This window comes from Parvibaculum indicum, assembly GCF_011762095.1.
In the GTDB taxonomy this organism is placed as follows: Bacteria; Pseudomonadota; Alphaproteobacteria; order Parvibaculales; family Parvibaculaceae; genus Parvibaculum; species Parvibaculum indicum.
On sequence record NZ_JAASQO010000006.1, the window covers coordinates 56278 to 111438 of the forward strand.

At 61.6% G+C, this 55161-nt stretch carries 58 protein-coding genes and 1 pseudogene (2 of these 59 cut by a window edge); 29 read left to right on the forward strand and 30 right to left on the reverse strand.

Translation table 11 applies throughout. The features are described 5' to 3' along the window. On the forward strand, positions 1 to 382 hold the 3' portion of the coding sequence (locus tag FHS78_RS08940) for a 1,2-dihydroxy-3-keto-5-methylthiopentene dioxygenase (protein WP_167093354.1). The gene continues 167 nt to the left of window position 1, outside the view; the window shows 382 of its 549 coding nt (coding positions 168-549); its start codon lies off the left edge, out of view; it ends in the stop codon at positions 380 to 382. A gap of 10 nt (positions 383 to 392) precedes the next feature. After that, positions 393 to 1109: an acireductone synthase gene (gene mtnC, locus FHS78_RS08945; protein WP_167093356.1), complete on the forward strand. Its 717-nt coding sequence runs from the start codon at positions 393 to 395 to the stop codon at positions 1107 to 1109. On the opposite strand, the gene FHS78_RS08950 is transcribed toward mtnC, so the two are convergent. Beyond that, the gene (locus tag FHS78_RS08950) at positions 1106 to 1873 is read right to left on the reverse strand and encodes a hypothetical protein (protein ID WP_167093358.1); all 768 of its coding nucleotides are present in this window, start codon (positions 1871 to 1873) and stop codon (positions 1106 to 1108) included. The two genes, mtnC and FHS78_RS08950, sit on opposite strands and share 4 nt — an antisense overlap. A 180-nt stretch (positions 1874 to 2053) precedes the next feature. After that, the gene (locus tag FHS78_RS08955) at positions 2054 to 2935 is read right to left on the reverse strand and encodes an MBL fold metallo-hydrolase (protein WP_167093360.1); all 882 of its coding nucleotides are present in this window, start codon (positions 2933 to 2935) and stop codon (positions 2054 to 2056) included. A gap of 121 nt (positions 2936 to 3056) precedes the next feature. Here FHS78_RS08955 and FHS78_RS08960 point away from each other — a divergent pair, with 121 nt between their 5' ends. Beyond that, complete coding sequence (locus tag FHS78_RS08960) at positions 3057 to 3281, forward strand: carbohydrate porin (RefSeq protein WP_167093362.1); 225 nt, start codon at positions 3057 to 3059, stop codon at positions 3279 to 3281. Positions 3282 to 3357: 76 nt separating this feature from the next. On the opposite strand, the gene FHS78_RS08965 is transcribed toward FHS78_RS08960, so the two are convergent. Both FHS78_RS08965 and FHS78_RS08970 read right to left on the reverse strand, forming a co-directional pair. Continuing rightward, positions 3358 to 3594: a glycine zipper domain-containing protein gene (locus tag FHS78_RS08965; RefSeq protein WP_167093364.1), complete on the reverse strand. Its 237-nt coding sequence runs from the start codon at positions 3592 to 3594 to the stop codon at positions 3358 to 3360. 184 nt (positions 3595 to 3778) lie between these two features. After that, the gene (locus FHS78_RS08970; protein ID WP_167093366.1) at positions 3779 to 4015 is read right to left on the reverse strand and encodes a YMGG-like glycine zipper-containing protein; all 237 of its coding nucleotides are present in this window, start codon (positions 4013 to 4015) and stop codon (positions 3779 to 3781) included. A gap of 187 nt (positions 4016 to 4202) precedes the next feature. On the opposite strand from FHS78_RS08970, the gene mtgA reads away from it, so the two are divergent. Next, positions 4203 to 5033: a monofunctional biosynthetic peptidoglycan transglycosylase gene (gene mtgA / locus FHS78_RS08975; RefSeq protein WP_246220418.1), complete on the forward strand. Its 831-nt coding sequence runs from the start codon at positions 4203 to 4205 to the stop codon at positions 5031 to 5033. Here the strand turns inward: mtgA and FHS78_RS08980 are convergent. Both FHS78_RS08980 and FHS78_RS08985 read right to left on the reverse strand, forming a co-directional pair. Continuing rightward, positions 4990 to 5469, reverse strand: a complete 480-nt coding sequence (locus FHS78_RS08980) for a hypothetical protein (RefSeq protein ID WP_167093368.1) — start codon at positions 5467 to 5469, stop codon at positions 4990 to 4992. The two genes, mtgA and FHS78_RS08980, sit on opposite strands and share 44 nt — an antisense overlap. Next, complete coding sequence (locus FHS78_RS08985) at positions 5470 to 7050, reverse strand: GMC oxidoreductase (protein WP_167093370.1); 1581 nt, start codon at positions 7048 to 7050, stop codon at positions 5470 to 5472. Positions 7051 to 7364: 314 nt separating this feature from the next. Between FHS78_RS08985 and FHS78_RS08990 the strand changes: the two genes are divergently transcribed. Beyond that, on the forward strand, positions 7365 to 8792 hold the full coding sequence (locus FHS78_RS08990; protein WP_167093372.1) for an aldehyde dehydrogenase family protein: 1428 nt from the start codon (positions 7365 to 7367) through the stop codon (positions 8790 to 8792). Between the two features lie 249 nt (positions 8793 to 9041). Here FHS78_RS08990 and FHS78_RS08995 read toward each other — a convergent pair whose 3' ends face one another. Beyond that, the gene (locus tag FHS78_RS08995; protein ID WP_167093373.1) at positions 9042 to 9701 is read right to left on the reverse strand and encodes an SEC-C metal-binding domain-containing protein; all 660 of its coding nucleotides are present in this window, start codon (positions 9699 to 9701) and stop codon (positions 9042 to 9044) included. On the opposite strand from FHS78_RS08995, the gene FHS78_RS09000 reads away from it, so the two are divergent. Beyond that, positions 9691 to 10041, forward strand: coding sequence for a hypothetical protein (locus FHS78_RS09000; RefSeq protein ID WP_167093375.1), 351 nt, complete (start codon positions 9691 to 9693; stop codon positions 10039 to 10041). The genes FHS78_RS08995 and FHS78_RS09000 overlap by 11 nt on opposite strands. A 187-nt stretch (positions 10042 to 10228) precedes the next feature. Continuing rightward, positions 10229 to 10984 carry a DUF4365 domain-containing protein gene (locus FHS78_RS09005; RefSeq protein ID WP_167093377.1) on the forward strand — a complete coding sequence of 252 codons (756 nt, stop codon included), beginning with the start codon at positions 10229 to 10231 and terminating at the stop codon, positions 10982 to 10984. Positions 10985 to 11089: 105 nt separating this feature from the next. On the opposite strand, the gene FHS78_RS19655 is transcribed toward FHS78_RS09005, so the two are convergent. The 4 genes from FHS78_RS19655 to ppk2 all read right to left on the reverse strand — a co-directional run bounded on the left by FHS78_RS19655 (position 11090) and on the right by ppk2 (position 15614). Continuing rightward, positions 11090 to 12421 carry an MFS transporter gene (locus FHS78_RS19655; protein ID WP_167093379.1) on the reverse strand — a complete coding sequence of 444 codons (1332 nt, stop codon included), beginning with the start codon at positions 12419 to 12421 and terminating at the stop codon, positions 11090 to 11092. Positions 12422 to 12607: 186 nt separating this feature from the next. Further along, positions 12608 to 13441: a 23S rRNA (adenine(2030)-N(6))-methyltransferase RlmJ gene (locus tag FHS78_RS09015; RefSeq protein ID WP_167093381.1), complete on the reverse strand. Its 834-nt coding sequence runs from the start codon at positions 13439 to 13441 to the stop codon at positions 12608 to 12610. Continuing rightward, positions 13438 to 14802: an MgtC/SapB family protein gene (locus FHS78_RS09020; protein ID WP_167093383.1), complete on the reverse strand. Its 1365-nt coding sequence runs from the start codon at positions 14800 to 14802 to the stop codon at positions 13438 to 13440. The genes FHS78_RS09015 and FHS78_RS09020 overlap by 4 nt, the downstream gene beginning before the upstream one ends. Continuing rightward, positions 14799 to 15614 (reverse strand): polyphosphate kinase 2, encoded by an 816-nt coding sequence (gene ppk2, locus FHS78_RS09025; protein WP_343041946.1) that lies wholly within the window; start codon positions 15612 to 15614, stop codon positions 14799 to 14801. The genes FHS78_RS09020 and ppk2 overlap by 4 nt, the downstream gene beginning before the upstream one ends. 201 nt (positions 15615 to 15815) lie before the next feature. On the opposite strand from ppk2, the gene FHS78_RS09030 reads away from it, so the two are divergent. Then, the gene (locus tag FHS78_RS09030; RefSeq protein WP_167093385.1) at positions 15816 to 17837 is read left to right on the forward strand and encodes a TonB-dependent receptor; all 2022 of its coding nucleotides are present in this window, start codon (positions 15816 to 15818) and stop codon (positions 17835 to 17837) included. 78 nt (positions 17838 to 17915) lie between these two features. Here FHS78_RS09030 and FHS78_RS09035 read toward each other — a convergent pair whose 3' ends face one another. Both FHS78_RS09035 and FHS78_RS09040 read right to left on the reverse strand, forming a co-directional pair. Then, positions 17916 to 18611, reverse strand: a complete 696-nt coding sequence (locus tag FHS78_RS09035; RefSeq protein ID WP_167093387.1) for a ChrR family anti-sigma-E factor — start codon at positions 18609 to 18611, stop codon at positions 17916 to 17918. After that, positions 18611 to 19195 (reverse strand): sigma-70 family RNA polymerase sigma factor, encoded by a 585-nt coding sequence (locus FHS78_RS09040; RefSeq protein WP_205305261.1) that lies wholly within the window; start codon positions 19193 to 19195, stop codon positions 18611 to 18613. The genes FHS78_RS09035 and FHS78_RS09040 overlap by 1 nt, the downstream gene beginning before the upstream one ends. Positions 19196 to 19502: 307 nt before the next feature. On the opposite strand from FHS78_RS09040, the gene FHS78_RS09045 reads away from it, so the two are divergent. The 8 genes from FHS78_RS09045 to FHS78_RS09080 all read left to right on the forward strand — a co-directional run bounded on the left by FHS78_RS09045 (position 19503) and on the right by FHS78_RS09080 (position 29257). Beyond that, a complete protein-coding gene (locus tag FHS78_RS09045) occupies positions 19503 to 20873 on the forward strand; it encodes an NAD(P)/FAD-dependent oxidoreductase (RefSeq protein ID WP_167093391.1) in 1371 nt (456 codons plus the stop codon). Further along, entirely contained in the window at positions 20870 to 21670 is an 801-nt protein-coding gene (locus FHS78_RS09050) for a DUF1365 domain-containing protein (protein ID WP_343041947.1), read from the forward strand. Before FHS78_RS09045 ends, FHS78_RS09050 begins: the two co-directional genes overlap by 4 nt. A gap of 289 nt (positions 21671 to 21959) precedes the next feature. Beyond that, positions 21960 to 24068 (forward strand): putative bifunctional diguanylate cyclase/phosphodiesterase, encoded by a 2109-nt coding sequence (locus FHS78_RS09055; protein ID WP_167093393.1) that lies wholly within the window; start codon positions 21960 to 21962, stop codon positions 24066 to 24068. 166 nt (positions 24069 to 24234) lie between these two features. After that, complete coding sequence (locus FHS78_RS09060; protein WP_167093395.1) at positions 24235 to 25428, forward strand: acyl-CoA dehydrogenase family protein; 1194 nt, start codon at positions 24235 to 24237, stop codon at positions 25426 to 25428. A gap of 15 nt (positions 25429 to 25443) precedes the next feature. Continuing rightward, positions 25444 to 26535 carry an acyl-CoA dehydrogenase family protein gene (locus tag FHS78_RS09065; RefSeq protein ID WP_167093397.1) on the forward strand — a complete coding sequence of 364 codons (1092 nt, stop codon included), beginning with the start codon at positions 25444 to 25446 and terminating at the stop codon, positions 26533 to 26535. 19 nt (positions 26536 to 26554) lie between these two features. After that, a complete protein-coding gene (gene chrA, locus FHS78_RS09070; protein ID WP_167093399.1) occupies positions 26555 to 27745 on the forward strand; it encodes a chromate efflux transporter in 1191 nt (396 codons plus the stop codon). A gap of 66 nt (positions 27746 to 27811) precedes the next feature. Further along, positions 27812 to 27967 (forward strand): PQ-loop domain-containing transporter, encoded by a 156-nt coding sequence (locus tag FHS78_RS19375; protein ID WP_246220419.1) that lies wholly within the window; start codon positions 27812 to 27814, stop codon positions 27965 to 27967. A gap of 195 nt (positions 27968 to 28162) precedes the next feature. Beyond that, positions 28163 to 29257: a zinc-binding dehydrogenase gene (locus tag FHS78_RS09080; RefSeq protein WP_167093401.1), complete on the forward strand. Its 1095-nt coding sequence runs from the start codon at positions 28163 to 28165 to the stop codon at positions 29255 to 29257. Between the two features lie 9 nt (positions 29258 to 29266). Here FHS78_RS09080 and arfB read toward each other — a convergent pair whose 3' ends face one another. The 7 genes from arfB to FHS78_RS09115 all read right to left on the reverse strand — a co-directional run bounded on the left by arfB (position 29267) and on the right by FHS78_RS09115 (position 34943). Then, the gene (gene arfB / locus FHS78_RS09085; RefSeq protein WP_167093403.1) at positions 29267 to 29689 is read right to left on the reverse strand and encodes an alternative ribosome rescue aminoacyl-tRNA hydrolase ArfB; all 423 of its coding nucleotides are present in this window, start codon (positions 29687 to 29689) and stop codon (positions 29267 to 29269) included. Between the two features lie 22 nt (positions 29690 to 29711). Further along, positions 29712 to 30317, reverse strand: coding sequence for a glutathione S-transferase N-terminal domain-containing protein (locus FHS78_RS09090; RefSeq protein ID WP_167093405.1), 606 nt, complete (start codon positions 30315 to 30317; stop codon positions 29712 to 29714). Positions 30318 to 30424: 107 nt separating this feature from the next. Beyond that, the gene (locus FHS78_RS09095; RefSeq protein ID WP_167093407.1) at positions 30425 to 30958 is read right to left on the reverse strand and encodes a phage holin family protein; all 534 of its coding nucleotides are present in this window, start codon (positions 30956 to 30958) and stop codon (positions 30425 to 30427) included. Between the two features lie 7 nt (positions 30959 to 30965). After that, positions 30966 to 31226: a hypothetical protein gene (locus FHS78_RS09100; protein ID WP_167093409.1), complete on the reverse strand. Its 261-nt coding sequence runs from the start codon at positions 31224 to 31226 to the stop codon at positions 30966 to 30968. Positions 31227 to 31319: 93 nt separating this feature from the next. Next, entirely contained in the window at positions 31320 to 32843 is a 1524-nt protein-coding gene (locus tag FHS78_RS09105) for a phospholipase D-like domain-containing protein (protein WP_167093411.1), read from the reverse strand. 547 nt (positions 32844 to 33390) lie between these two features. Then, the gene (locus FHS78_RS09110) at positions 33391 to 34722 is read right to left on the reverse strand and encodes a HipA domain-containing protein (RefSeq protein ID WP_167093413.1); all 1332 of its coding nucleotides are present in this window, start codon (positions 34720 to 34722) and stop codon (positions 33391 to 33393) included. Next, the gene (locus FHS78_RS09115) at positions 34719 to 34943 is read right to left on the reverse strand and encodes a helix-turn-helix transcriptional regulator (RefSeq protein ID WP_167093415.1); all 225 of its coding nucleotides are present in this window, start codon (positions 34941 to 34943) and stop codon (positions 34719 to 34721) included. The genes FHS78_RS09110 and FHS78_RS09115 overlap by 4 nt, the downstream gene beginning before the upstream one ends. Before the next feature lie 160 nt (positions 34944 to 35103). On the opposite strand from FHS78_RS09115, the gene FHS78_RS09120 reads away from it, so the two are divergent. From FHS78_RS09120 to FHS78_RS09145, 6 genes are all read left to right on the forward strand, one after another. Further along, entirely contained in the window at positions 35104 to 35268 is a 165-nt protein-coding gene (locus FHS78_RS09120) for a hypothetical protein (RefSeq protein ID WP_167093417.1), read from the forward strand. Positions 35269 to 35487: 219 nt separating this feature from the next. Continuing rightward, positions 35488 to 38079 (forward strand): hypothetical protein, encoded by a 2592-nt coding sequence (locus tag FHS78_RS09125; RefSeq protein WP_167093419.1) that lies wholly within the window; start codon positions 35488 to 35490, stop codon positions 38077 to 38079. 225 nt (positions 38080 to 38304) lie between these two features. Then, positions 38305 to 38622, forward strand: a complete 318-nt coding sequence (locus FHS78_RS09130) for a DUF736 family protein (RefSeq protein ID WP_167093421.1) — start codon at positions 38305 to 38307, stop codon at positions 38620 to 38622. A 123-nt stretch (positions 38623 to 38745) separates the two neighbouring features. Next, positions 38746 to 39396 (forward strand): hypothetical protein, encoded by a 651-nt coding sequence (locus FHS78_RS09135; RefSeq protein WP_205305262.1) that lies wholly within the window; start codon positions 38746 to 38748, stop codon positions 39394 to 39396. Positions 39397 to 39554: 158 nt separating this feature from the next. Then, positions 39555 to 40169, forward strand: coding sequence for a type IV toxin-antitoxin system AbiEi family antitoxin domain-containing protein (locus FHS78_RS09140; protein ID WP_167093423.1), 615 nt, complete (start codon positions 39555 to 39557; stop codon positions 40167 to 40169). Beyond that, complete coding sequence (locus FHS78_RS09145) at positions 40166 to 40909, forward strand: nucleotidyl transferase AbiEii/AbiGii toxin family protein (protein WP_167093425.1); 744 nt, start codon at positions 40166 to 40168, stop codon at positions 40907 to 40909. The genes FHS78_RS09140 and FHS78_RS09145 overlap by 4 nt, the downstream gene beginning before the upstream one ends. Here the strand turns inward: FHS78_RS09145 and FHS78_RS09150 are convergent. Both FHS78_RS09150 and FHS78_RS09155 read right to left on the reverse strand, forming a co-directional pair. Further along, positions 40904 to 42063, reverse strand: a protein-coding gene (locus FHS78_RS09150; protein WP_167093427.1) for an IS3 family transposase whose coding sequence is annotated in 2 segments (ribosomal slippage) — positions 40904 to 41814 and positions 41814 to 42063 — 1161 coding nt in all. Because the reading frame shifts where the segments join, the coding sequence is not laid out codon by codon here. The two genes, FHS78_RS09145 and FHS78_RS09150, sit on opposite strands and share 6 nt — an antisense overlap. Before the next feature lie 138 nt (positions 42064 to 42201). Continuing rightward, positions 42202 to 42987, reverse strand: a complete 786-nt coding sequence (locus FHS78_RS09155) for a metallophosphoesterase (RefSeq protein ID WP_167093429.1) — start codon at positions 42985 to 42987, stop codon at positions 42202 to 42204. A gap of 472 nt (positions 42988 to 43459) precedes the next feature. Here FHS78_RS09155 and FHS78_RS19760 point away from each other — a divergent pair. The 4 genes and pseudogenes from FHS78_RS19760 to FHS78_RS09175 form a co-directional block, all read left to right on the forward strand. After that, positions 43460 to 43573, forward strand: a pseudogene (locus FHS78_RS19760) (helix-turn-helix domain-containing protein); the annotation flags it as partial. Between the two features lie 155 nt (positions 43574 to 43728). Next, positions 43729 to 43959 (forward strand): zinc ribbon domain-containing protein, encoded by a 231-nt coding sequence (locus FHS78_RS19765; protein WP_167093431.1) that lies wholly within the window; start codon positions 43729 to 43731, stop codon positions 43957 to 43959. A 249-nt stretch (positions 43960 to 44208) separates the two neighbouring features. After that, positions 44209 to 44628 carry a DUF805 domain-containing protein gene (locus FHS78_RS09170; protein ID WP_167093433.1) on the forward strand — a complete coding sequence of 140 codons (420 nt, stop codon included), beginning with the start codon at positions 44209 to 44211 and terminating at the stop codon, positions 44626 to 44628. 107 nt (positions 44629 to 44735) lie between these two features. After that, positions 44736 to 45893 carry an RNA-guided endonuclease InsQ/TnpB family protein gene (locus FHS78_RS09175; RefSeq protein WP_167093436.1) on the forward strand — a complete coding sequence of 386 codons (1158 nt, stop codon included), beginning with the start codon at positions 44736 to 44738 and terminating at the stop codon, positions 45891 to 45893. 439 nt (positions 45894 to 46332) lie between these two features. On the opposite strand, the gene FHS78_RS09180 is transcribed toward FHS78_RS09175, so the two are convergent. From FHS78_RS09180 to FHS78_RS09205, 6 genes are all read right to left on the reverse strand, one after another. Further along, a complete protein-coding gene (locus tag FHS78_RS09180) occupies positions 46333 to 46836 on the reverse strand; it encodes a thermonuclease family protein (protein WP_167093438.1) in 504 nt (167 codons plus the stop codon). A gap of 302 nt (positions 46837 to 47138) precedes the next feature. Beyond that, positions 47139 to 48374, reverse strand: a complete 1236-nt coding sequence (locus FHS78_RS09185) for a Fic family protein (RefSeq protein ID WP_167093440.1) — start codon at positions 48372 to 48374, stop codon at positions 47139 to 47141. Between the two features lie 119 nt (positions 48375 to 48493). Further along, positions 48494 to 49528 carry a helix-turn-helix domain-containing protein gene (locus FHS78_RS09190; RefSeq protein ID WP_167093442.1) on the reverse strand — a complete coding sequence of 345 codons (1035 nt, stop codon included), beginning with the start codon at positions 49526 to 49528 and terminating at the stop codon, positions 48494 to 48496. Between the two features lie 432 nt (positions 49529 to 49960). Next, positions 49961 to 50101: a hypothetical protein gene (locus tag FHS78_RS09195; RefSeq protein ID WP_167093444.1), complete on the reverse strand. Its 141-nt coding sequence runs from the start codon at positions 50099 to 50101 to the stop codon at positions 49961 to 49963. Between the two features lie 778 nt (positions 50102 to 50879). Beyond that, the gene (locus tag FHS78_RS09200; protein WP_167093445.1) at positions 50880 to 51260 is read right to left on the reverse strand and encodes a type II toxin-antitoxin system HicB family antitoxin; all 381 of its coding nucleotides are present in this window, start codon (positions 51258 to 51260) and stop codon (positions 50880 to 50882) included. A 31-nt stretch (positions 51261 to 51291) separates the two neighbouring features. After that, a complete protein-coding gene (locus FHS78_RS09205; protein ID WP_167093447.1) occupies positions 51292 to 51477 on the reverse strand; it encodes a type II toxin-antitoxin system HicA family toxin in 186 nt (61 codons plus the stop codon). Here FHS78_RS09205 and FHS78_RS09210 point away from each other — a divergent pair. Further along, positions 51391 to 51858: a hypothetical protein gene (locus FHS78_RS09210; RefSeq protein ID WP_167093254.1), complete on the forward strand. Its 468-nt coding sequence runs from the start codon at positions 51391 to 51393 to the stop codon at positions 51856 to 51858. The two genes, FHS78_RS09205 and FHS78_RS09210, sit on opposite strands and share 87 nt — an antisense overlap. Before the next feature lie 361 nt (positions 51859 to 52219). After that, complete coding sequence (locus tag FHS78_RS09215) at positions 52220 to 52663, forward strand: hypothetical protein (protein ID WP_167093449.1); 444 nt, start codon at positions 52220 to 52222, stop codon at positions 52661 to 52663. Here the strand turns inward: FHS78_RS09215 and FHS78_RS09220 are convergent. Together FHS78_RS09220 and FHS78_RS09225 are read right to left on the reverse strand one after the other, a co-directional pair. Then, the gene (locus FHS78_RS09220; protein ID WP_343041948.1) at positions 52654 to 53706 is read right to left on the reverse strand and encodes a metallophosphoesterase; all 1053 of its coding nucleotides are present in this window, start codon (positions 53704 to 53706) and stop codon (positions 52654 to 52656) included. The two genes, FHS78_RS09215 and FHS78_RS09220, sit on opposite strands and share 10 nt — an antisense overlap. Beyond that, positions 53640 to 54179, reverse strand: coding sequence for a 3'-5' exonuclease family protein (locus FHS78_RS09225; protein WP_167093453.1), 540 nt, complete (start codon positions 54177 to 54179; stop codon positions 53640 to 53642). Before FHS78_RS09225 ends, FHS78_RS09220 begins: the two co-directional genes overlap by 67 nt. A 38-nt stretch (positions 54180 to 54217) precedes the next feature. Between FHS78_RS09225 and FHS78_RS09230 the strand changes: the two genes are divergently transcribed. Beyond that, positions 54218 to 55161: the 5' portion of a metallophosphoesterase gene (locus FHS78_RS09230; RefSeq protein ID WP_167093455.1), read on the forward strand. Its footprint extends 232 nt past the window's final position; 944 of the gene's 1176 nt are visible here — the first part of the coding sequence; it begins with the start codon at positions 54218 to 54220; its stop codon lies beyond the right edge, outside the window.

A 55161-nucleotide genomic window follows, 5' to 3' on the forward strand; every position in this document is an offset into this window, starting at 1 on the left:
CGCCTATGACACGGAGGTGTCGAAGCTGATGGAGGAGGGCGGCTATCGGAGCGTCGATGTGGCGCGGGTAAAGCCCGACAATCCGCAAGCGGGCGAGCTGCGCAAGAAGTTCCTTGCCGAGCATACGCATGACGATGACGAGGTACGCTTCTTCGTGGACGGGGCGGGCGCCTTCTATTTGCGCAAGGGCGGCAAGGTCTATCGCGTGATCTGCGAGCGCAACGATCTCATCTCCGTGCCCGCGGGCACGACGCACTGGTTCGATACCGGCCCCGCGCCGGATTTCTGTGCGATCCGCATCTTCACCACGCCGGATGGCTGGGTCGGGCATTTCACCGGCGACGACATTGCGGAGCGGTTCCCCAAATTCGAAAACGCCTGACGGAGAGCGCATGACGCAGAAGGCCGTGAAAGCCGTCGTGACCGATATCGAAGGCACGACGACGCCCATCGAATTCGTGCATGAGGTGCTGTTTCCCTATGCGCGCGAACGGCTCGCGGCGTTTTGCGACGCGCATGGCGACGAGCCGGCGGTGGCGAAGGCGCTGGACGAAGCGCGCGAACTGGCGGGCGCGCCGGATCTCGACCTTGAGGCCACGGTCGCGCTTCTCCTGCAATGGATGGCGGAGGACCGGAAGGCCGGGCCGCTCAAGACCCTGCAGGGGCTCATCTGGCGCGAAGGCTATGAGGGCGGTGCGCTGAAGGGGCAGGTCTATGAGGATGTGCCCGGCGAGCTGCGCCGCTGGCGCGAGCGGGGCCTCAAGCTCTATGTCTATTCGTCGGGCTCGGTCTCCGCGCAGAAACTCATTTTCGGCTATTCCGACAAGGGCGATCTGACGCCGCTTTTCGACGGCTATTTCGACACGGCCATCGGCGCCAAGGTCGAAAGCGCGTCCTATGCACGCATCGCCGAGGAAACCGGCCTTGCGCCCGCCGACATTCTGTTCCTCTCCGACCATGCGGGCGAGATCGCCGCGGCGCGCGATGCCGGGCTCGACGCGGTGCGGCTCGACCGGGCGCTCGCGGCCGATGCCTGGGCCGAGGAAGAGGCGTCCGCCGTCGCCGGTTCCTTCCGCGGCGTGGAGGCGCGCCTGTCGCCGGGCCGCTAGCTCGCGCTGGCCGGTTTTTCCGGTGTGGGGTCTTCCTCCGGCGTGTCGCTGTCGGTCGGGCCGGTCGCCGGTGTCCCGGTGATTTCCTGTTCGCCCCCGGCGATGGCGTTTTGCAGCGCCGGGTCGTCCACTTCCTGCGCCGCTGTCGCCATTTGGCTTGCGAGTTCGGGTTGGGCGATGCCCAGCATGGCGATGGCGCGGCCGATCCCGGCGCCGAGCGCGGGCTTCACGCTTTCATATTGCGGGGTGACCGCCATGCGGGCCGCCACGCCCGTCGTGCGAACGGGGTCGTCGGAGCCTGCGATATAGTCCGACACCCTTTCGGCAATCGCCTCCTGATCCCCCGCATGCCGGTCGACGATTTCCGCGATGGCGGTCTCGTCCTGCCGTTTGCGGATTTCGGTGGCCGTGCGCCCCGCCGTTTCCAGCACGGCCCGGACTTCCTCGGTCAGCGGAAGGCCGATCCTTGCCGCTTTCATCGCGGCGATGATTTCGCGCGTCTTTTGCGGGGCGTTGGCGGCGGCGGTCAGCAGGGCCTGGAGCTCTCTGTCCAACTCTGCGGCCAGCGCGGTGCGCGCCGCCTCGGAGAGGCCGGGGTCCGCCGTTTGCCGGTTGTATTCGGCAATCAGGCCCGCGGCTTCCGGGTCGGGCGTGACCGGCGCGGCGGTTTGCATTTGCTGCGATAGGGCGGGCATGGGCGGCAAGACGGCGGCGGCGGAGGCCAGCAGGACCGTCAGGGCCAGAAATGGCAGCGTGTAGCGCATCGAGACATTCTCCCGCGAAACATGGTTAATCGCGGTGAGTATCCCGAAAAGGGACAGTCTTTGCCGTTGCAACTGAGTTCGTTCTGAAGCTAGCGCGCGGGGAATGCGCCCGTATCGACGGGGAAAGGGAGGGCGATGCTTCGCCCTCCCTCATGCGCCGTGGCGTTTGCCGTTTCCGCGTCAGGCCGGTTTTTTGACCGGCGTCCTGAAATAGACGGTGCCGTTATCGTCGGCGGGCGGCAGGTTCCCGCCGCGCATATTCACCTGAAGCGAGGCATAGAGCAGGCGCGGCGTGCCCAGCCCGGCATCCCGGTTCTGCCGTGTCGCGACGAACTCGTCTTCCGCCACGCCTTCACGAAGATGCACATTGGATGATTTTTCCTCCGCCACGGTGGTTTCCCAGCGATAGTCGGAGCGGCCTTCGGGCAGATAGTCGTGACACATGAAAAGCCGCGTCTCGTCGGGCAGGGCGAAGATCTTGCGCGTCGAGCGGTAGAGCTCATGCGCGTCGCCGCCGGGGAAGTCGGTGCGCGCCGTGCCGTAATCCGGCATGAAGAGCGTATCGCCGACAAAGGCGGCATCGCCGATCGCATAGGTCATGTCGGCCGCGGTGTGGCCGGGCGTGTGGATCGCTCGGGCCTCGATACCGCCGATGCTGAATGTATCGCCATCCGCGAAGAGGCGGTCATAGGGCTTGCCGTCGGGCGCAAGGTCGAGCGCGTTGAAGATCTTCCGCCAGTAGCTCTGGATGTCCTTCACGTGCTCGCCCACGGCCGATTGGCCGCCGAGCTTTTCGCGGATATAGGGCGTGGCGGTCAGGTGGTCGGCATGGATATGCGTGTCGAGCACCCATTCCACGGTCAGGTTCCGGCGACGCACCTCCTCGATCACCTTGTCCGCGGAGGCGGTGGAGAGCCGTCCGGAGGCCGGGTCGTAATCGAGCACACTGTCGATGATGGCCGCCTTGCCGCTCTCGGGATCGGCGACGATATAGGTGACGGTATTCGTCGCATCGTCGAAAAACGCTGAAACGTCGGGTTTTTTGAGCGGTTCCGGGGACATGGCGCGGCTCCTTTTCACCATTTTTCATCGGTATTTATATATTAGATAACTCTTATTTATCAAGGCCCCGCCGCATCTGAATTTCATGGCAAGTTGCTATGGATTTCGGGCCCCTCTAAAAATGAGGGCAGACCTGTTTCCGCCCGTAAGGGCGGGGGCGAGCGATCTTGGCGCGGGTTTTTCCGACGAGACGAATGCGGAACTTTATGCGCGTTACGACGCGGTCGAAAACCTGCACATCACGCCACTCGTTCAGTGGGCGAACAATCCCGGCTTCGACGATACGGGCTTGGCGGTCGACGAGTCGGTCGTGATCTTCGGCCTGCGTGTCGGCGTCGATATCTGATCGCGGCATCGCGCGAAAACGAAACGGGCCCGGCTGTGATGGCCGGGCCCGTTCGCATTTCAAGCGGTAAAAAGGGTCAGTCGCACTTGCCTTCGTCCTGGCAGCCCTTGTAGCCGCCCGCCGCGCCGCCGACCACGCCGCCGATGACCGCGCCGCCAACCGCCGAACCGCCGGTGATGGCGCCGATGGCCGCGCCGCCGGCCGCGCCGATTGCAGCGCCGGAGGCCATGCCGGCTTCCGTGGGGCTCATATTGGTGCAGGCGCCCAGACCCAGCATGGGCACCATGGCGAGAATAATGGCTGCTTTCTTCATCGTGATCTCCTGTCTGTGAACGGGAGTCGTCTGATCCCTGAAAACCGTCAAAGCATCGATGGGTCGCAGGTTTACGGAATATCGGGGCAAGAACGTGGCGGCAATCGGGTGAAAGCTGGGAAAAAACCGGCCCCGTCGCGGGACGGGGCCGGGCCGTTTTTCCGATGCGAAGGGCGGGCGGCGATTACTCGCAATCGCCTTCTTCCTTGCAGCCCTTATAGGCGCCACCCGCGGCGCCGACAGCGCCGCCGATAGCCGCGCCGGTGGCCGGGTCGCCGCCGGTGATCGCGCCGGCCGCCGCGCCGACGCCTGCGCCGATGGCACCGCCGGACACGGCGCCCTGGCCGGTCTTGTCCATGTTCGTGCAGGCGCCCAAACCCATCGCCGAGGCCATCATCAGAACGATTGCTGTCTTCTTCATGCTTCACCTCCTGTCATGCGCGGGTTCCGACGCATCTCGGTTCGTGTGCTGCAGAAGTCGAACCCTGACCTGGAGTCCTGAAAGCCAAGCTGGGCGAGAAAGTGACGCCAATCGGGAATTTTTTTGCCATATTCCTCCCGCATGTAACGATGGTTTTTCAGGGTTCCCGGCGGAGCGGGCAAACGGGTTGGCGAAGCGCAAACGTAAAAGAGGCAAGCAGCACGGCGTATTCGTGCAGCGTCGCAAGGCGGCGCAGCGCCGGCGTCGGCAGATGGCGGAGCGCTCGCCGTTTTTCCTGTGGCTGGCGCGCATTGCGCTTGCGATCTTCTGCGTGCCCGCGCTCGTCCTTGCCGTCTATGCGTTTGCGCCGCCGCCGGCGACGCCGCTCATGGTCATCCGGCTCATCGAAGGCTACGGGCTCCGCAAGGACTGGGTGCCGCTCGAAAAAATTTCGCCTTCCCTGCAGCGCGCGGTGATCGCCTCGGAGGATGCGAAGTTCTGCGGTCACACGGGCTTCGACTGGCAGGCGGTGAACAAGGCCATCGACCGCTATCAGAGCGGGCGCGGGCATATTCTCGGCGCCTCCACCATCAGCATGCAGACGTCCAAGAACCTGTTCTTCTGGCCGGGGCGCACCTTCCTGCGCAAGGGTGGGGAGGCCTTTGCGACGGTCTGGCTGGAAACGATCCTGTCCAAGCGCCGCATTCTGGAGCTTTATCTGAATATCGTGGAATGGGGGCCGGGTATTTACGGCGCGGAGGCGGCGGCGCAGCACTGGTTCGGCGTCCATGCCGCCGATCTCGGCCCGCGTCAGGCCGCGCTGCTGGCGGCGAGCCTGCCCGATCCGCTGGGCCGCGATCCGGCCAGCCCGTCCGCCTATATGCGTTCGCGCGCGGGCACGATCCTCGTCCGGATGGGGGGCGTGCCGGCGGGCGAGCGGCTATGTCAGGGGCAGCCGCCGATCCGGGAGGACGTTACCCATGGGGGGCTGCGGCTGCGCCTTCCGCCCCGTCTCTAGCCCCGTCTCTGGCCCCTTCTCCGGCGTCGTCTTCCGTCATCAGCGCGGCGAGCGCGCACAGCTCCACGCAACTGCGCGACAGCGCCCAATTGTCCACCAGCACCATGTCGTCATTGGCGAAATCGGCGCGGACGATCCTTGCCATGGCGGCGCGGGCCTCGCCGGGCGCGGCGTCGGGCGACCAGCCCTCGGCGCGCAGCTTTTTCGCGATGCGGCGGCTCAGCGCCGCGACATTGGAGTGCCCGCCGCCTTCTTCCATCCAGCGGCGGCCGATGAGGGCGATGGCGTCGCGGTCGGCCATGAGGTCGGTGAGGCTGTTTTCGAGCCCGATCTGTTCCGGCTCCGACATGGAGACGGCGAGCGGGATGGCGCTCGCCGCCACCGCGGCGCCGGCAAGGATCAGGACGTTTCTGCGGGAAAGATTTGCGTCGGCCATTCAGAGCGTCTCCCCCGGCATGCCGTTTGCGAAGCGTGTTTTCAGATGGTCGGCCATGCGCACCGCCAGCGCCACCAGCGTCAGCGTGGGATTGACCGTGCCGGTGGTCGGATAGACCGAGGAGCCGGCGATATAGAGGTTCGAGATCCCGTGCACCCGGCAATCGGCGTCGCAGACGCCCTGTCTGGCGTCGGCTGCCATGCGGGTGGAGCCCATATGGTGGTTGCCCCAGCCCTCGGCCTCGGTCCATTCCTCGCGTTCGGGAAAGAGGATGCGGATGCGCCCCTCGCCCCAGCCGCCCCAGGCGCGGGCGAGCGCGCGGACGTTCTGGTGCAGGCTCGTCGCATCCGAGCCCTGGAGCCGCCAGGTGAGTTTGGTGCGGTTGAGGCCGAGCGCGTCCTTCTCCTCCGACAGCGTGATGCGGCTGTCCGGATTGGGCTGCTGCTCGCTGGCGCAGCCGATGCCGAAGCGCCAGCCCAGCGTGTCGTTTTTCGCCGGCAGCGCGGTCGAGCTGCGGATCGCCTGCAGGATGCCCGCATCGAGTTCATGGGCCGCCCGCTTTTCCGCCGTCTTGTCCGGATCGGCGTCGCCGTCTTTCGGGGGCGTGTATGCCGTCTTCACTTCCTCGCGCGGATAGAAGGTCATCACCGTGCCGAGGCGGCCGGTGCGTTCCAGATATTGCGGCGAGAACATGAAACAGCCGCGCATCACCGCTTTTTCCACCGGCGTATAGGTGCGGTAGAAGGCGGGTACCAGCTTCTCGTCGGTAATCAGAATGTCCGCCGGATAGGGGATATGCGGGTGCTCCATGAAATAGCGGCCCACCATGTCGTTCTGGTTGCCGAGCCCCGCTGTCGCGACGCTGTTCGACAGGAGCAGCATGCGCGCATTCTCGATGCCGCCGGTCGCGAGCACGACCGTTTTCGGCTTCACGGTAAAGCTATTGCCCTGAAGCGTCGCCACGCGCAGGCGGTCCACTTCCGCCGCGTTTTCCGTCGGCACGATCTCCAGCACGTTGGAATGGAGATAGCAGGAGACGTTCTCCGCCTTTTCGATGTCGGGGCGGTAGACCTCGCCGAAGCGGGTGGGGGGCGAATAGATGAAGAAGCGCGTCATCACCTCGTCGCCCGCCAGCGGCAGCGGTTCCACCGGTGTGTCGGTCGGCCAGCCCTGCGGGTCGTCGAAATTGGTGGAATGGAGCTGGCAGATTTCGGCGGCGCGCGGGTAATAGGGGTCGAGATCGTCGCGCGTGATGGGCCAGCCGGAATGGGGCACCCAGTCGCGCTTTTCGAAATCCTGCCTTTCGAGCGGGCGGCACCAGCCGCCCCAATGGTTCGTGCTGCCGCCGAAATAGCGCAGGCGGGAGCCGTCCAGCGTGTAGTCCACGCCGCCGATCTCGCCTTCGTAAAGCGCCTGGGTGTCGGCGTCGAACTCGAAGCCGCCGGATTCGATCAGCGCGACCCGCACCCCCGTGCTCGCGAATTCGCGCGCAATGGTAATGCCCGCCGCCCCGCCGCCGATGATGGCGAGGTCGGTCTCGATTTCGGTTCCGTCGGGAACCTGGCGTCCGTCGACAAACATGTCTTTCAATCGTCCGGTTGGTGGCCCTTGTCGTCAGGGCCTACATGAACGGCCAGTCTGCGGTTTTTTTGCGGCGGCAAACGGGAAATTTTGCGCGTCCCGCCCGGTCGCCCCGCGCCGGATGGCGTTTTTTGCCTGCTTTTTGCACTGGACCGCGCCCGATGCGCATGCCAGTTTTCCTGACAATAAAAATCCCCTCGCATGGGTGCCGAAAAACGGAGCGTCACCGGGCGATTTTCGCCTTTCTTTCGGTCCGATCCAGCATAAAAACAGGCGCCCTGCCCGCGAGGACCGGCTTCAAACGGAGGACTGTCATGAAAGAATGCCTGAAGTTTTACATCAATGGCGAGTGGGTAGACCCGGCCGAGCCCAAGACGCTCGACGTGATCAACCCCGCCACGGAAGAGCCCTGCGCCAAGATCAGCATTGGCGCCAAGGCCGATGTGGACAAGGCGGTGGCCGCGGCGAAGAAGGCTTTCGAGACCTTCTCGCAGACCAGCGTCGAGGACCGCGTCGCGCTTCTGTCGAAGATCCTTGAGGTCTATCAGAGCCGCTATGGCGACATCGCCGAGGCGATCACCATGGAAATGGGCGCGCCGGCCAAGCTCTCGCAGATGGCGCAGGCCGCCATGGGCGTGGCGCATCTGGGCACCATGATCGAGATTCTGAAGGGCTATGAGTTCGAAGAGAAGCGCGGCACGACCACGCTTCGCAAGGAGCCCATCGGCGTGTGCGGTTTCATCACGCCGTGGAACTGGCCGATGAACCAGATCATGTGCAAGGTCGCCCCGGCCATCGCCGCGGGCTGCACCGTCGTGCTGAAGCCGTCCGAGGAAGCGCCGCTCGACGCCTACATCTTCGCCGAGATCATGGACGCGGCGGGCGTGCCCAAGGGCGTGTTCAACCTCGTCAATGGCGACGGCCCCGGCGTGGGCACGGCCCTTTCCAGCCATCCGGATGTGGACATGGTGTCCTTCACCGGCTCCACCCGCGCGGGCATCCTCGTTGCGAAGGCCGCCGCCGACACGGTGAAGCGCGTCGCGCAGGAGCTGGGCGGCAAGTCGCCGAACATCGTTCTCGACGATGCCGACCTTGAAAAGGCGGTTGCCGGCGGCGTCATGGGCGTCATGCAGAATTCCGGTCAGTCCTGCAATGCGCCGACGCGCATGCTGGTGCCCGCGGGCAAGCATGACGAAGCGCTCAAGATCGCCAAGGCGACGGCGGAAAGCGTGAAGGTCGGCGACCCGAACGCCGAAGGCACGACGATGGGTCCGGTGGTGAACGAGGTTCAGTTCAACAAGATCCAGGATCTCATCCAGAAGGGCATCGACGAAGGCGCGACGCTCGTCACCGGCGGCACGGGCCGTCCGGACGGCCTCAACAAGGGCTTCTATGTCCGCCCGACGATCTTCGGCAATGTCACCAACGACATGACCGTCGCGCGCGAGGAAATCTTCGGCCCGGTACTGGCGATCATGCCGTATGAGTCCGAGGAAGAAGCCATCCGCATCGGCAACGACACGGTCTATGGCCTGTCGGGCTATGTGCAGGGCGAACTGGCGCATGCCAACAAGGTCGCCGCGCAGATCCGCGCCGGTCAGATTCATGTGAACGGTGCCGGTCCGGACCTCCACGCGCCCTTCGGCGGCTACAAGCAGTCCGGCAACGGTCGCGAATGGGGCGAGCTGGGCTTCGAGGAATTCCTCGAAACCAAGGCCGTCCTCGGCGCCAACGCCGCGTAATCAGCTTCCCGGATTATTCCGGGTGCGATAAAGCCGGTGCGGGAAACCGCACCGGCTTTTTTATTGCGCTCTTTTCGCGAGGCTCTTCCCGCCCGCCCAAAACAACCCGTCATCCCGGAACCCCGGTTTCCACTGGCGCAGGCAAGTCCGGCATGACGGCTTCAAAGCCTGCGAAAATCACCGCCCCCCAAACAAAGCTGTCATCCCGGCGAAAGCCGGGAAAATTCGAGTGACCGAAATACGTTGGCGTTAACCGTATAGATTGATTAAAGGAGCGCAGCACTTCTTAAACTTTTTTCCGCTGCAGCAGAAGCACCTATCGTTCACTTTTGTTTTTCTTGCTAGATCAACTAGAACCATTGCCCAAGTGTTCATTACATCACTAGTGTAGGGGTAAAGTTCTTTTTGAGTGTAGTGAATTTGATTTCCGATGGAATGTTCTTCGATGAATTTATGATATCGGTCAGTGGCGTGGATCCACTCAGCCACACTGCTAATTTCATCTAAGCTTCGCTTAACATTCGGAAGTCTTTTGTTCTCGTTGTAGTCATAAATTCGGTCGGGGTCGGGAAGGAAAAGAATTTTCTCCTCACCATTTGTGTGCGGAGTAATATCAATTTTCGTTTTGTCTTTTTCCCAAACAGCGTGATGTTCGGCCTCAACGAAGACGCGCTTCCACTCCCAGATAGCCCATCCGTAGACAATGGCACCACCTTCGCGTTGAACTTTTTCTCCAACGTTTGCAAAGCACTCTCCAACGCGAGCATTCTGGTCGGGATAGGTCGGTACCCAGACAGGTGTATATGCAGGGTTGATCTCGTGGCAAAGCGCAAGAACATCTGCTGAAATTATTTGTGGTGTGGTCGTAAAGTTCTTCTTGAATATGCTTGGATCAACAGTGGGCATCATTGTGGTTCCTTTTGCTTCAAACTTAGTGATCTTTGCCTTTTTGAAGTACTACCACGACCCGCCACCCTCTCTCTTGGGCAGCGTGTTTCGCGCGCTCTATCGCTTCCGTCAACCGCATGTCGAATGGGCCACTGCCGCCCCAATCCGCTTCATTGCTGAGGAAGAAGTAGCCTTTATCTATCGAGTTGGGGTCATTTTGGTGCGCATGTACAACTACGTGTGGTTCAGAGGGCATTTTTTTAGGCCCCTAAATAATATCCTTCATATGGAAGCCTCTCTTGCTTCAAGCGAGCTTTCGAAGTTGAGCGCTGCCTCCATGCAATTCTCCCAAAAGAGTTGACTTGTAGATTCTTGTCTAAGTGCGGAGTAGAAGGCAAGTTACTTGTGAAAGCATGAATACAGCCAAATTGTTTGACGGTATTTGGCTTTTGATTTGACCTTCTTTGTTGAGTTTGAAACGTACCTACTAAGGGAAATATGCTTGTAGGGGATTTACCCATTTTGGAATCCCAATGTTTGGAGGGCGCATGAAGTTCGCACCGAGTCAAAAAATAGGTAGGCAGGGTCAGCGTTTCGTCGAGTCATTTGTTGAAGAGAAGCTTGGGTTTATATATCGACCCGTCGATGAGGTTGATATTGGCGTCGATGGTGAAATAGAGATACTTGACGCAGAACGTATGTCGACGGGAGGGCTCCTAAAGGTCCAGGTGAAGACGTCTAAAGAGAGTAATACTGGAAATAAGATTGGGGTTTATTTTGATGAAAAGCATATGGATTATTACTCTTCATTGGTTGTTCCGCCTATACTTGTAGTTGTTAGTCTTGCCGATGAAGACTTGTGGTGGGTGCCGATTCTGGGGAAAAATGTATACCGTAAGGCAAAAAAGAATTTTTACATTTCTTTAGATGCAGAAGAAGATAGGATGACCAAATCAAGTGCCCGCCTAATTCGCATGATTGGTGAGCAGTCTAACGGTATCATCGCGAAATACATCATTGAAGAAATAGAACAACAATTGTCGGATATAAATGTTCAGGAGGAGAGTGGTGATTTTGACCGCATTTCATTATCTTTCTGGGCCGACACTTTGCTTTTGGCAGAGAAAAATATGAGGGATGCTGCTTGTCTGCTTCGGTATGAGCGCAGGTGTTCTCATGAAATTGATTCTATAATGAGGCGATATGAGGACATTGCTTTGGGTATTGATTCAAGGAAGCGATGGTTTTTCGAAAATGGATGTGAGGATCTATTAGAGGGCCGAGAGGGTTGGATTCCTAACTAGGGTAGAGTGTTTGATTGCTTTCCAATTTTGGGGCTTCTTCTCATTTGTCGCATGCGTCGCAACCTTCCCATGGATGCCGGATCAAGTCCGGCATGACGCGATTGCCTAACCCCGCATCCCCCGCTTCCGCGGCTCGTCCACCAGAAACAGCATCGTCGCCGCCGAGCCCGCCAGCACGGCGATTGCCAGCCAGAACAGCGCCTCGAACGAAGCGCCATGCGCGATGAGGCCGCCGAAGAGCGGGCCCATCGCCATCATCACCGAGGTGCAGGTGTTCAAGACCGCGATACGCATGGGCAGGTCTTCGCGCGCGCCGAATTCCACGATGATGTTCATGTTGGAATTCATGAAGCCGCCCTGTCCGGCGCCGAGCCCTGCGAAGACCGCCGCCACCGTCCACATCGTGTCCACCTGCATCAGCGCGAAGATCGAAACCGCCCAGGTGCCGATCGCCATGATGAAGACGAGCCGGTTGCCGAAGCGGTCGGCGATCGTGCCCCAGGCGAGATTGGTTGTCGTCTGCGCGATCAGAAAGGCCGTGGACAGAATACCGAGCGTCGTGCCCGACAGGCCGATCCGCTGGCCCGCATAAATGATGTAGAAGGGCACCGCCATGGTGGCGAGCGCGGCGAGCGCCGCGGCCAGATAGTAAAAGCCGAGGCTGCGGTCTTCGGCCAGCATGGCCGGGATCTGGCGCAGGCGCTGGCCGAGTTTCGCGCGCGGGCGGATGACGGGCGGCACGGGCTCCTTCACGATGAGGAGCATCATCAGCCCCGTCGCGGTGAGGACGAAGCCCAGCAGGAAGGTCGTCGCATAGCCATTGCCGAACATGTCCTGTCCGACGAAATATCTGCCGCCGAGATAGGAGACGCCCGCCGCCGTCAGCCCGGCGCTGAAATTGCGGAAGCCGGTGAGCCGCCCGCGCAGGCGCAGCGGAATGACTTTCGCCATCAGCGTGTTGAAGATCACCGCCTGCATGCCGTTGAAAAGGCCGAACAGGCACAGCATCGCAATGGCGGTGGCGAGCGCCCAGTGCGTCGGCATGAAAAAGCCCGACAGCGCCAGTCCCAGCACGCCGAGGCGCATGCCTGCGCCGACGATGAAGCCGATGGGCAGCACGCGCTCGCGATGTTCGATCAGCGTGGCGCCGAAGGTGGCGGAGACCGCTGCGCCCAGCCATTGCGCGGCGAGTGCGAGGCCCACCACGAATTCGGACCCGGACAGCAAAAAGATATAGGAGGGGATGAAGGTCGGCGCGTTGATGAGGCGGAAGCCCGTCTGGCCGAGCAGGCCATGCGCCAGATTGGCCGCGTAGTTGCGCGGCAGGTTCTTTTCTATTTCCGCTTCATATGCGGTTTCGGCGTCCGCCTTGCGGGCGGCTTCGGCGGCCTCGGCGGCTTTGGCATCGTCGCGGCTTTCAACTGACTTACTGTCCACGCGCCCCTCGTTTCCACGCGCCACCGATGTTGTTTTCGTTGCGTGACGCAGGGGCTTTATAGACCCGTTCGGGGCCGGAGCGCCAATCGAATGACCAGAACAGTGTTCGAAGTCAGTCCGAGCGGTTCCAGGGAAAGTGGAAACCGGTTTCCCCTCCGGAACCGCGACAAACGGAAATGCCCTTCCCTATTCGGCCAGCCACTCCACCCGCGCCCGCGCGCCGGGGCCTTGCGCGAGTTTTTCCGCCAGCCAGTCGAGCAGCGCCTCGCCCTCGTTCGCCAGCGGCCAGGGCGGGTTGACGGCGAGGATGCCCGAGCCCGTCATCCGTTTGCCGTCGGGCGCCATTACATGGAGTTCGAGCGCGAGCTGTTTGGGGATGCCGCTTGCCGCCATCCGTTCGAGGAACTCGCCGCTCACGCTCGGGTCCTTCACCGGGTACCAGACGAGGAGCGTGCCGGTCGCCCATCGGCGATGCGCGCCGGCGAGCGCCTTCTCGATGGTGGCGAACTCGGCGCGGTCCTCGAAGGGTGGATCGACGAGGATAAGTCCGCGCCGCTCCTTCGGCGGCAGCATCGCCTTCATCGCGCGGTAGCCGTCCATCGTCTGCACCTTCACGCGCGGGTCGCGCTTGAAGAGCTCTGCGCAATCTCGCCCCGGCTCCTGTTCAATCTCAACAAAAGCTATCCGATCCTCACTCCGTGCAAGGTAAGCGGCAAGCGCAGGTGAGCCCGGATAGCGCGTCAGCGGGTCGCCGCCGAGCGCGCGCACGGCCTCGAGATAGGGGGCGAGCGGGACGGGGATATTGCCCTCCGCGTCGAGAAGCCGTGCGATCCCCTGCCGGAATTCGCCGGTTTTCTGCGCTTCCTCGCCTGCGAGATCCGTCATCCCGGCGCCCGCATGGGTGTCCAGCAGGAAGAAGGGTTTCGCCTTCTTCTTCAGATGCTCGATGGAAAGGGTCAGCAGCGCGTGTTTCATCACATCGGCGAAATTGCCGGCGTGAAATTCATGTCGGTAGTTCATATCGTTCCGGCGAGGATAAGGGCGGCGGCGACGGTGCCGAGCGAGAGGAGGAAGAGCGCGGCGGCGGGCAGGAGGCCGTTCTTTTTCCCTGCGAAAACAACCGTGTAGCCCGCCTTCAGGAAATTGTTCGAGGCCGCCGCGACGAGGATGGCGGCGGCCGTGAGCGCCGGCGGCGAGGCCGTTGTCGCGCTTTGGGCGAGGCTCAGCACGAAGGGATCGACGTCGGTCACGCCGGCAATGGCGGCAACGGCGAAGATACCGCCTTCGCCGAATTCCTGCCGTCCCCAGGCCACCGCGACCGACAGCGCCACGAAGAGCACGGCAAAGGTCAGCGCGGCGGAGACTTCCAGCGGGTTGGAGGAGTAGTAGGGCGCGGATTCCGCCTTTGTTTTCCGGGCCTTGCCGCGCAGGTAGAGGAGCCCTGTCAGGCCGAGCCCGACCGCGCAGAGGGTGAGGAGAGCGGGCATCAGCGTCAGCGCCAGCGCGCCGTTGAAGACCGATACCACGACGAGAATCCGGACGAACATGATCGAGGTTGCGAGCACGATGCCGGCTTCCGCGCTCGCCTGGGGCGGCGTTTCCTGCGCGAGCTGGCGCGACAGCACCACCGTCGTCGCGGTGGAGGAGTAGAGCCCGCCCAGCGCGGCGGAGTACATCGCGCCCGCTTTCGGGGCGAAATAGCGCTGCAGCAGATAGCTCGCATAGGAGAGCGTGCTTACCGCCACCACCGCGAGCCAGACCTCGTAGGGCGTGATCGGCGTGAGGTCCGTCACCGGTTCGTCCGGCACCAGCGGCAGGATAATTCCTATTATAATCAGGAACTTGCCGAGCGTGGTGAGTTCGGTCCGCCCAACGCCCGCGGCAAAGGCATGCAGCCTTTCGCGCGCGCCGGTCAGCAGGACGACCGCCACGGCAATGCTGACCGCCACCCAGAGGGGCTGCGACAGTGCGACGGGACCGAGCAGAAACACGATCAGGTTGCAGAGCGGCGCCATGATGCCGCCGTCTATCCGCGCGCCGGGCGCGGGCTCGATATCGGGTTCGGCGCGATGGGCCTCCAGCCGCTGCCAGTAAAAAATCGCAAGCCACAGCCCGAGGACGCCGAGCCCGACGAGGAAGGGAAGCAGCGTTTCCGGTGCCAGCGCGTAGAGCAGCGCGCCGGTGAGCGCCAGCAGGGGAAAAGTGCGCACGCCGCCCGGCGGTTTCAGGCGGCTGCGGCTGAAAAATTCCTCGAAGGCCAGGCCGACGAAGAACCCCAGGCCGAGGACGACGATCAGCCGTTCCGGCGCCAGCAGCAGGTCGCCGCCGATATTCGCAAATGTACCGGACAGGAGGGAACCATTGTCCGCGGGCTCTGTCATTTGGAGAGCTTGCCTTTTTCGATCAGCTTGTCGTCGAACGGCATCACGATGTCCGGGTCGGGCTCGATGCGTTTGCCGTTCTTGCCCTCATAGTCGATCCGGCTCAACAGGTCGCGGATAACATTGATGCGCAGCAGCCGCTTCTTGTTCGCATCGACTACCGTCCACGGCGCCCATTCGGAATGGGTGCCCGTCAGCATTGCGTCGCGTGCCTTCGAATAATTGTCCCAGTGTTTTACCGCGACTTCGTCGATGGGGGATATCTTCCATTGCTTGAGCGGATTTTCCCGGCGCTCCTTCATGCGCGCCTTCTGCTCCTTCTTCGATATGTCCAGATAGTATTTGATGAAATGGATGCCGGAGCCGATCAGCAGGTTTTCGTAATAGGGCACCTGCTCCATGAAACGCTCGTAGTCGGTGTCGGTGCAAAACCCCATCACGCGCTCGACGCCGGCCCGGTTGTACCAGGAGCGGTTGAAGAGAACCATTTCGGCGGCGGCGGGCAGGTGCTCGGTGTAGCGCTGGAAATACCACTCCGTCGTTTCGCGGTCCGAGGGTTTGCCGAGCGCCACGACCCGGGTTTCGCGCGGGGAGAGGTGCTGGACGATCCGCTTGATCGTCCCGTCCTTGCCGGCCGCGTCGCGCCCCTCGAAGAGGACCAGCACACGGCGGTTGTTCGCAATGATGTCTTTCTGGAGTTTCACCAGCTCGACCTGAAGCTCGTATAGCTCGTGCTTGTACACGCCGTGGCGCATGCCGTGACGTTCTTCGCCGTCATCGTCGCTGGGGGATTCGTCCTTGTTCTTGCTCACCGGTTCGGCCTCCCGCGCTTTGGTGTCGGCGACAAGACTAGTCTGTGTGCGGCGGCGGGTATAGCAAGCCCGTCGCTGCATTGCGGAAGCGGGGTTGCGTCGCGGTAGGCTCTCCAGTAAATGTTACGTTATAACATTCTAAAAGGGGTGATCATGCGAACGAGATTATTGGTGCGGGCCGGACTCCTCGGAGGGTCGGCCTTGCTTTTTGTTGCCGGATCGACGGTTCTGGGCGGGGCGTCGGCGCGGGCCGCGGAGCAGGCGGATGAAACTTCGACCGCTGAGTCATCGCCCATCATCGTGACGGCATCTCCCTTGCCCGTTCGTCTGGATGAGCTGGCCGCGCCGGTGCTGAGGCTGGACAGGGAAGATATCGAGGCATCGCAGGCCTCCACGCTGGGTGCGCTGCTGGCAGACCAGCCGGGCCTGAGCGAGAGTTCCTTCGCCGCGGGGGCAAGCCGGCCGATCATCCGGGGCATGGACAATAATCGCGTTCGCGTTCAGGAAAACGGTATCGGCGCAGGTGGCGTGTCCGCCCTTTCGGAGGATCATGGCGTACCGATTGATCCGTTGTCGGCAACCAGCGTCGAAGTGGTGCGCGGTCCTGCCACGTTGCGCTACGGTTCGGAAGCGATCGGCGGCGTCGTCAATGTGCTGAACGACCGTATTCCGTCGGCGCGTCCCTCCGGAGGTTATTCGGTTTCCGGCGGTACGAGCTTCGATACGGTCGACCAGGGCAAGGAAGCCCATGGTGCACTGAATGTTGCGACGGGGAATATCGTTTGGCATGCCGACGGCTTTCGCCGCGAGACAAGCGATTACGACACGCCGCAGGGCGAGCAGTTCAACAGCTGGACCGACACGTCCGGCGTGTCGGGCGGCGGTTCCGTTCTCTTCGGGAACGGATATGCGGGTGCCAATGTCGTGCATTACGACAGCGAATACGGCATCCCGGCGCCGGAAGATCCGGCCGATCCCGTCCATATCGATATGCGCCAGACCAAGGTTCAGCTTCGCGGCGCCTTTGCTTTCGATAGCTGGCTCAGGGGAATCGATTTTGCCGGCGGCTATGGCGATTACCGGCATGACGAGATAACGCAGAGCGGCGTCGTCGGTTCCACGTTCAAGAACAAGGAGTGGGAAGGGCGCGCCGAATTCCAGCATGGGGCGGTCGGTCCCTTCGCCGGCGCCTTCGGCGTTCAGTACCGCGACCGGGATCTATCCGCCGCGGGCGAGGGGGGAGAATTGCTCGCCCCCAACACGACGCGCGCCGTGGCCGGTTTCCTCTATGAGGAGATGTCCCTCACCGATGCGCTGTCCTTGCAGATGGCAGGGCGCGTGGAGCATGTGAAAGTCGAGGGGACGGCGCTCGATACGGCGACGATCACGGAATATGACGTCTCGCGCGACTTCACGCCGCTGAGTGCTTCCGCCGGCCTGGTCTGGAATCTCGACGGCGGATGGGTGACCTCGGCCACCTTCCAGGCTGCGCAGCGGGCGCCGGAGGCACCGGAACTCTTTTCCAAGGGGCCTCATGAGGCGACGGAGACCTTCGAGATCGGCGATGCCTCCCTCAACGAGGAAACCGCGTATTCGGCGGAACTTTCCGCCCGGCGCGAGGGACGCGGCTATTCATTCGCGGCGTCGCTCTTTCACGTCAGTTTCGACGATTTCATCTACAAGGCGCTCACGGGCGAAACCTGCGATGACGATTATGCGAGCTGCACCGACGCAGGCGGCACGGGCACGGAACTCGACCAGGTGCGCTATGCGCAGCAGGATGCGAGGTTCTACGGCTTCGAGCTGGAGGGCAAGGTCGCGCTTCTGCGTACCGATACGGCCACCTATGGCGTGACGGGGCAGGCCGACTATGTACGGGCGAAGCTCGACGGCGGAACCAATGTGCCGCGCATCCCGCCGATGCGTATCGGCGCCGGTGTCTATCTGGAAGCGGACAGGTTCATGGCGAAGGCCGGTTTCCTTCATGCCTTCCGGCAGAACAAGCTGGGTCCGAACGAAACCGAGACAGGCGAATATACCGATGTCTCCATGGCATTCCGCTACACATTGCCGGAGCAGATGACCGGCGGCGCCAGCGTGAAGATCAGCGTTGTCGGCCAGAACCTGCTCGATGCGGATATCCGCAATCACGTTTCCTTCAAGAAGAACGATGTGCTTCTGCCGGGACGCAATTTCCGCCTCGTGGCGAGCGTGGATTTCTGAGCGCGGCGGCTGGACCGAACGAAAAAGGGGCGGCCTCTCGGGGCCGCCCCTCGATTTTTTATGAAAGCGGTATCTCCCTCAGAGCCCGATAAAGGGCTGGATCAGGCGCGCCGCGAGGCTTTTCAGACGGATCGGGCCTTCCGTCAGGGCAAGGCAGACACATTCCTCGCCGTCCTCGATGGTCAGGCCGTGCATGTCGGCTTCGTTCTTTTCCTCGATATCGCCCCTTGCGAAGCGGCCGTGCGGATCCCTGAATGCACCTTTGAGGACAAGGGTAAGCTCGGTACCGCGGTGACCATGCACGGGGATATTCGTGCCCGGCCGCGCCCTGAGCATCCAGACACGCTGGTCGCCCGGGCCGCGCCAGAGCATGACCTTCTTCATGCCCGGTCCCATGAACGACCAGTTCAGATCTTCGAGATCGTTCACGCCCAGCCATTCGCGCAACGGCGCGGGCAGCACGCTGTCCGTCGCGTCGGGGGCCGCCGACGGGGCTGTCTTGGCCGGCCGTTCGCCGGATACAGGTTCGTCGATCCGGGACAGAACGGCTGCCAGCGCATCCGGCGCCATGGCCGCGCCCGCCTCGCCGTCCAGCAGCGATCCGCCGATTGCCTCGGCCGCTTCCATGGAACGGGCCGCGTCCGGGCGGTAGCTCAGATGAGACGCAACGAGCACCGCTTCGCCTTCGCTCAGCGTGCCGGCTGCGTATTCCATGATCCACTCATCGCCAAGGGGATGGGTGATCCCGTTATGCTCGACCGTTGCCGCGCACATCACTTCAAATCCTCCAGAGCCGTACGTAGACGGCCGAATGCCAGTCTCATTCTCGATTTCACCGTGCCGAGCGGAATATCCAACTGCTCGGCGATTTCCGAATGCGCCTTGCCTTCCATGAAGGACAGCATGACGACCTCCGCCTGATCGGGCGGGAGTTCCTTGAGGGCGGCCTGCACCCTGTCGCCGGTCTGCCGGCTTATCACCTCGGTGTCGGCCTGAGGCGGATCTTCAGGGGTCAGCATGGGGTCGGCGGGGTCGAGGTCGGCCCGCTTTTCCCGACGAACGCGGTCGATGAAGCGGTTTCGCGCAATGGTGAATATCCAGGTCCCTACCGCCGCCTTGGCCGGGTCGTATTGCGCCGCCTTGCGCCAGACGGTCAGCATCACCTCCTGTGCGATATCCTCGGCGAGTTTCTCGTCGACCCTGAGGCGCATCAGGTAGGACTTCACGCGCGGCGCGTAGTAGCCGAACAGTTCAGCAAAGGCCGCCCGGTCCGCGCGATCCACGATCGCGGCGATATGTGCCGCCATTTCCCCGGCGCTTGCGTCCGGGGAAGGCGATGCCGGGCTTTCGCGATCCATTCGCTCCAACATCCTCAATCTCGCCCGCCTTGCAGGGCGTGCGATCCGGGCCCGACCGGTATCTATGGCGGCGATCATCTGCATGACCCGGATACGAGCCTGATTTCAGGCTGGATCACCGACGGGCGGCCTTTTCGACCCCGGATTACAGACGATCCTAGGCCTTCGCATCGGGATGACAACAGGCGGGATGTCCGGAGGGCTCACACCGCGGGCGGACTGATCCGACGGAGACCCGGTTGCGTAAGACAGGACAATGCCGAGGCGGACGGCTTTCCCTCCGCCGGAATTCATTTCAGGGGCTTTCATGGCGCCATTCGACGATCGAGCATTCAGCGGCCCGAAACCGGGTAAACCCTTGCGGATCGCCGTGGTCGGCAGCGGGATCGCCGGCCTTTCGGCGGCCTGGCTTCTCTCCAAATCGCATGATGTGACGGTGTTCGAGAAGAGCGACCGGCCCGGGGGACATTCGAACACGCTGGTGGCGCCGTGCCCCGAGGGGGATGTCCCGGTCGATACGGGCTTCATCGTCTATAACGAGGTCAACTATCCCAACCTCACGGCTCTGTTTCGGCATCTCGGTGTGGCGACCTGCGCGAGCAATATGTCGTTTTCCGCCTCCCTGCCGACGGCGAGGGGGGGTAGATTCGAATATTCCGGTTCGGGTCTTGGCGGCCTGTTCGGCGACCGGCGCAATCTGGTCCGGCCCCGCATGTGGCGGATGATCCGGGATATCGTCCGCCTTTATCGCGGCGCACCGGAACTGATGGGCGAGGAGGGGCTGGAGCACAAGGCGCTGGGCGATTTTCTGTCGGAGAAAGGTTTTTCGAGGGCGCTCAGGGATGATCACCTTCTGCCCATGTGCGCGGCGATCTGGTCGCTGCCGCTGGAACGGGTGGAGCAATTTCCCGCGCTTTCCTTCCTGCGGTTCTTCGACAATCACGGGCTGATGCGTCTGACGGACCGCCCGGTCTGGCGAACCGTGGACGGTGGGTCGCGCGAATATGTGAACGCGCTTTGTGCTCCGCTCGGCGACCGGCTTCAGACTGGGCGCGGGGTCGAACGGATCGTCCGCGATGGCGGCGGCGTTGCCGTGACGGATGTGCATGGCAGAACGGAGCGGTTCGACAGGGTGGTCATGGCCGCCCATAGCGACGAAACGCTGCGCATGCTGGGCGATGCCGATGAGACGGAGCGGCGGCTTCTGGGTGCGATGCCCTATCAGCGCAATATCGCCTGGCTTCACAGCGATCCGTCCTTCATGCCGCGTCAGAGGCGCGTCTGGGCGAGCTGGAATTATATGGGCGGTGGCGATGCGCCGGTTTGCGTGACCTATTGGATGAACAGGCTTCAGCCGCTCCCCACGGAGAGGCAGCTTTTCGTGACGCTCAACCCGACGCACGACCCCGCGCCCGAACATGCGATTGCCTGCATCGAGTACGATCACCCGGTTTATGATGCCGGTGCCATCGCCGCGCAGCGGGCGTTGTGGTCGCTGCAGGGGCGGCGGCATAGCTGGTTCTGCGGCGCCTATTTCGGGTCGGGATTTCACGAGGACGGCCTGCAGGCCGGGCTCGCCGTGGCGGAAGAGCTTGGCGGCGTAAGGCGGCCCTGGGATGTGGAAAGTGCGTCGTCGCGTATCTTCCGCGCGATGCCTCTGGAAAGTGTAGCGGCGTGACGGGCAAGACGGCAGGCATATGGCGCTCGCGCCTTTATGCGGGCTCGGTTTTTCACCGGCGGCTCAGGCCGCGGCGGCATGAGCTGCGCTATGGCGTTTTCTACATGCTTCTCGATCTGGACGAGCTCGATGGGCTTGACCGGGGTCTCGCCGGGTTTGCGCATAACCGCTTTGCGCCGGTCTCCTTTCACGATCGGGATCATGGCGGCGGGGACGGTCGGCCTTTGCGGCAGTGGATTGAAAATCAGTTGCAGCGCGCGGGACTGACCGTTCGCGGGGGGCGGGTGGAGCTTCTCACCATGCCCCGCATTTTCGGCTATGCGTTCAATCCCTTGTCGATCTGGTTCTGCCGGGACGGAAGCGACCGCCTGATTGCCGTGCTTTATGAAGTCCGCAATACATTCGGCGACCGGCATTGCTATCTTTTTCCCGTCGCGCCCGGCGACACCCATATCGATCAGCGGTGCGACAAGGCATTCTATGTCTCGCCCTTCATGGCGGTTGAGGGAGAATATCGTTTCCGGCTGATGGAGCCCGGGGCGCGCTTTTCGCTGACGATCCGTGAGAGCGACGGGGAAGGCACCCTTCTGACCGCAAGTTTCGCAGGCGAGGCGAAATCGCTGTCGGCCTCCGGCCTTGCCGGAATGCTGCTGCGCTATCCCCTGCTGACGCTCAAGGTCGTGGCGGGGATACATTGGGAAGCCCTTAAACTGCTTGCCAAAGGCTTGCGTTTCCGGTCGCGCCCGGCGCCGCCGGCAAGCCCGGTGACGGTGATTGCGCCCGGATTTCGGCGCTGAAATCCTATGTCCCGTTCCGGGACGGCGCCAATATGAACAATTTTATCTACGTAACCTATTCTTAGGAGCGACTTCCTATAAGTAGCCTAGATCGTGCGCAGGGTCCGCAGAAGGCGGATTGTTTCTGCGGCAGGGAATAGGTGCGATGCATAGAGAAGACGGGCCGGACCGCACAGAAAGTGGGGCGTCGGGTCTCAGCGGTACCGGCCGAGGCCATGCAGACGCGAAGAATGCCCCGACCCGCTCCGGGCAGCCCGTTGGCCTGCGCTCATTATTCTCCCGTTTCAATATGTGGCGTCGCAACAGATATCTGACGCTTCGGGCGAAGGTCGTCCTCGTCGTCACGCTTATCGGCGCGGCCCTGATCCTGCTCGCGGCAGTCTTCACCTGCATGAATTTCCGGCACAATGTGAACGCGGAGGCGCGGGCGCATGTGAATATCGCGCTGGGCGTTCTCGATCAGGCTATCGTGCGGACGCAGTCCCTCGGCGCGCTGGTGCCCGTCCTGGACGCCGTCTCCGGCTCGCCGGCGGTTACCGCCGTTGCTATCGGGACGCGGCACGGCGAGGTGCTTGCCTATGAAGGATACCAGCCGATCAACCGCCGGATGCTTGCCGAACGGCTTGCCGCGGCGGGCCGAAAATTCGGCAATGACCGGACGGGTGGCATCGAAGCGGCGGGTTCGGTCCAGAACGGCATTCAGGATTATGCGGCGCCCGTTGCGCTGCCGGGCGGACGGGGCAGCGGCATTGCGGTTTTCAGCATCGATGTTCATCTGATCGAGCAATCGCAGATCGCCAGCGCCATGTCGATGATGAGCTGGCTCTTCGTCCTCATCATCGTTTCCATTCTGACGATTTCGCTCATCCTGCATCGTGTGGTGGTTGCGCCGATTGAGGCGCTGAGCGGGTTTGTCGGCAATAAAAGGCGTCCGCCCCAGCCTGCGAGCGGTATGCGAGACGAGATCAGCGTCGTGACGCGGGCTTTGTCCGACGCCTTTGCGGATTCGGAAGCGAAGGAAGTGATGCTGCAGCGACTTGCGTCCACAGACGGCCTCACCTCGCTGGGCAATCGGGGGTGGTTCAAACAGTCTCTGGCCGAAGCGATCGCGGAACATCGCGAGGATCGCTCGCTGGTGGGCGTTCTGGTGTTCAATCTCGACAAGTTCAAGGACGTCAACGACACGCTCGGACACGATGCTGGCGACAGGTTGTTGCAGCGGACGGCGGACGTCCTGAAGGGCTGCACACGCGACGGCGACAAGATCGCGCGTATCGGTGGCGATGAATTCGGTTTGATCCTGCCGGGGCTTCGCAGCGCCGATGAGGCCCTCGACCTTTCCTATCGTTTCATTCGGGCGGTGGGCGCTCCCATACGGTTCGGGCCCCATGAGTTGCAGCCGAGTTGCAGTGCGGGAATTACGCTGTTTCCGCAGGACGGGCGCGACCCGGATACGCTGTTGAAGAATGCCGATCTGGCGCTGTCACGCGCCAAGACGGAAGGCAGCGGGACAAGCCTTCTCTATCGTCACGAGCTTCATCTGCGCGCTATCGAGCGTAATTCGATCGAACGGGATCTGCGCGCCGCCATCCGGCAGGGCGATCTCGAACTCTTCTATCAGCCGAAAGTGGATGTCGCCTCTCAGCGTATCGCGGGCGCGGAGGCGCTGGTTCGGTGGCGCCACCCCGAGAGCGGATATATTCCGCCGGATGTTTTTATCCCCGTTGCCGAAAAGAGCGGGTTTATCGGCGAACTCACCAAATGGGTGATGAACGAGGCCTGTCGCCAGGTGCGTCACTGGCAGGATATGGGGCTGACGCGCGTCACCGTGGCCGTCAATGTTTCGGCAGGCGACCTGCGCCGTCCGGACCTTACCGACATGATCGCGAATACGCTGGTGAGACATTCGGTATCGCCGCAATATCTCGAACTCGAGGTAACCGAAAGCATGGTGATGCAGGATGTCGATATGGTGATCGGCACGCTGCGCCGGCTGCGCAGTCTCGGGATCGGTATCGGGATCGACGATTTCGGAACGGGCTATTCGTCGCTCGCCTATCTCAAGCGCTTCCCGGTACAGCGCCTGAAGATCGACCGCAGCTTCGTGAGCGACCTCAGCTCCTTCGGCGAGGGGCGCGTTATCCCCAAAGTGATTATCGATCTTGCCCATGCGCTTGGCGTGAAGGTCGTTGCCGAGGGGGTGGAGACCGCCGAACAGCTCCACGTTCTTGCAGAGCTTGGCTGCGACGAGGCGCAGGGCTATTTCCTCGGTCGCCCGATGCCGTGCGACGAGTTCGAGGCCTTCCTGCAAAACTCGCCTGTGGCGCGCGATCCGCAGGCGCCGTCCCACGAGCAGGTGGCGGTACGGCTGCCTTCGATGGGCGGAAGCGCGGCCTGAGTCTTTCCGGCGGCGTCGTTCTCCCTGCAACTTGACGCAAGGTCCGGCACGGAATTGCCGGGATGCGTGGATTCCAAAACCTTCCGCGCTACACTCCCCGCCGACAACAAACGCGCCGGGCCGCATTTGCATTGCGAAGTCCGGCCGGCAAGCAGGGAGTAGAGGTATGGACCTCGCATACGGGCCCGAATACGAGGCCTTCCGCGAAGAGGTACGCCAGTTCATCACCAAACACCGCAAGGATGCGCCGGAGCGTATGCGCGTCGCGCGTCCGGATGCGGAATGGAAAGCATGGCAGCAACTGCTCATCAAGAACGGCTATGCCGCCCGGACCATTCCGACCGAATATGGGGGCTATGGCGGAGAACCCGACATTCTCAAGTCGCGCATCATCGCGGAAGAATTCACCGCCGCAGGCCTGCCGCTCGGGCTTGCGAACCAGGGCATCTCCATGTTCGTGCCGACGCTGCTGGAGCTCGGGACGCAAGAGCAGAAGCAGAAATGGATCGAGCCGACGCTGAAGGGCGAGGTTGTGTGGTGCCAGGGCTATTCGGAACCGGGCTCCGGCTCGGATCTGGCTTCGCTGCAAACGAAAGCGACAGAGGATGGCGACGATTTCGTCATAAATGGCCAGAAGATCTGGACCTCGACGGCGAAGGACGCCGACATGATCTTCTGTCTTGTGCGCACCGAGCCCGAAGCCCCGAAGCATCAGGGGATTTCCTATCTCATTTTCTCCATGGACACGCCGGGTATCGAGGTGCGTCCGCTGAAAACCATGACAGGCGCGGCGGAGTTCAACGAGGTGTTCTTCACCGATGTGCGTGTGCCGAAGAACCAGATCGTCGGCGAAAGGGGGCAGGGCTGGTTCGTCGCCAATGCGACGCTCAAGCATGAGCGCGGCATGCTCGGCGACCCGAACCAGGCGGGTACGCGGCTGAAAGAGATCGTCGATCTCATGCAGACCGAGACGATGGACGGGCAAAAGCTTATCGACCATCCGCTTTATCGCGACCGGTTGGTGGACCTGCAGTCGCGCGTCTATGCGATGCAGTTCCATGGGCTTCGTCTGCTGACGGCGGCCTCCAAAGGTGAGGATCCAGGTATTGCGCGGCTGATCGTCAAGCTGCAGGGCTGCGAGATCAATCACCAGCTCGCGGCTCTTGCCATCGACGCGCTGGGCGAACTGGGTGTGCTTTACGGCAAGAGCCCGCATCTGCGCGCCTGGGGCTCGTGGCAAAGCCGCTACATGTTCGATCTCGGCCTCATCATTGGCGGCGGGACGGCGCAAATTCAGAAAAACATCATCTCGGAACGCGGTCTCGGCATGCCGCGCGAACCGAAACCCGCCAAAGCGTAAAGGGAGGCTCGATCCATGGAATTCGGATTGTCTGAAGATCAGCGCATGTTGCAGGACAGCCTCAACGGTACGCTGGAGCGCGTCTGCCCGCTGGAGCGAGTGCGCAAGGCGGCGGAAGGCGGGGAGGAGATGGCCGGCGATATATGGGCCGCGCTCACCGAACTCGGCGTTCCCGGCATGATCGTGCCGGAAGCGCAGGGCGGCCTCGGGCTCGCGTTGCTCGACGCGGCGCTGGTGTCGGAGGTGTTGGGTCGTCACGTGGCGCCCGTGCCTTTCGTTGCCACAGCCGTCATGGCGCCGCTGGCGCTGATGCAAGCGGGCTCGCCGGCGCAGCAGGAGGAATGGCTGCCGAAACTCGCCTCGGGCGAGGTCATCGCGTCGGTTGCGATTGCCGAGCAGGTGTCCGGCGCACGCGAGGATGCGGGCGTCACGGCATCGGGCGGCACACTCAACGGCAAAGCCTACTTTGCGATGGATTTCGGCAAGGCCGATCTCTTCATCGTGGTCGACAGGGATGGCGGGCTGCATCTCGTGAAAGGCGATGCCAGGGGGCTTGCCAAGGTCGGGCTCACCAGCATCGACCTCACCCGCTCTCTGGGCGAATTGCAGTTCGACGATGTGGAAGCCGAGCCGCTTGCCGGCGACACCGCCGCGGCGCTCGATGCCATGCGGGATGCCGGTCGCATCATGCTTGCCGCGGATACGCTGGGTGCGGGCTGGATGATGATCGACAAGGCCGTCGAATATGCCAAGGAGCGCAAGCAGTTCGGTCGCGTCATCGGCTCCTTCCAGGCGGTGAAGCATATGTGCGCTGAAATGGCGGCTGAACTCGAGCCTTGCCGTCCGCTTGTCTGGTATGCGGCGCATGCCTTCGACGAGATGCCGGACGAGGCGCCGCTGATGGCAGCGCACGCCAAGTCGCTGACCTCCGATGTGGGGCGCTTCGTGGCGCGTACGGCGACGGAGGTGCATGGCGGCATGGGCTTCACCGATCTTCTCGGGCTTCATTATTGGTTCAAGAGAATCGGGCTTAATCGCCAGCTTCTGGGCGCGCCGGAGCGCGTCCGCCGGGAAGCGGCGGTCATGCAGGGCTGGGCGGCGGACTAGTTGCCCGACAGGGGGAGCGATGACGGAGAAGGCAGCGCAGGGCACGATCGGCGAAGTCTTCTCCGCCTTCCTCAAACTGGGCTTTACTTCATTCGGCGGCCCGGTTGCGCATCTGGGATATTTTCGCGCTGAAATCGTCGAAAAGCGGGGTTGGCTCGATGACCGGGCCTATGCCGATCTCGTCGCGCTTTGCCAGTTCCTGCCCGGCCCGGCGAGCAGTCAGGTCGGTATGGGGCTCGGTCTCATGCGGGCGGGCGCGGGCGGCATGCTGGCGGCATGGCTTGCCTTTACCCTGCCATCCGCCATCGCGCTCATGCTCGCCGCGTTCGGCGCGGCGGCGCTTGAAGGCGAAATCGGGCATGGTGTGCTGAGCGGGCTGAAGATCGTGGCCGTCGCCGTGGTTGCGCAGGCCGTGCTGCAGATGGCCCGCAATCTGGCGCCCGACGGGCCGCGCGCCACGCTTGCGGTCGCGGCGGCTGTCGCCATGCTCGTCCTGCCTTCCACGCTGATGCAATTCGGGGTGCTGGCGGTCTCGGCGCTCGTTGGACTTGTCGTGTTGAAGCCGGAGAAAGGCGAAGACTGGCCGCCGCTTGTGTCGCCGGTGCCGCCGGTCGTTTCCATCCTGTGTCTGGTGCTGTTTTTCGGTCTGCTCGCCGGCCTGCCATTTCTCGCGCAAGGTGGCGAACCGTTGCTTCGTCTCGGCGATATCTTCTACCGGGCGGGAGCGCTCGTGTTCGGCGGGGGGCATGTGGTGCTGCCCCTGCTGGAGGCCGAACTCGTGCCGCGCGGGCTCATCTCGCAGGACAGTTTTCTGGCCGGTTACGGCATGGCGCAGGCGGTGCCGGGTCCGCTCTTTACCTTTTCGGCCTATGTCGGCGCGGCTGTGGACGAAGTGGGGCGGCCGGTTCTGGCCGCCACGGTCTGCCTTGTCGCCATGTTCCTGCCGAGTTTCCTGCTGGTGCCGGGTGTCCTTCCCTTCTGGTCGAAACTGTCGCGTTTTACCTCGGCGCGGGCGGCGCTGATGGGCGTCAATGCAGGCGTGGTGGGGCTGCTCGCCGCTGCGCTTTATACGCCGGTCTTTACCGCCGCCATTTTCGGCGCGGCGGAGGCGGCGCTCGCGCTGGCCGCGTGGGCGGCGTTGGCGGTGTGGAAGCTGCCGCCCTGGGCGGTGGTGGTGGCGAGCGCCGCCATTGGCGGGATGGCGTTGTGATACCGCTTGCGTGAAATCCGTTACCGACGGAAAGTCGCAACCGGTTTTACGCAAGGGGCATTGGTAATGGTCGACATCGGTTATATCGCGGCGTTCCTCACGACGGTCGCTTTCGTGCCGCAGGCGCTGAAGACGATCCGCACACGCGATACGTCGGGCATATCTCTTGCCATGTATGTGTGTCTGACCGTCGGTGTTTCCTCTGGTTCCTGCACGGGTTGAACCTTGGCGACGGGCCTTTGATCGGTGCGAATGCGCTGACCCTGCTTCTCGCGGTGCCGATCCTCGTCATCACTGCGATCAACAGTCGCCGAGACAAGAACAGGACACCGAAATAGACCGAAGTCTATTTTTTCTTGCGCCAGGCCTCTCCCGCTGCTTCCATAGCGGCCAAGGAAAAACAAGGGAGGAAAGACCATGCGCGCAGCGGTGTTCCGCAAAGGCGATCTTTACGTCGATGAAATCGAAGCCCCCAAGCCCGACGCCGGGCAGGTGCTGGTGAAGACGCTGGCCTGCGGCATTTGCGGGTCGGATCTGCATGCGTTTCATCACGCACACCATATGGTGGATGCGGCGAAGCGCTCGGGCTCCAGTTTCGTGATGGACCTCGAAAAGGACATCGTCTTCGGCCATGAATTCTGCGCCGAAGTGCTGGATCACGGGCCGGGCACGGAAAAAAAGTTCAAGCCGGGGACGCGCGTCTGCTCCATGCCGATTGCCGTCTATATGAACGGCGAGAAGGCCAATGTGCAGCCGGTCGGCTATTCGAATGTCGCGCCGGGCGGTTTTGCCGAGCAGATGGTGCTGAACGAGCTGCTGCTGCTCGAAGTGCCCAGCGGTCTGCCGACCGATCATGCCGCGTTGACCGAACCCATGGCGGTCGGCTGGCACGCGGTGGAGAAGGCAAACCTGACGGGTGAGGAAGTGCCGCTGGTGGTGGGCTGCGGGCCGGTGGGCCTTGCCGTTATCGCCGGTCTCAAGATCAAGGGCGTGGGTCCCATCGTGGCCGCCGATTTCAGTCCTGCGCGTCGCGCGCTGGCGGAAAAGATGGGCGCGGATGTCGTCATCGATCCGGCCGATCATTCCGCTTATACCGATTGGTCAGAGCGCACGCTGCCCGAGGGCTACGATCCGCAGAGCCTGCTCTCCGTCATGGGGATGGGGCCGCAGCCCAAGCCGGGCGTCATTTTCGAATGCGTCGGTGTACCCGGCGTCATCCAGCAGATTTTCGAAGGGGCGATGCGGCATACGCGTGTCGTGGTGGTCGGCGTCTGCATGGAGCATGACCGTTTCGAGCCCTTCTTCGGCATCAACAAGGAGCTCAATGTTCAGTTCGTACTGGGCTATACGCCGGAGGAATTCGCGCTGACCCTTCAACACATTGCCGAAGGCAAGATCGACGTCTCGCCGATGATTACGGGCAAGGTGGCGGTGGAGGAAGTGCGCCATGCCTTCGAGGAACTCGGCAATCCGGAAAAGCATGCCAAGGTGCTGGTGGAGCCCTGGCGCTGAGCCGCGGGCCTAGTCGCCATTCGTCGGGCGGCGTCTCATCTTCTTGACGTCGCCACGGCGTTTCTTGTGTTCGAGATGGCGCTTTTTCGAGGCACGGGTCGGCCGTGTCGGAATTCGGGGGCGGGGCGGAACGGCCGCTTCCCGGATGAGCGCCAACAGCCTGCCGATCGCATCCTTGCGGTTTTCTTCCTGCGTGCGGTAACGGTTCGCCGTGATGACGATGACGCCGTCGCGGGTCAGCTTGCCGCCTGCGAGTTTCTGGAGGCGGTTGCGAACGGTCGGGGGCAGGGAAGGCGAGTGGCGGGCGTCGAAGCGAAGCTGCGCGGCGGTCGCGACCTTGTTGACGTTTTGCCCGCCGGGACCGCCCGAGCGGATGAAGCTCAGGACGATCTCTTCTTCCGCGAGGGAGAGTCTTTCCGTGACCTCTATCATGGGGGCAGGCCTGGTGCAGCGGTCAGGATGCGGGCGGGGCTGTGTCAGCAAAGGACGGACGCTTGCTCATGTCCGCCCACCAGCCGGCGATCTCGCGGTAGCTCTTCTGCCATTCCAGCGCAGCGTGACGGAAGTCGAGATATCCAAGCGCCGACCCGACCGCGATGTGAGAAAGGTCGACGGGGCCGTCGAGTTTCGTCACTTCGTCGTCCAGAATCTGAAGCGAGCGGTCGATGGCGCGATGCCAGCGGCCGAGCCAGATTTCGGATTGTTCGGAATCCTTGCGGCCGCGTTCCATGGTGATGGCAACGGCTGCGTCCATGATGCCGTCTGCCAGTGCCTGAAAGCGTAGCACGGGCCAGCGCTCGGGATGGGCAAGCGGGATCATGGTTTCGCCTTCGAGGGTCGAATCCAGATATTCGCAGATGAGCGGGCTGTCGAAGAGCGTGTCGCCATTGGCAAGTACAAGCGCGGGCACCTTGCCGAGCGGGTTCGCTTCATGCAGCGCCGGCGGATCCTGCATGGCGACGATATTTTCCTCGCTCACATGGGATGTGCCGTTTTTCTCGCGGATGAGCACGCGGCATTTGCGGGCGAAAGGGGATGTCGGCGAGGCATAGAGTTTCATCGGAGTTTCCTGAAGAGACGACCGGACCATACAGCTCCGGTTTCTATCCCATTCCGTTCCTGCCGTCACTCGACGTCATATGCTGCCATCCGGGCAGAATCGCGCTGCTACTCCGGTTTCGCGTCGTCGTCTCTGGCCCCGCCATCGCGATTGAGGATCGGCATGATGATCTTGCGCAAGAAAGGGCTCATCGCAGCCAGGGCGCCCAGGATGATTGTGACCATCGGCATCCCGGAAGAGGTGCCGCGGACCATGCCGAGGAGTCCCATGGAGAGATCGTTGAAACGCTTTTCCAGCGCATCGACATCGCGGCGAATATCGGCGCGTGCCGCCTCGATATTGAGGTTGGCGAGTTTCATTTCCAGTTCGTCGGCATGGCTCGGTTTGCGGGCGGCAAGGCCGAGCGCAACAATGGCGACGAACAGGAGTGCACCGCCGGTGATAAGTGCCCCGAGCGGATAGCCATAAAGTTCCGAGAGCGCGAGAAATCCGGCGATCACCAGCATGGTGAAGGCGAAAATCGCGAGAAAGACAGCGATGCCGACCAGGCTCAGCCGGTTTGCGAGCCTCTTTGCCTCCAGTTCGGCGCGGAAGAGTTCGGCTTCGGCAAGCGTTCGCAGTTTGGGTGTGGGGTCGTACATCTCGGTCCTACTTTCCCAGCACGCGGCCGATAAGGAATCCGATGCCGAATGCGATGAGCGCGCTTGGAACGGGGTTGGAATCGATCTGCTTTTCCAGGTCGGTCAGCCCGTCCTGCAATTTGTCGCCAAGCTCCTCGACATCTTCTTTCGAAAAGGGCGGCGCCTTGCGGGCGCGTTCCTCCTCCAGCGCTTCCTTGAGCGCGGCGATCTCCGCGCGGAGGTCTTTCAATTCCGCGTCTGCCGTTTTTTTCGCGCCGCTTTCGGTCATTTCGAACCTCTTCGGGATCGTCGTTTCGGATGGAGCGTCCGATCGCACCCCGGCAGCATAGCGCTCGTGGGCCCCGGGGAAAAGGAGATCGGGTCAGAGATAGGGTGAGCCAAGGCGGAAGAAAGCGTCACGCAGCTTGATCGAGATGGGACGCGCGGCGAGTTCCTTGCCGGAGACGGGCCGGGCCGACGCGATCTTGTGTTCGATGATGTCGTCGATCCTGCTTGCCAGCGAGGCACCGTAGCATTCCAGGTTGAATTCGAAATTGAGGCGAAGGCTACGCCCGTCCCAGTTGGCCGAGCCCAGCATCGACCAGAGCTTGTCCACGGTCATGAGTTTGGAGTGCTCGAAGGGGCCAGGCGTCTTCCAGATGCGGCAGCCCGCGCGGGCAAGCCATTCCAGTTGCGGGGTGGCAGCCCAGTCGACGAAGGGCAGATTGTTGGTCTCGGGCAGGACGATGTCGACCTTTACGCCGCGCATGGCGGCGAGCGAGAGATTGGTCCGCAAGGTCTGATCGGGGACGAAATAGGGCGTGACGATGCGGATGCAGTGACGGGCTTCGGAGAGCGCGCCGAGCAATGTCCAGCGGATCGGGTTCATGCCCATATCCGGACCGGCGGGGAGGCCGCGTGCGGTGATCTCGCCGGCTTCCTTCAGTTCCGGAAACCAATCCGGCCCGTCCAGAAGTTCGCCGGTGGCGAAATTCCATTCATGCGCGAAAGTGTGCATCAGGTGTGCGACCACCGGTCCCTCCACCCGGAAGTGATAGTCGCGGATCGGCTTTCGGGGATCGGAACCGATCAAATTCCCCTCTGAGATGTTCATGCCGCCGGTAAAGCCGTGCCGACCGTCAATCACCAGAATTTTCTGATGGTTGCGCATGTTGAGATAGGGCATGCGCCAGGGCATGAAGGAATGCAGGTAGCGCGTGTGATTGAGGCCTCGCTCTCTGAGGAGCGGCATGAGAGAGGGATGCGAGTAATAGCAGCCGACGCCGTCGATCAGGATGCGCACCCGCACGCCGCGTGCCTTTGCCCGTGTCAGGGCGTCGAGCACCATTCGGCCAGCGAGATCGTTGTTGAAGATATAGGTGGAAAGCGCGACGGAGCGTTGGGCCGTATCGATCGCCTCGACCATGGCGGGATAGGCCTCGTCGCCATTTTCCAGGACGCGGATGGCGTTCCCTCCCTCGAAGCTTTCCGGCAACACCTTCCAGCCGAAACGGGCAAGGCTCTCCATTTCGCGCACCTGCGGACCGTCCGGCACGGTCTCGCCGGCGACGCGGGCGGGCGGCGGGACGGGCAGCAATTCGCCGACATGGCGGGCGCGCAGTTCGCGCGCACGGCGCTGAATGCGGTTGATGCCGAAGATGAGATAGACGAGCCAGCCCAGGAACGGCACCAGGAGAATGACCGCAAGCCAGCCGGCCGCAGCGCGCTCGTCGCTCTTGGAGAGCATGACATGCACGGCGGCGCCCGCCATCGCGGTGAACTGGATAAGGCCGAGAAGCAGGGGCCAGAGATCGGACAGAAAGGTCAGCATGGCGCGCAAGACTAGTGCATGCGGGTCCGTCTGCCATCCCTCATTGTGTGGCGGTGCGGTAAGTGTGCGATGCACAAAAATAGAGGGCCTCCGCGGGCCTTGCACAGCCCTACATAGCTGCACGTCATCTCACACGGGAAAACAGTGTCGTGCATTACGGTCATGCTGACTCCATCACCTGTCGATGGGGCAGAACAGGATGGTCGCACTCAACATGACGAAATACGAAGAAAACGAGCGTGTGCTGCTTTGCTATCTGTCCGGCCAGATGAGCGAGCGCCAATGGCAGGCGCATTGTGCGGATCGGGCATTTCGCGGTTGGCTGACAAGTCGGCAGTGCCTCAACAATACCGGCGCAGACGTCATACCTTTTAGTCGCTCTCGCATGCTGTCGGGATTTAGCGGGACTTAGCGTCTTTCCCTCAACCCGAATGAAGGGGATTTTTGCTTGAGACCGGCACACGCGATGCCTGGAGAGATTTCCGGTTCGATGGTTCCGCGCGAGGGGATCTCCCCGATGGCCGTGGTCCGGCCTTGAGAATGTTCCGAGTTGCGTTCGTATTGTCATGGCCGGTGTGACCGCCTATGAAGGGCGCACAAGACCGGCAAATGATTATGGCGCTCATTCGCTCTGCAAGCGGAATCCGCCTCCTTTGAGCAGGAACGCGTCTCGGTCGGGGACGTCGACATGGAGGTCCAGCGCTTCCGAGATGTGCTCGATCTGATGGGCTACCATATCCCCTAGTAGTTTCGTCTGTCCGCCCTGCAGGTCGTTTATCTGCATGGCAATACGGTTAAGGAACTCGCCGGTGGTCTTGAGGACTTCATCTTCGCCGGACTTGCCGCGCGCTTTGAGCCCGATTGCTCGCACGAAGTCGAAGAAGGTGTCGCGCGTAAGCGTATCCGTCGTGTCGGTGGTCCCGATATGCAGTGAGAACCGGTGATCGACATTCGGGTCGAGAAGAACGGGCACAACGTCATAGAGCGGGGCCAGCTCTGGCGCATTGCCTCGATAGATCAGGGCATGGTTTTTGGCGTGGTTGTCCGTGTTGCCGAGAGCAAGATTGAGGATGGTCATCTGCAGAAAGAACTGCCGCGCCCTGGCCGGAAGGCGCGTGCGGCCGAGGATCTCGCCTACGGCACGGCCGTTGAAGGCCCGCCCGGCCTCTCCATCGCGTTCGTATTTGAGGTTCTTCGGCAAGCCTAGCGCCTGGCAGAAGTCCTCCTGATGGATCCGGCTCACCACGCCGTTCTCGACAGATCGATCGAACCGGGTGACGAGAAGCCCCCGTATATTGTCGATTTCGAGCGGTTCGACATGTGCGACATCGTCGTCATAGACGCGCGCCGTGATCGACATCAATCGATGCTCCTGATCGACAAGAGCTTCTTCGCCGCGGCGCGGGATCTTGAGAATATGCGTGGTAGGGACGCCGGACCCGTGGCGCGGGATCGCAAAGGTCCCGTCGGGCAGCATCGTAAGCGCGATCTTGCCCTGGACGCCGGCCAGCGGCGACGGGTCGCGTGTGTCGGCCGGCAGACGCCGGTCGTCGCGAAGGGAGCGCATGATCCCGGCGAGATCGTCCTCGCTCAATGCGTCGTAGTCTTTATCCAGGTGCCCGGGCTTCTTTCCCGGCCCTTCGCCGGCAGGCACACATGAAATCGCGCCGGGGCAGTCGCGGCCGAGGTGATAAAGCAGGCCCGCAATGTCTGACCGGTCGATGTTGTGCTTTGCCATCACTGCGTCGAGGGAGGCGTTCTCCTGCAGCAGATTGTCGAAGAAGGCGCGCGCCGCGCTGTCCTTGAAGCTTTCGCGTTCAAGCGGCAGGGCGAGTGAGATCGGACGTCCGGCGTCCGCGGTGTAGCGGAACGACAGGGCGCCCTGCTCGTCACCGGTCAGCTGTCCGGCCGGGCGGTCCTCGCCTTCGAGGAAGACATCGATTTCGTGCGTCATGATCTCGGTTCCATGCGCAGTTCGAGCCCGAGCTCGCTGGCGGCGCCCAATGCCATCTCGATGGACACCCCGCGTTCTCCGTTTTCGAGGGCAGAGACAAGGCGCCGCGTCGTGCCCATCGCCGTTGCGAGCTCAGCCTGGGTCAATTTCGCCGCTTTCCGCTGGCGGCGGATTTCAGCCCCGAACCCCTTGGCTGTCGAAATCGAAGCGAGAAAATCCATGATCAAGCCTTCAGTGTGAGACAAATATATCCCATATACAGGATGTTTGTAAGAATTCAAGAGAAATGAGACGAATATGGCGCAGAGGAAGAGTTGTCGCCTCATGATGACGGTATGAGACGAATATGGCGCATTTATTATCTTCTTTGGGGCCCTGATCATGATCGTCATCACCGGTGCGATGACGATCAACCTGGTGGTCATGTGCAAGCTCGGCGTGCCGGGTCGGTCCGGTAGCCTGTGTCATTATGGAGTTCGCGCTTTTACCGACGCTCCGGGCGACGTTATCCACTCTTTTCAACTTCAAGACGTCACCGGCCGGTGAGCGGGGTCACATGCCCGCCGCTCTTGAGCGGAAATGTCTGTCATCGGGTCGATCGTCATGCAGCGGATCGAGTGCCCGAGACCGCAGAGCGCACGATTACCAGCCGAAAAGGGAATCGCCATCGGGTGGGAAGCGATGCAGCTCTCCTTTCTTGCAAAAAGTGGCGTCAGGCTTGTCCTGCACCGGAGCCCTGCTCCTACTGGAAAGGCAAAATGGAGAATGATGATGAATTCGGGATCAGAGGCGGATCGTCGCCGCGGAGACAACGGGGCTGGCAGCCAGGCCGGCGTTCGCGCGGGCCGCGAGAATTCAAGGAAGGCCGCGCATGTCAGTGCTGGGGATCGAGCCGGTTCCAGATCTGGAGGCACTCCTGTCGGGCCGTCGGTTTCGAATAAAACCGGGGCCAAGCCGACCGCCAAACAGCCTGGTCAGAAACAGCCCAGCCAGAAACAGCCGAGACAGGAAAGGCCCAGCCAGGAACGGGCCAGAAAGAGAGCACCCGTTTCGAAAGGGCCAGATGCGAAACAACCGCGCCTGATGTGGAAAATCCGGATATGGCGGTTTGCGAAGCAGGCTTTTACGAAATGGACGGATCTGTACGCCGCCATTGCGCAGCGTATCCTCGACAAACCGGCCGGGCAGCAACGGGCTGTGAAGCATGCAGGCACTTCCAAACCGCACCGGATGAAAGATGCGACCAAGGCGAAACCGCGTATCGATGAAAAGAAGCGGACGAGTGAGGTAGTGACAAATTCGACTGCGACGAAGGAAAATCAGACCGCCTTGAAATCGGCGACGGTGCATTCAACCGCAGAGAAGCCTGCAACGGATACGGAGGTGGCGCAAAAGTCGGCCGCCGTGGCACCTGCCCGAAAGGTTTCGAAGCAGGACGAGCCTTCTGGGGCACATAGGGTGTCCGGTGAGCCGGATGCCGCCCCGGTGAAAGCGCCAGGGGCGGGGGCGACGCCGGACAGCCCGCGCCGCTGGGGCACGCCGGACTACGAACGTCTCGGCGCAGTAAACCGAGATCCGCTGGACCTGCGCCGGGCTGACGGCACCAGGATTTCAAGGTTCGCCAAAGGCGGTCTCTACAATCCGGACGGGACACGGGACAATGCGGATATCCTGGCGCGCGAAGGGATCCAGTTCCAGGGCATGGTGTTCTCGGGCCTCGCGGAGAGAGCCCTGCGTGCCAAGATCAATACCCGCGAAGCCGGCGATCCGATCGATGCGCCCGGGCTACCGAGCGAGAACGAGCTGCTCGATCGCGCCCTCGCGCATCATGCCAAGCTCGCCGTCGACGCCGCGATGGCCAAGATCGAGGCCAGGAAGGCAGAGGAAGAAGAAGCCCGCGAATACGCCTATGTGAACCAGCCGCCCAAACCGGCCCCTACCCAAACGTCCGGGACCGGAATGAAGGAGCCCGGAGGAAAGACTGGAGCCGGTGAGCCGGACCGGCAGATGCCGACCTCGGGCGCCGACGCCGAGCCGATCCTGCGGATTGAGGGAGAGGACGCCTACATCGCCGCGCTGGACGAGCTCACCTTTATCGGGCCGGTCCGCAGCCATCTGTCCCCACCGCTGTGCCGCCGGACGCAGACCCTGATCGAAGCGGCGCGCGCGCAGATCAAGCTGCGCGAGGCCGCCTATGTCCCCGAAGAAGCCGAGATGGAGCCCTGGGACAATTACGACCCGGACCCGGACGCCCACACGCTGCGCCGGTGCCGCGACCTCATTCACCGCTACCGCCGTCTCACCGGGATCACGCCGGACGATCAGGACGACATCGATCTTGATGCGGTCGAATTCGTACACTGGGTCCTTGTTGATGCGAAGCAAAAGTGCGCGAGCGTGCAAAAGGACGTCCTCGACGCGCTCTGGAACGGCATGGACCACTACATTCGACACAATCTGAGAGCGGCACGGGTAATGATGAATGCGAGCCGGATCGAATTCTCCGAAAAGGCAGAGCATACCGCCTATATGGGCAGGACGGACCGGGCCGCCGCCGCGGCGGAATGGAGCCCGGAAGGATCCGGCGACTTCGCGCATCCGGACCGGCATCTGCCCTGGGACGATTTCGATTCCATCATGACCGAGCTCGAACGGCGCTCCTCTGTCGGTGCCGCGCGGACCCGGCTCTGGCTGCAGGCCTCGTTCGCGGTGGGATTGCGGCCGATCGAATGGCTCTATACCGATATCCACAGTTTCGAGATGGAAGGCCGCAAACGCGACTTCCTCGTCGTCATGAACGCCAAGCTCAGCGTATATCCCAGGAGCTCGGTCTCGCGGGCCATCGATATCACCGAGCTCGAGCCGTTCTGGCGCAAGCCCATGGACGACATGGTCAAGCACGGCCGCACCTGGGACGAGCCGGCGGAGTTCATCAAGGAATACCGTCTCGTGAAAACCACCCTCGTCCGTATCCAGAAGAAGATCTGGGGCGAGGTGCGCTACTCACTTTATTCCTGCCGGCGCCAGTTCATCGCAAACCAGAAAACCATGCTGAACCCGGTCGAGCTCGCCGCCGTTACCGGCCATTGCGATACGACATCCCAGGCCAGCGGCTATCCCGGCGCCCAGTACGCATGGGCCGCCCGCCGGATCGGCGTGGTGTACCCGAACCCGGACGAAGTGTTCCACCTGCGCTCCCATGAAATCGCCAAAAAGGATCGCGGCCGCGTGCGACTCGGCAAGCCCCGCCTGCCGGGCAATTTCGAAATGAAGCAGATCCAACCGTTCCTGGATGCAATCGAACGCGAAACACCGCGCCCCGACACGAGCCCCCTCAAAGGGATCGCACTCGGATAGGCCGGGCGGCGCGGGAAGCGGTTCAACTCACTTGAATCGAGTTCAATCTATTTGAACCGGGGTCAACTCACTTGATCCCGGTTCAAATCATTTGACCCGCACTGGATTCGCGCCGCTCGCCGCGGCCGGGGTTCCCGGGCGAGTGCGCCGGAAACGGATGACGCAACCAGCGCATCGGCATCGCCCTTTGCATCCCCCGCATCACCAACACAGGAGACCTGAACCGTGCAGATCAGACACTTCATCCTCGCCAAGGATGGCGGCTGGACCGGCTCCATCCGGACGCTCACCATCGACGCCAAGGTCCGGCTAGTCCCCAACGACGATCGCAATGGCGACAACGCCCCGGCATTCCGCGCGCTCGTCGGAAACGCCCGCATTGGTGACGCCTGGGATGCGCGGACGGCAGGCGATAACCCGAGATATTATCTCCGTGTCCGCCTCGACGACCCGAGCCTGACCGCGCCACTCAGACTGTCCTTGTTCCCGTGCGACGAGGGCCGCAAGGCGCGGTTGGTGTGGAACAGAGGGAAGGAACGGTAGCACATGCGCGCCGCTTGGGTGAGCAGGATCGTTTGGCCTGCCTATGTTGACGAAACCGCCGTCTGATCCACCCGGAATCGAGATAAGAAGGGTCTGCGAGAGGTGAAATCGAGGAAGCTTTCCATGGCGAGGACAACGGAAACCGGTGCTGGTAGCTACGATGAAAACGTGAAACGGATTGAGGTCATTCAGACCGGTCTTAGTGAATTCTGGAAAGACGCCGAGGGCTGGGCTCCGTCAAATGTCGCTGCGCTGCTGGACAAGTCCCGCCTGGACTGGCTCCCATCTCTTGCTACGGCCCTCAATCATTGGTCCAAAGATGGAGACTTGTCGCCAGGAGAATTGATCCTGGCCTGGGCAAATCTCGGTAGCCTGCTGGAAGGGACACTGAAGCTGTTCCTTGCGGTCTATCTCGCTGACTACGAGAACGATGCGGAACTGCTAAAGGCATTGAACATCATATACAGGAAAGGGTCTAAGAAGGACGATCCGAAGTCGCCTGATGAACTGACCTTGGAACCTATCCGACAATTCTGCAAAAAGCGGAAGCTTCTGAAAGCGGAGGAGTTGGAATTTCTGCACCAAGTGCAGAACTACCGAAACCTGATTCATGCCTTCAAGGACAAACCACTCGGCACGACGGAGGACTTTCGGAATGCAGTTGGCGTCTACCTGACGTTCATCGCCGGCCTTGCGACGAGGCTGCCGTATCCAGGAGAACTCAGCTTCCACTGGCTCGATCTGGCGGGTCGTATATGGGCACAAAATGTCTGAAGGAGGTGTTTGGAGGTGCGCAGGCCTCCGGCGACAATCCGCGTTACTTTCTCCGCATCCACCTCGATGACCCGAGCCTGCCCGCTTCCGGTTGCAGGATCCCGCTGCCTATGAGACAAAGTCTCGGCATTTATATATTATTGCTGAGCATAAGAAACATGGCTAGGACGGCTCACGGAACGCTGAAAGATCGCGCGCTCACCATCGCCAGGGAGCACGGCATCGCGCGTGCGCGCGATTTCGATGCGAAGGGTGTTCCGCGCGCCTATCTGGGCCGACTGCTGGATGAAGGCCTTCTTGTGCGCACGAGTCGCGGTCTCTATCAGCTTGCCGATGCGGAATGGTCCGAGTCCCATAGCCTCGCCGAAGCCGCGCGGGCCGTACCGCACGGTGCCATCTGCCTGCTCTCCGCGCTCAGATTCCATGAACTCACGACACAACTGCCGCATCAGGTGTGGATGCTGATAGGTCACAAGAAATGGGCGCCCAAAAACCCACCGGTGTCCCTGCGCATTATCCGAGCCACCGGCGAAGCCCTGACGGCGGGCGTCGAAAGGCATACAATCGAGCAGGTGGAAGTGCCCATCACAAATCCGGCCAAGACGGTCGTCGATTGTTTCAAATACCGCAGCCAGGTCGGTCTCGATGTGGCCATCGAAGCGCTGAGAGACTGTCTCCGAAGCCGCCGGGCCACGGTCGATGACATTTGGCATTTTGCCACCATCGACCGTGTACAGAACGTGATGCGGCCCTATATCGAGGCCACGGTATGACCCCGAAACCACCCCTCAAGAATGTCGGTGCCTCGGTCCGGACACGGCTCACCCGGCGCGCCAGCGAGCGCAAGGAAAACGTTCAGCTTGCGCTCACCCGCTTCGCCATCGAACGGCTGCTCTACCGACTGAGTCTGTCGCCCCACAAAGATCGTTTTGTGCTGAAGGGTGCCATGCTGTTCAGCCTCTGGACGCCCACGCCTTATCGCGCAACCGGCGATCTCGATCTTCTGGGATATGGCGATGCGGCGCCGGAGCGGATCGCTGCGGTCTTCCGCGAAATTTGCGGGATCGAGGTCGAGAGCGACGGCGTGGTCTTCAAGCCGGAAACCCTGCAGGCCGAGCCGGCCCGGGCTGAAGACGAATATAGCGGCGTCCGGATCACCATGACCGCCGAGATAGCCGGCGCGCGCTTGCCCATTCAGATCGACATCGGATTTGGCGATGCGGTGACCCCGGCCGTGCAGGACATCGACTATCCCTCGCTGCTCGACATGCCGGCGCCCCGGCTGCGAGCCTACCCGCCCGAGACGGTCGTGGCCGAGAAATTCCAGGCGCTGGTCGCGCTCGGCATGCTCAACAGCCGCATGAAGGATTTCTTCGACCTCTGGGCGATCTCGGAGACGTTTTCCTTCAACGGACCGGTCCTCGCGGATGCAATCGCGGCGACCTTCGATCGCCGCCGCACGGACATCCCCACGGATACGCTGACCTGCCCCCCGTCGGTCCCTCGTTCATAACGAGAGTCTGCGGGTTTGATTTTGATACTCATGGGTTTCGGTTTGGGCAAGCGCGCCGGGCGCGGAGCCCTCAAATTGCTCAAGCGCTCGGCGCGCTTGCAGTGGCGTCTGGTTTCCGAGCGACGAATGCGGCCTGACGGCGTTGTAGTCATATCGCCATAGCGCCAGCTTTCGCCGGGCATCGTCCAAGGTGTCAAAGATCTCCTCGTTCAATAACTCGTCGCGCAGGCTGCCGTTGAACGACTCGATAAAGGCGTTCTGCTGCGGTTTCCCTGGGTCGATGTAATGCCACGGCACATCGTTCTGGTCGGCCCATTTCAGGATGGCCCGGCTGGTGAACTCCGTCCCGTTATCGCTGACGATGCAACCTGGTTTTCCGTAGACCCTCACCAGCGCATCCAGCTCGCGGGCGACACGGGCTCCCGAGATACTGGTGTCGGCCATCAGGCATAGGTTTTCTCGGCAGCAATCGTCGATCACCGCCAGAATGCGGAACTTGCGTGAAGCACCCAAGCTGTCCGACAGGAAGTCCAGCGACCAGCGCGCATTTGGGTGCGCGGCTGCTGGCATTGGCGTGCGTGTGCCACGGGCCCGCTTGCGCCCCCGGCGTCGCTTCACGGAGAGCCCTTCCTCGCGATAGATGCGGTAGAGCTTCTTGTGGTTCATGGTCATCCCCTTGCGTTCCAGCAGGACGCCGATCCGGCGGTAGCCGAACCGACGCCGCTTGCCAGCAATCTCCTGCATTTCCTTGCGGATCTCCGGACAATCCGGCGGGCGTTGGCGCCGGACTGTCTTTGGATCGATACCGACAAGCCGGCAGGCCCGGCGCTGCGAGATGTCGTGACCCCGCATCGCCCTGAGCGCTGCCTCTCGCCGCTTGGTCAATGTCGTCAGTTCTTTCCCAGCAGGTCTTTCAGCACGACGTTGTCCAGCATGGTGTCGGCCAGCAGGCGCTTGAGCTTGGCATTTTCGTCCTCCAGCGCCTTCAACCTGGCCGCCTCGGACACCTCCATGCCGCCATACTTGGACTTGAACTTGTAGAACGTCGCCGGGCTGAGGCCATGCCGACGGCACACCTCTGCCGTCGGCATGCCTGCCTCCTGCTCCTTGATCATCCCGATAATCTGCGCCTCGGTGAAACGGCTCTTTCGCATTCGTCTGCTCCTTCAAGGTTGGGCAGACTCTACATCATGGTGAGGGATTTCGCGGGGGGCAGGTCATACGACAAAGCGCAGGTGATGCCGGGCAGGCCAGACCCCGTGTGCCGGAAGACCTGGACCGGGATCCGGACATCAAACCTTGAACGTAAAGCCCGGGTCGAATTCCGGGTTCGTCACCTCGATCTGGTAGCCATAGGGATTGCAGAGCACCCGGGTGCTGCCGATCGTGTAGTCGAGACTGTCGTGGATATGACCGTGGACCCACGCCTCCGGCTCATATCGCTCGATCAGGTACTCGAGATCCGATGCATAGGCTGCGGCGTCCAGACTCTTTGCTCGCTCCGGGTTTTTGTCCAGGCTTCTGGCGCTCGGCGCGTGATGGGTGACGACCACAGTCGGGCCCTCGAAGGGCTCGGCCAAAGCGCTTTCGAGCCAGTTCCTCTGCTCGCGGTGCAGACCGACCACCCATCGCGGATTGAGCTTGCGCCGGTTCCGGCTGGCCGAACGCCGCTTGATAAAACGGAAGTCGTTCATCTCACGCCGGAGTTGGCCCAAGGCCGAATAGTACGTGTCCGGATCAATCCGGTAGTCGGTCCAGAGCGTGGTGCCGACGAAGCGCGTGCCGTCAAGCTTCACGGTGTCGTTCATCAGAACATGGACCTCATCGTTCGAGGCCGCCCGAAGGTCCTCGATCACATCCTCAAGAATGCCGTCATAGAATTCGTGATTGCCCGGGACATAGACCGCAGGCGCATCCAGCCTATGGGCGATGGCTTTGGCCCGCTCGATGCCGTCCAGGCCTTCCGAGATATCGCCTGCCAGAACGACGACATCGATCTTGCCGCGCAGATCTGCCGGCGGCGTGAAGTCACTCCCATGCTCGTAATGGAGGTCTGAATAGACGGCAATTCGGGTCATGGCGCCATCATCTCCACGCTCTGCATGTTTGCGCCCCTGACCCGACGCAGCCTGTCTTCTGTGTTTCGCGGGCGGGATCATCTGCACGTCACCACGAGGCGAGCAGGTGGTGGTTCTGATCGTGCCCGCATCACAGCGGGATCTGCTTCGGTCTCGAACACTGCGTCGCCATCGAGCGATCCGTGTTGCGTCCGGGACGGCATACCGCTTCGATTTTGTATTCGAGTTTTTATATAGCGCGTCAATGTCGGATCGCAAGCTGAAAGCGGGATGCTGGCGCCGCGCCTCTGGTGTCGCGGGGAAGGCTACTGAGTGCCTGCATTTCATCCGCCCCGAAAATCTTCGTCTGACTACGCGTGGGAAACCTCGTTGTCTTGCCTCGGCGTAGCCTTCGGCGCAGCCCGGGTCAGGGCAGGGCGGATAGCCTCCATCGAGTGTTTGCACTGGCAGGGCCGGCGTCCATATCGACGCCATGAAGGTTTTCCGCGTCTGGCGATACGTACTAGCCCCGACGGATGAGCAGGCCGCGCAGATGCGGCAATGCGCCGGCGTGGTGCGGCTGGTCTATAATCTCGCGCTGGAGCAGCGCCGGGCGCGCCGGCTATCCCACACCCCGGCGCCTCAATCGGAATTGGGGGATGACCCATCTCCCGAAAATCGGCCCGGTCCGCTTCCGCTGGACCCGCGACATCGCCGGTACCGTGAAGAATGTTACGGTCACAAGCGACCCGCTGGGCTGGCATGTCAGTATCGGCTGCGACGAGCCAGACCTGTTCGGAGTGTGGTTCGATCTCGAAAACCCACCGCAAGAGCCGAGCGGTGCTTATCTGTTCCGACTGCGGGCACTCGGCCCATGCCGATACGAAAGCGGCGCGGAACATACTTCAGGCCGGAACGCGGCTTTCGGAGAGGGCGGCGGACGCGGGTCCGTCGAACCGGGAATCTCGTCAGATCCCGCTCGCATCAGGCTGATGCGAAAATCCCCCTCCTTCAGGTCGGGGAAGACGTTAAGGCAATCAGGACAGGGACTACCTGTCTGAGATGAGCTCAGTGTGGCCGTGTTCAGGCGACAGCGTAACTTTTGTTGCGTTCGGTGCGGGTTGAACAGAGTGTTGAGTGCGCTTGAAGAATTGTTCCGAAATCCGATTTGTGTGATCCGGTGTCCATAGACATGCAGACAAGATCCGGCTTGAATATTGACATCTTTGTCAGGAGTAGCCGGTGGACGAATTCAGGACGCATATTTTCGAATTGCTTTCGATGCGCGGCCGGCGTTCACGGGCGAGCTTTGTGCTGACGATCGGAGCGGCAACTATGGCTGCCGGTTTCGCGTTGAGCCTCGTATTGTCGACGGCGATTTGGGAGATCGCCAATGTCGGGTTCGATGTGTTCGGATGGGCGGGAATGGCATTGCTGCCGATTTCTTATATTTTCGCGAGCATCTGCGTGCAGCGCCTGCACGATATCGGCCTGAACGGGTTGTGGTTTGTGCCGGCTGTCGGCGCTGTTGCGGTCATGCCGGATCTGGCGTTGATGTTCCTCGTCTTTGCGATCGCGCTGGTTGCATTGATGGTCACTCCGGGTACGCCCGGTGCGAACCGTTACGGCCGCAACCGCTTCCCTTATCCGAACGCGCCGTAAAACCCGGTCCTTCAGGGCGGGGATACACGGCGCTCCCGCGCGAGCGGGAATACCTGTGTTCTCTTTTGGTTCTTGCATTTCAGTCGGCTCTGCGGAAAGATTCCGGTATGCGACGCGCGATCAAGCTTAGGCTCTACCCCACGAAGGAACAAGCTGAGGAACTGGACTTCCAGTTCGGCGCAGCGCGCTGGGTCTTCAACGACGCGCTGGAGCAGAGGTCGTCGCTCTGGAAGGAGCGGAAGGGATCCATCTCCAGATCCGATTTGATCAAGCGTCTGCCCAGGTTGAAATCGGCGCCGGAAACGGCCTGGCTGAAGCGTGGCGACAGCCAGGCTATGCAGCAATCGATCATGCATCTCGACGAGGCGTTTCAGCGTTTCTTCCGGAAGCGGGGTCGCTATCCGCGTTTCAAGTCGAAGCACGGCCGACAGGCGATCTCGTATCCGCAGCGGGTCAGGATCGTCGGCGGAAGCCGACTGTATTTACCGAAGGTCGGGGACGTCCGCGCGGTGCTGCACCGCCCGGTCGAGGGCGAGATCAAGACGGTTACCGTCTCCCGTGAGCCAACGGGCAAGTTCTTCGCCTCGATCCTGGTCGAGGATGGGCGCGAAGCTCCGGTAGCGCCCGAGGAGGTTTCCGCATCCGACGCCGTCGGCATTGACCTCGGATTGGTGCATTTTGCGACGCTCTCCGGCAACTCGGATGGCCGGAACGTGAAAGTTCCGAACCCGAGGCATTACCGCAACGCTCTTGCAGCGCTGAAGCGGCAGCAGCGCGCCTTGTCGCGCAAGAAGAAAGGATCTTCCAACCGGGCGAAGTCCCGGTTGAAGGTCGCGCGCGCCCACGAGCGCGTGACGAACGCCCGAAACGATTTTCAGCACAAACTGTCGAGACTGCTGGTCGACGAGAACCAAGCGATTTGCGTCGAGACGCTGAATGTCCGTGGCATGCTCCGGAACCGGGCGCTTGCCCGGTCCGTCGCCGACGCCGGATGGCACGGCTTCGTCTCGAAGCTGGCCTACAAGGCCCAGGAATCCGGCCGGCATTTCGTAAAGATAGATCGGTTCAACCCGTCGACGAAGACGTGCTCGCTCTGCGGCTCGATCAATGACGATCTATCTCTCGCCGACAGATCGTGGACCTGTGGCAATTGCGGTGCGGAGCACGATCGGGACGGAAACGCGGCAGACAATATCCGCCGCGAGGGGCTTTTGAAGTTACAGGCGGCAGGACTGTCCGTCTCAGGCCTGTGGAGGCATGCGTAAGACCATTCTCCCCCGGGAGAGCGGCCGCCGCCAGCGAAGCAGGAAGCCCCGTCCTTCAGGGCGGGGAGCAGTCACCACTCCAGTTTTGCGTCCTCCGGTTTCGGCGGGCGCTGACGGACCGCCTCCTCAGATTCAGAACCCTGGAAGGCGAGAAAAGGCCCTGCTGTTCCCTAGCGGCAGGGCCTTTTCGTTGATAAATGCGTGGGAAGCCCCGTCGTTCAAGGTGGGGAGGAAAGCGCGTATCGAGATTTTCATTTGCGTGCCCGGTGTCCGTATCGATGGGACCGGACCTCGCCGTGAGAACCAAGCGGCGCGGAACCTAGCTCGGGCCGCCCCCCGGCGATTCGGTGCGCCGAGTGGCAAACCGGTCGCGGCGTATCGGTTCTCCTGGCAAGGCGAGGACAGGGTTTCAAAGACGTCGGCTCCGCTACGGGTATCGTTATTTGCGAACGATGTCGCACCATTTCCCATGCGTCGAGGGGGAATAGGGGATTGCAAGACCAATCGAAATCATGTCGTCGGCGATATCATGTCCATCGACGAAAACACGCGCGAGCGTGCGCTCGTACACGTCGTTCCCATTGCGCTCGATCGTGACAACGGCACCACCACGCAGTTTGCGGCGGAGATAGTCCCGGGCCTTGATCGCGGCCTCGCGCTCGGCGGCGCATTTCGCACGGGTCCCCAGTTCCGGCGCATCCACGCCGAGAATGCGGACCCGCTCGGCGCCCATACGGAACGTGTCGCCGTCGTAAATCGATGTGATCTCGGAGGCCGAGACAGGCGTCGCAGCGCCGGACGGGGCCCCGGAGGTACTGGTCTGTTGATAGAGAGCGATCGCGCCGATAATCAGCAGGCCGACGGCGAAGCCGGCATTGCGGCGGCGAAAGAGTCCTATGAAGCGGCGGCGGGGTCTGGAACGGAACTGAAATATGCGAGCCATCTTTGTGTCCATGTCGGGAGCGTCGAAAAGACTTTATCAAAAGCGAGAAAAAGTGCGCTTTTGGTAAATCGTTCAGGGGCAGGTTTCAGGGGCTGCGTGTTGGGAGATGGACCCAACCGTCGAGGACACCGGTGACGGAAGCGATTGTCGCGGAGGGTATCTGCTGGCAGCCGGCCCAGCTCGTATCGATCTCGCCGGTCACTTTGTCTCCCAACCGGGTTGGAACGTCTTCATGCGATGCGGTGCGGGCTGTTTTGCTGATCCGGCGAGGTCACACTCAGGGTGACAGGAGCCGTACGCGTCTAACCGAAGCTGTCTGGATCGCGTTCAGCCGCTCCGAAAAGGTCCGGGAAAAAGCGCTCTCTGTAATCGAGAGGGAAGGCAATGCGGACCGGTGTCTTTGGGCCGTCCGATTTGAGAAATCCGGCTGACACGAGTCTGGTCAGCGTTTTCCGCGCAGTACGCTGCGACGTCTGCAGGACCAGAGCGGCGTGGCCGCGGTCAAGTTCTCCTGAAAGGAATACCGCTTCCGCCAGTGTAGGTGCACGCGCGTCGTCGACGGTTTCGCGGATGATATCGGTGTAACGCTCGAGAAGGCGGTCCTGGTCGAACATGAAGAGGGAAAAGCGGATCTGATCGTGGGCTGCTTTCAGAAACCATTCCGTGAAAGAGCTGAGCGCGGCCAGAGACAGGTTCCCCCGACCGTCCAGGTCGCCGCGCCGCGGACCGTCGGCGGCATCCATCTGCCGTTTGTATTCGCCGCTGTCGACAAGGCCTCTTGCTAGGCCGCGGGAAATCGACCAGAGCCCGTGACTGCCGATCCCGGCGTGAAGCGCCATCGCATGAGATACGAGCCGGGATACCCGGCCGTTCCCGTCGGGGAAGGGATGAATGAAATTGAGGCGATGATGGGCTGCCGGGATTGCGAGCATGTAGCGGATCTTGTTTTGAGACGAGAGCTCGCCGTAGCGCCGGGCGAAGTGCTTCATGTATTCGGCGACGCGGACAGAACTCGGGGGCTGATGGCGTCCGACGGATACGTCTTCGTCATCGGTCTCGCGAAAGCGACCCGGAACGATCTCGATCTTCCGTCCATCGCCTGATGTCATCACCCGATATTCTGCGGGCATGTTTTCGTAGAAGCGGGCATGGACGTATCTGATGAATTCTATCGATGTGGCCACCGGCAAGCGGTCGGCAGCGAAGAGTTCGTCGATTTCCCGCTCAACGAGGACATGCGCCTTGGCCTCTTCTGCCAGAGGGCGGATTTTGTCATCGACTTCGGCGCCTGCCAGCGCGTATTCGATGTCGCGTGGGCGGACGTCGTGGCCTTCGATGAGACCGGAGTAGTAAGCATTCATTACACGGACGAGCTCAGCAAGCTCCTGCCTGGTCCCGGGAGAACGGAGCTCGTTGTCCAGCTTCCGGGCGTCTTCCAGGATGGTCCCGGCGAGGTTGGCCAGGTCTGCCGGCACGCCGGAATCCGCCCCCTCAAGAAGGCAGGGTTCGATGCGACCCGGGGTTTCAAGCGGCGCCATCCGATTGCCGATCTATGGAGCAGGAAAAGTCGTTCAAATATCGGTACTTAACAACAAAATCGCTACTATTTTGCCGATCTTTATTGCCGATGTTTGGCTTCGCTGAAAAGGCAATGGAATCATGTCTCTACGGGGGAGAGGCTTCTGTATGCCGATTCAGCTTGCCCCTCGGAAGGATGCGCGATCAAGCCGAGTTGCCGCCATTTTTGCGAGATGGGGGCAACTGGTAATTCGGCCAACAGGTTCGCGGGATCGCCTTGAAGCCGGTCTCTCCAGCCCGCAAACCGGGCGCGTTCCGCCAGATATCGTTCGGCGACATCGAGAACCTGTGGCTCACCGTCTGTCTCGGGGCTCAAAACCCGGGCGGCCGCCGTCGCCATCGCCATGACCGGTTTGGATATCGAGGCAGGACGGATTTCCTGCTTCGGGCCTCTCCCGTTTTCGGTGGTTTTGTTTGTCCCGGTCTCAGTCGGTGAACCCCAGCTCCCTTGCCGAGCAGTGACTCCTTCTTCCGAAGGATTGGGATCTCCGTCAAAAATGTCGGTAAGGGATCCAAAAAAACGATCGATCCATTCGCGCAGTTTTTTCGAGAGCACGGAGTAGGTGTTGATCGCGCGGCGGTTTCGCTTTTCGGTCCAGGCGCGCTGGATCCGGATGAGCCCCATGCTTTCCAAGTGCAGGATCGCACGCTCCACCGTCTTCTGACTCGTACCCGCATACGCCGCGATCGCGTCGAAGGCGATCCGGACCTCGCGGCGGCCCTTGAGCTCACGGCCGAGCGTATAGAGCACAGCGCCCATCGCCGGTGTCAGCCCGTAGGTGGAGTGCTTTACCCAAAACGGCAGCCGGCCGGCCATGTCCTGCCAGCGATCCTTGTTGCGATGTGGTCCGTATGCGGCCTTTTTCGGGCGGGCCGGCGTGATCTTGAGATCGAGTGCTGGGCCGGTCTCGCCATCGACCACATCGAAGCGGCCCTGGTTCCGGAGCGCGCGGCGCTCGCTCGCTTTGACTTTCTCGCGCTGGGCGGTGCTCGCCTCGATCTCGGCCAGCATTTTCGCCATCAGCTCCGCGTCGGGCGCGCGGCGCATCAGCTCGGTGTTCATCAATCGGGTAGCAGGGTTCGGTCGGCGCCCGGGGTGATTCCGGTCCGTCATGTCTTCCTCCAGTTCTGAGGAAGCCGCCGCCCGGGCAAAGACCCAGGGTTCACCGCAAGCGCATTCTTGCGGTGTTAACCCGTCGGGCCTATCTTCTGACCGTGAAGCAGATCAGAGGCCGCGACGTCGGCTTCGGGTTTCAAAGGGTCTCCGGTTGCCGCCGGGGGCCCTTTTCTTTTGAGATCAATGGGTTACGTCGTCGCTTCCCTCCTCGGTTCGAGTCCGTTGAACGCGCTGGGCGTTCGTCCTGCTTTCCGGGCAGCGCGGCCGAATCGCAGGCCGCAGCTCTCCCGTGCCGGCGCGCGATTTTTTGCTTGCCGGGGAAAATCGAGGTGGGTAATGTCGGGGGTATCGAACCTACCGACGAACCCACCTGGGGTTCTTTCCGAGCCCTCCGAAGCGCCAACTTCGGGGGGTTCGTCGCTTTTGGGGTCACGTTTTCACTGTGTGCTCCCTGTGGTCGGAACGGGTGTCGCGGCCGAGCGCTGCCGCAATCAGGCGCTGCACGGCCTCGGAACGGTTTTCACCAGGAGCTGCGACCGCATCCACCGCGGCGATGATCTTCTCGTCCATATGCAGACAAACCGACTTCTTGCCCGCGCGCGGGCGCGCGGGCGAACCGCAGATGCTGGCGGGAACGGTTTATCCGTTCCCGCCAGCATCTGCGGTTCGTGCTTTCATCTACACTTTTATACAAGCATTTGTTTTTAAAGGCATTTTTTGGCTCATCGGCTGAGCTGTGCCGATCCCGCTCCGGTTACGGATGGGTCGCAACAACCCAACAGGCCGGATCCGTCCTGGCGTCGCATCGCGTTACCAGCATGCGGCTATATTAAGTCATTGAATTCATGCATTTAATTCCTGACGGCCTTCCTGTCGGGTGGCGGTCTGAACGGTCTGTCGGCTTCCCCGGATCAGGAAAGTTCGTGCTTTCATCTACACTTTTTGTGTAACGCATTGATTTCAATGAATTATTTGTTGAACTCACGCCCCGGCGGCCCGCGCGCCCAGAAGTCACCCGTGCTTCTTGGCAAGACGGATCATTACGGATGGGACATGTTAAGATATTAAATCAAAACATTTTTTTGATACTTGGGAGAAAATTGCGCGCAGGAGGCAGGCCGGTGAATGAGCGATCGAACCGTCGATGAAAGCACGAGCTTTCCCTATCCAGGAGCAGGCCTGGGGCGCGGTAGCGCGCATGAGCTGGACCCATCCCTTTGCCCGGGATCTTTCGCTCCGGTTGGGCCGACCGTGCCGCGGCAGGCGTGGGCGGTCAAAATTCCCTGAATTGATTCGCAGTTCTCGACGTCGGACACGCGCTGCAAGCACAGCCATGTTCAGGCGTTTTTTATGCTGCGAGTTCCCGTCGCGCTGCTCTGGCCAGGAAAGCGGATCGGTTTGACGCCACCTTGTCGATAGCGTCCAGGAGATCTTCCGGCAACGTTACTTGAACTCGTTTGGACCTTCCCGGATCACCCGGAATTGAGACAAGAAAGGCTACGGCATCGGCGTTGTCGGGATCGGCCATGATCGTATCAAGATCAGTGGGAGCAGGAATGCTCTCCCCATCTGCCCGCATAGCTTCGACATGTCCGGCAAGAGCCTCCGCAGCCATGAGGCGAGCTTCCTCCAGCGTTTCACCGGCCGTGATGCAGCCGGGAAAATCGGGGAAATCGACGCCGTAATCTGAATCGCTATCCTTCCGGAGCAATGCAATGAAAGTGGCCATTTGCCCCTCCTTGGGCTAGAGCAGCCGAGCTTCAGAACGTGAGGCCGGCCTGCTTCTCGATGCTTTTGACCGTGCCCTTCGGGATATCCCGCTTTGGATGAGGCACAGTCACGATGCCGGGTTTCGTAGGGTGTTTGAAGTGATGGTGGCTGACGGTTGTGCGAACATGCTGCCAGCCGTCGGCTTCAATCTTTCTGATAACGTCCCGGCTATTCATGTGTACGTATATACACGCAACCGGCTGCCTTTAAACAGAGTTGTGTATTTTTATACACATAAATTGCCTTCAAGGGCAGGTTGCGGGCGGTCAAAGTCCCCCGATATCACGCGCGATTTCATCAGGCGTCTCCGGCCATCAGTCGCGCGGCTTGCACACGTCCTGCCGGATCGTCGCATTGAGATCTGCCATTTCCCGTATCCAGGCGACAGGACAGTCACCTTCCGCTCAGGCAACATCCTCTGTGTCCCAGATCCGGGCGGCCCGGTACAGAGTTTCGAAATCGATAACGTCGGCAAGCACGATGTCATGGATCGCGCCGATAGAGACCCCATCGAAGAAGGCCTGCATATGTGGCCGCCAGGCGCGTGCGCGATATGAAGCATGCAGACATCCCACGAAGGTCTCGATGTCGATCCATTCGGGACGCGGTGCATTGATCGTCTTAACGTCTTCCCGCGCCTGAAGGAGGGGATTTGGGCATCAGGCCGGGGGAAACGCGACCTGACGGCATTCGCGGTTCGATGGTTCCGCGCGAGGCGGTTTCCCTGATGGCCGCATTCCGGCCCGAAATATGTTCCGCGCTGCTTGGGTCTCGCGACGAAGTTATTGTGTCAACGATATGGACACCGGTCGCGCAAATAGAAATTGTCGATACGCGCTTTCCGCCCCGCCCTGAACGACGGGGCATCCAGCGCATCTTTGGTGAGGTGCATCGACACCTCCTTTGGGATTTCAAACTATGGCAAAGCCTTATACGGTCGCGTGCAGTGATCGGTACAAGCTGATGATGCATCGGATCATTGCACGCGCGTTGCGCCGTGATCCCTCGCTCCTCGCCAGAGGGTGGACGGCGCTGGAGCGCCAGAAGAGCCGGGGTGAGGATTCGTTTCGCATCCAGGAATGGGCAGAGATCTTGTCACTTCCGATCCCGGAACTCGCACGGAAGATCATCGAAAGGTCGGAGAATATGGAACGGCTGCGGCTGAGTTCGCCGCTCTATTTCGTCGTCGATTTCACCGATCTCGATCTGCGACGGCGCCTCATTGCCAAGGCAAAGCGGGGAATCGTGTATGAGCGCCGCGCTATTTTCGTGGAGGAGCTCAGCGACGAAGACCTGCGGCTGATCGCCAAGGCCCGTGTGCCGGAAGATCTCGACTGGGATCCTGAGGCCGATCAGTCCTGATCGCGTCGGGACAACTCCTCGAAGCCTTCGCGGAGCTCATCGAGAATCTCGCCGGGCGCATTGTCCAGCGAGTAGGCCTCGGTCGAACTCCCGAGTGTGAAGACGAGCGGCTCGTATTTGTCGGCCCCTTCTTCGTGCCCGGTATATCCGCGCTGAGAGGACAGGACCCGGGTTCTGCCGTAGGTCCGGTCGAAATCGATATGCGTGTGGCCGAAACACCAGGCATTGGGATGCCACTTTTCGATTTCGGCGGTCAGATCGCTGGCATAAGCCGGGGACAGGTCTCCACAAACAAATTCGCCGTTTGCCTCCGGCACCGGCGCGTGATGGGTCACGATCAGGATCAACGCGTCTTCGCCTTCATCGGCACGGATACGCGAGACCTCGTGGTCTAGCCAGGCCCGGCTTTCGAAGTGGATGTTCCGGAGGTCGAAGGGCTCGAGCATTTTGAGCCCGTACCTTACGAGCTGGTGGTCATTGAGCTGGCGGCTGGCCTGGTGCATCGCGCCGGAGATTTTCTTTTCTTCCTTGCTGTTGACCTCATAGTCGGTCCAGCGCGTGCAGCCGAGCACGTGTAGGCGACGGCCGTCCTTCTCGAGGACGAGTTCGTCATTCTCGAGGAAGTGCGCATCGGCATTGGTTAGTGAGAGCTCGCGCAGGTCATCAACCGTGCCGCCGAGATCGCGCTTGTAGGCCTCGTGATTGCCGGCGATATAGACCACTGGCACGCCAAGAAAGGCGGCTACCTTTTCGGCATAGACAAAGCCCTGCTTGCCGATATCGATATCGCCGGCCAGCACAACGAGGTCCAGGTCTGCCTTGGCCAACCCGTCTAGCAGCGGCCCAACCTTCGGGTGCTTGTCAATTTTTTTCCGGGCCGTGTTCAGCGCGAACCAGGCGCCGCTCGGCGAGGAGGGCGGTTCGAACTCATTATGCAGGTCCGACATGAGCGCAATACGGAATGGCTTCGGGGTCATTATGCGATTCCAGTCACACAGAAGCTTTGGTCCGGACATGCGATCCGGGCGACGAGCTTGCCCCATTCCAGGGCGTCGGGACCAGCCCTGTGACGGCGATGTGTGCGCCGTCTCATCGCAAACTCCAGCTCGAGGAGCGGTTTGTCCTTCACGATCTCTTCGAGCCGGTCCTGAAGCTTCAATATGTCCCCGGTCCTGTTAGGACGCGGGGTACCGGCCGCCTCGTAGAGAGTCTTCATCCAGAATTTCTCGAAGGATGGCGCATCGGAATAGAGCGGGGTATCGCCAAATCTTTCGTCGATCCGCTGAACCGCGGTTTCGACGTTGATCCCTTTGTCCATGAGGTCGCGAAGCCGCAATCCATGCAGCAGCTCGGCTTCTGAAGTCCATTCCCAGTTCTGGAGCCAGTCCTCCGTCGGCCGGATCAGAAAACTGTCGACCGAAATCTCCTGCGCGTCGATATCGACTGTGGCCCAGCCGAACTCGATCGGGTAACTCTCCATGCCCGCGGCTTCGAAATCTATGACCGTGATTTTCATGCGCTTATAATACCCGGGTTTAAAAGGGCCCTGACGAGATGTCTGTCGAGATTACAGCATTTATGCCATCCGACCTGGTGCGACCGGGGCAGGGGAAGCGTGTTTTTGCCATCGGTGACGTACACGGACAAGACGATGCTTTCGAGCATGTGCTCAACGCGATGGCGGAGGCTGCCGAAGAATCGAAGGAAGAGACCGAGCTCGTGCTGCTTGGCGACCTCATCGATCGCGGACCAGGCCCGGTGCGGTGTCTCGACCTTGCAATGAAGCCGGCCGAGGAACTCGGCTTTGACGATAAAACCGTTTTAATGGGCAATCACGAGCAGATGGCACGGCTTGCTATGGGGCTGCCGGACCATTTTTTTTGGCTCTGGATGCAGAACGGTGGCCACACGATTTGTCGCGAGGCCGGGATTTCGAAAGAGGAAGTCGAGGATCTGGAGCAACAGAAGCTCCTTGCCGACTGGTTTCGCCGGACCGTTGGTTGGGAGAGGCGCCTGTTCCTGCGTTCGCTGAAGTCGCATCGTCAGATCGGAAATCTGCTCTTCGTGCATGCGGGAATTGCTCCAGGTGAGTCCAGGGAAGAGTTCCTCGCCGGACCCTGGCATGGCAATGGCGTTCGCACAGCCCATATCGATCAGTATCACTGGGCCTGGATCCGATGGCCGTTGCTTGAACACGAAACAGGTTGGGGAGGTGATCTGATCGTCCACGGTCACAGCATCGAGAAGCACCAGCTCCAGCGAGAGGGGCTGGACGAGGATCAGGCACACCGCATTCGCTTCGACCGGCTCGGGTTGGATGGTGGCGCGGCCATTTTCGATGCCGTGGTCGGCGCCGAGTTCGTCGATGGCGCCTATCGGATCTTCCGTGCGGAAGCAGCCAACACAAATCCGTATGCACCAAAAGCGCCAACTAAGCCTGTGAAACGCGTTGAGACAGAGGAATCACGCAAGATTGCTGAGTTTCTTCGCCGAGAAAA

Excerpts from the sequence above, each read along its gene's own strand:
- FHS78_RS09035 (WP_167093387.1), bottom strand. The coding sequence starts at position 18,611 with ATGTGCGCGGCAACGGTCGAGCATAACGGGATCACCCATCCCCTTGGC.
- FHS78_RS09055 (WP_167093393.1), top strand. The coding sequence starts at position 21,960 with ATGTGGCGTCGCAACAGATATCTGACGCTTCGGGCGAAGGTCGTCCTC.
- FHS78_RS09215 (WP_167093449.1), top strand. The coding sequence starts at position 52,220 with ATGGCAAAGCCTTATACGGTCGCGTGCAGTGATCGGTACAAGCTGATG.
- FHS78_RS08965 (WP_167093364.1), bottom strand. The coding sequence starts at position 3,594 with ATGAAGAAAGCAGCCATTATTCTCGCCATGGTGCCCATGCTGGGTCTG.
- FHS78_RS09080 (WP_167093401.1), top strand. The coding sequence starts at position 28,163 with ATGCGCGCAGCGGTGTTCCGCAAAGGCGATCTTTACGTCGATGAAATC.
- FHS78_RS08950 (WP_167093358.1), bottom strand. The coding sequence starts at position 1,873 with ATGCGCTACACGCTGCCATTTCTGGCCCTGACGGTCCTGCTGGCCTCC.
- FHS78_RS09180 (WP_167093438.1), bottom strand. The coding sequence starts at position 46,836 with ATGGCTCGCATATTTCAGTTCCGTTCCAGACCCCGCCGCCGCTTCATA.
- FHS78_RS08985 (WP_167093370.1), bottom strand. The coding sequence starts at position 7,050 with ATGTTTGTCGACGGACGCCAGGTTCCCGACGGAACCGAAATCGAGACC.
- FHS78_RS09225 (WP_167093453.1), bottom strand. The coding sequence starts at position 54,179 with ATGAAAATCACGGTCATAGATTTCGAAGCCGCGGGCATGGAGAGTTAC.
- FHS78_RS09205 (WP_167093447.1), bottom strand. The coding sequence starts at position 51,477 with ATGAATAGCCGGGACGTTATCAGAAAGATTGAAGCCGACGGCTGGCAG.
- FHS78_RS09185 (WP_167093440.1), bottom strand. The coding sequence starts at position 48,374 with ATGGCGCCGCTTGAAACCCCGGGTCGCATCGAACCCTGCCTTCTTGAG.
- FHS78_RS09195 (WP_167093444.1), bottom strand. The coding sequence starts at position 50,101 with ATGGACGAGAAGATCATCGCCGCGGTGGATGCGGTCGCAGCTCCTGGT.
- FHS78_RS09125 (WP_167093419.1), top strand. The coding sequence starts at position 35,488 with ATGATGATGAATTCGGGATCAGAGGCGGATCGTCGCCGCGGAGACAAC.
- FHS78_RS09005 (WP_167093377.1), top strand. The coding sequence starts at position 10,229 with ATGAAGTTCGCACCGAGTCAAAAAATAGGTAGGCAGGGTCAGCGTTTC.
- FHS78_RS09135 (WP_205305262.1), top strand. The coding sequence starts at position 38,746 with ATGGCGAGGACAACGGAAACCGGTGCTGGTAGCTACGATGAAAACGTG.
- FHS78_RS09175 (WP_167093436.1), top strand. The coding sequence starts at position 44,736 with ATGCGACGCGCGATCAAGCTTAGGCTCTACCCCACGAAGGAACAAGCT.
- chrA (WP_167093399.1), top strand. The coding sequence starts at position 26,555 with ATGACGGAGAAGGCAGCGCAGGGCACGATCGGCGAAGTCTTCTCCGCC.
- FHS78_RS09100 (WP_167093409.1), bottom strand. The coding sequence starts at position 31,226 with ATGACCGAAAGCGGCGCGAAAAAAACGGCAGACGCGGAATTGAAAGAC.
- FHS78_RS09120 (WP_167093417.1), top strand. The coding sequence starts at position 35,104 with ATGATCGTCATCACCGGTGCGATGACGATCAACCTGGTGGTCATGTGC.
- FHS78_RS08980 (WP_167093368.1), bottom strand. The coding sequence starts at position 5,469 with ATGGCCGACGCAAATCTTTCCCGCAGAAACGTCCTGATCCTTGCCGGC.
- FHS78_RS09220 (WP_343041948.1), bottom strand. The coding sequence starts at position 53,706 with ATGGGGCAAGCTCGTCGCCCGGATCGCATGTCCGGACCAAAGCTTCTG.
- FHS78_RS09045 (WP_167093391.1), top strand. The coding sequence starts at position 19,503 with ATGGCGCCATTCGACGATCGAGCATTCAGCGGCCCGAAACCGGGTAAA.
- FHS78_RS09145 (WP_167093425.1), top strand. The coding sequence starts at position 40,166 with ATGACCCCGAAACCACCCCTCAAGAATGTCGGTGCCTCGGTCCGGACA.
- FHS78_RS09065 (WP_167093397.1), top strand. The coding sequence starts at position 25,444 with ATGGAATTCGGATTGTCTGAAGATCAGCGCATGTTGCAGGACAGCCTC.
- FHS78_RS09020 (WP_167093383.1), bottom strand. The coding sequence starts at position 14,802 with ATGACAGAGCCCGCGGACAATGGTTCCCTCCTGTCCGGTACATTTGCG.
- FHS78_RS08955 (WP_167093360.1), bottom strand. The coding sequence starts at position 2,935 with ATGTCCCCGGAACCGCTCAAAAAACCCGACGTTTCAGCGTTTTTCGAC.
- FHS78_RS19765 (WP_167093431.1), top strand. The coding sequence starts at position 43,729 with ATGTCAGTATCGGCTGCGACGAGCCAGACCTGTTCGGAGTGTGGTTCG.
- FHS78_RS09060 (WP_167093395.1), top strand. The coding sequence starts at position 24,235 with ATGGACCTCGCATACGGGCCCGAATACGAGGCCTTCCGCGAAGAGGTA.
- FHS78_RS09040 (WP_205305261.1), bottom strand. The coding sequence starts at position 19,195 with ATGGATCGCGAAAGCCCGGCATCGCCTTCCCCGGACGCAAGCGCCGGG.
- FHS78_RS08960 (WP_167093362.1), top strand. The coding sequence starts at position 3,057 with ATGAGGGCAGACCTGTTTCCGCCCGTAAGGGCGGGGGCGAGCGATCTT.
- FHS78_RS09155 (WP_167093429.1), bottom strand. The coding sequence starts at position 42,987 with ATGACCCGAATTGCCGTCTATTCAGACCTCCATTACGAGCATGGGAGT.
- FHS78_RS08990 (WP_167093372.1), top strand. The coding sequence starts at position 7,365 with ATGAAAGAATGCCTGAAGTTTTACATCAATGGCGAGTGGGTAGACCCG.
- FHS78_RS09090 (WP_167093405.1), bottom strand. The coding sequence starts at position 30,317 with ATGAAACTCTATGCCTCGCCGACATCCCCTTTCGCCCGCAAATGCCGC.
- FHS78_RS09110 (WP_167093413.1), bottom strand. The coding sequence starts at position 34,722 with ATGACGCACGAAATCGATGTCTTCCTCGAAGGCGAGGACCGCCCGGCC.
- mtnC (WP_167093356.1), top strand. The coding sequence starts at position 393 with ATGACGCAGAAGGCCGTGAAAGCCGTCGTGACCGATATCGAAGGCACG.
- FHS78_RS09190 (WP_167093442.1), bottom strand. The coding sequence starts at position 49,528 with ATGACGGACCGGAATCACCCCGGGCGCCGACCGAACCCTGCTACCCGA.
- FHS78_RS09015 (WP_167093381.1), bottom strand. The coding sequence starts at position 13,441 with ATGAACTACCGACATGAATTTCACGCCGGCAATTTCGCCGATGTGATG.
- FHS78_RS09140 (WP_167093423.1), top strand. The coding sequence starts at position 39,555 with ATGGCTAGGACGGCTCACGGAACGCTGAAAGATCGCGCGCTCACCATC.
- FHS78_RS09095 (WP_167093407.1), bottom strand. The coding sequence starts at position 30,958 with ATGTACGACCCCACACCCAAACTGCGAACGCTTGCCGAAGCCGAACTC.
- FHS78_RS09200 (WP_167093445.1), bottom strand. The coding sequence starts at position 51,260 with ATGGCCACTTTCATTGCATTGCTCCGGAAGGATAGCGATTCAGATTAC.
- FHS78_RS09115 (WP_167093415.1), bottom strand. The coding sequence starts at position 34,943 with ATGGATTTTCTCGCTTCGATTTCGACAGCCAAGGGGTTCGGGGCTGAA.
- FHS78_RS19375 (WP_246220419.1), top strand. The coding sequence starts at position 27,812 with ATGGTCGACATCGGTTATATCGCGGCGTTCCTCACGACGGTCGCTTTC.
- FHS78_RS08970 (WP_167093366.1), bottom strand. The coding sequence starts at position 4,015 with ATGAAGAAGACAGCAATCGTTCTGATGATGGCCTCGGCGATGGGTTTG.
- FHS78_RS08995 (WP_167093373.1), bottom strand. The coding sequence starts at position 9,701 with ATGATGCCCACTGTTGATCCAAGCATATTCAAGAAGAACTTTACGACC.
- arfB (WP_167093403.1), bottom strand. The coding sequence starts at position 29,689 with ATGATAGAGGTCACGGAAAGACTCTCCCTCGCGGAAGAAGAGATCGTC.